The sequence below is a fragment of the Bradyrhizobium canariense genome (assembly GCF_900105125.1).
Taxonomy (GTDB): Bacteria; Pseudomonadota; Alphaproteobacteria; order Rhizobiales; family Xanthobacteraceae; genus Bradyrhizobium; species Bradyrhizobium canariense_A.
This window is the reverse complement of the sequence record NZ_LT629750.1, coordinates 3,066,129-3,122,720: the sequence shown is the minus strand read 5'-3', so window position 1 is coordinate 3,122,720 and position 56,592 is coordinate 3,066,129. Positions and strand designations below refer to the sequence as shown.

The window sequence follows — 56,592 nt, the reverse complement described above, 5'->3', positions numbered from 1 at the left end:
CCGCGCAGCGATTCATCAAACACATGAACTTCGCGTGCGACGCGCTTGCCGTCCTGCTCGATAGAGGTAATGCCGACGAACTTGCCGGCTTGGATGGCGCTCATGTCGGCCGTGGTCACCAGGAAAAGGCCTGCGTCGTTGGCAAGCTTGATCGATTCCGTTCCGCCCTTATCGGTCTGGACGCTGATCGTTCCGTCCTTCGCCGCGGTCAGCGTGCCGCGGATATGCGCCTGCGCGAAGGCTGGCGCGGAAAGCAGCACACCAACAAGAACCGTTGTGGCTGCAACCGGTACCCAAAGAGCTCGAGACATGAGCATCTGATTTCACTCCCTTTGGCGCTCGGCAAACAAGGTAAGCCTACCCCAACGATCAGAATGCGAGCAATTGTCGCAACCTAATCTGGTCACTTTGAAGACGTCGCGGCCGGAGAGAAGGAACTTTGGAGGTCGCTGACGTCCGAGAGGGGCAATCGTGTCGTTTCCACCGTGCGCTGTCCGTTTCCGGAGGGATCAACAGACCCGGCTCCGACAACGATCTGAGGTCCGAGTCTGACCCAAAGCTGTGATCGTTGCGGCGGGACTTACTCGTACGAAATAGCTAAGGCAGAGGCGACGCAGGTGCTCGCGTTGCCCGCGAACATCAGCGCAAGCGATAAGTACTGGCCGTCAGAAGGCTGCCTTTGTACACTTTTGCGAAGTGGGGGCCGACACCGAGTTTGTCTGATTGTTGGGGTAGACCGGAAGCGATCCGCCGGCCGTCACAACGGCGCTTTTCGTGGGACTTAGCACAAGCGGCACGCTCCCCAGGATCCGCAGCAACCCGCGCAAGCCACGCAGCCCGCGCAGGCACCGAACCAGAAGCCACCAACCCCGCAGCCGCCGCAACCACGGCAGCCGCCGCAACCTCGGCAGCCAACAAACCCGCCACCGCCGCAACCACGGAAGCCGCCGCACCCGCCACCACCCCGGCAGCCGCCGCACCCGCCGCCACCTCGACAACCGCAACCACCGCATCCGCGCGCAAGCTGCACGCCGCTGCCAACGTTTTCCCTATCGAAGAGATGGAACGTGGCGAGACTGACGTCGGCCATTTCCTCTTCGCTAAGAACGAAGCGCTGATTGGGCGAGGTATTGCCAGATTGCGGGATACCGGCAGTGGGCATCGTGGATGCGGATGCACTACTCACCAGCGAAAAACTCAGTCCGGCGGCACCCAGCACCTTCACGGCGGCGGCTTTAGTTGTGCGTTTCTGCTTCGAAGCTTGCTTGACCCGTCGCATGGTCGCATCCTCCGTAAGTTCTTGTGAAATCGCTTGCCAAGCGTGCACTCGGCGAAACCGGCGCGCAAGGGTTACCTTTGCTATAAAATGCGAAACATCTCATCGAGTTCCATTCATCTTCATGAACGAGATCGACACGTAACCGCTTTTGGTTGAGCAAAATCCCGCCATCTGCGTCAGCAGCATGGACCTGTATGTCCGGTAATGTACGAAACCGAACTGCCGACCGACGCTGAAGAATGTCCATTGGTCGGCGCAGACCGGAATGGTCCGAGAGTCGTCATATCGACGCGAATGACCCGAGTCGGACACGAAGGAACGGACGGTCGCCGAGATTACCTAGACCATGCTGGCCTTCGGCGGCCGCAACTTTGGCGAGATCGGCGCCTATGAGCGCGCGATCGGCAAAGCGCATGGCGAAAATCGATCCGCAGTCGGATTCCAATTCTATGATCCAGGATATCGCCCTCGCACCGAAGAAACGCCAAGGGGATGGTTGAGTGGACCAAACTAACATCAGATGGACCACACCGGCCGAGAAACTATGGTGCGATCGGTCGGCGGGTCTGTAAAAGTCTCAGGATTGCAAGGCTGGCGGCCGCCGCGGCGAGGTGCTTGAGCGTATGCCCGCTCACAATTGAGCCGAGCGAGTAGATTTTCTCGTCAAGGAATTCCAGCAATTTGGCGAGCGCATACAACGCCGCGGCGATCACCCAATAGCGCGTGCCGGTATATTTCGGTGGAAACAGCCGCAGGATCACGACCAAGGCGAGAAAAGGAAAGAACTGCGCCCAAGCATAAAGCCGCAAATCGTCGGTCCAACGCCATAGCAAAAGGCTGAAAATGCCGATGGCCAGCAGCGGCCGCAACATCATCGCGCCCGCTTTCGCATCGACGCGCTCCTCGACGACGGCGGAAAGGATGGCGGCGAAACAAATGGTCATGGGTAGCCGATCCCAAAACAGGGTGCTGTCGTTCGGATTTAGATGATAGTAGGACGAGCCAAAGCCAGTCAAAAATATTCCGGCAAAAAGCACCGTAGTCGTCGTGTCGCGATGAAATCGCAGCAAACCGACTGCACCTACGGCGACGAATGGAAGATTTGAAACAACATTCCAGAAGTTCGGGATACCGAACAATTCGCGCTGGTCGGCGAACTGATGGTAGGCCTGATCCTGCAAAAGCGGCGGAAGCGGCAGCAATGCCACGAGCGAGGCAATCATCAATCCGTACAGAGCCGGGACGGGACGGGTTCGGACGATGCTTCCGATGGTCATTTAATAGTTTGCCCTTCCAAGGATCGCGCCTTCGAAACGAACGGACCGCACGAGATCTTCGCGGATCCGCCATATCGATCGAGGCCAGGGACTCAAAGTTATCCTAGACGGACATGACCGAACCCAGATCTACCCGAGCGCTCTTAACAAGAGAAGTCTGGTCGGTTTACCTTTCCGGCCGTTCTGTCCGTCGTAACATAGCACACGCCTTGGTGCCCTTGCGGCCGGCGACGCCAGCCTGCGTTCGCTGGTTCAAATAGCCGGAGAAACAATAAGTTCGTTCCGCAGATTTCTCTCCAGACCCTTCGGCTGGCTGATCGCGGTCGCCGGCTTTTTGTGCCTGACCGTGCCTCTCGCCTGGGCCACCCTGGTGATCTACTATTCGAATTTGCCGTGGGCCGGCGTGCGCATTGGGTTGGCGGCCGCCTTCGCGGCGCTCGCAATCCGGGCGCCCTGGTTCTCTCGCCAACGTCGCATGTCTGCGTTGGCAGTCGTGCTGTTTTTCGGAGTCGTAGCTTGGTATATCTCGATCCGTCCCTCGCACAATCGCAACTCGCGACCGGAAGTCGCCGTCATACGGGAGGAATCGCTCGGAGCTTAGATATCAGCGACCAGCTTGATGGCGGCTTTCTCGAGTTTCGTCTTAAGCGACGCGAGCCGGTCTAGAAAATCCCTAAGCGCCGGAGCATCGAGGTCTGCAAAGATGAATTTGGCTAGTAATTCCTGCTTTGCGGAAAGATCCGAAATTTGTTTGCGAGCTTTAGCGGACAGGGACAACAGGACCACCCTGGCGTCATCCCTGGAAGGAATACGTCGAACGAGACCTTCATTTTCGAGAAGCTTCGACTGAACGGTGATGAAGGATCGATCGACATGAAGTTTGGTCGATACGTCCTTCACGGGGACCCCTTGACCGCGATCGAGATCGCTCAGCGCCATCAGGATCATCCATTGAGGACTACTAAGATTCAGGCTTTTGGCCCAGAAGCTTTGGATTTCGTCGACATGGATGTTGGTAGAAATGATGTCCCAAAGAAACTGCCGGCCTACATCCTTATTCCAGGATGTTTCTCGCAAAGAGGGCGCCTTTCGATCGGCGGCGAGAACCCCATAGCCTTCGGAAACCTTCCATTGCTTCGTCATGCTCGACCCTTTTACCACCGTAGCAGTTATTTCAATTGGGTTGCCGCGCGGAAAACTTAGAGCGGCACTTTCTTGAGGGCGAACTCACCAGCTTTCGCAGATCGCGATTTTCTCCAACTTCGAATGACACGCGCCGTGTGATGTAGGCGAAAGACCTCCGGCAGGGCATTGCCGGAGGTCCGGAGGTATTAAACATGAAGAGTGTGTGTCTGCTCCTTATCGCGGATGGGCCGCCAACCATTTGGTCAGCCACACGCGAACAACATACCTTAAAATTAGCCTGAGCAAAATACATTATTTGATAATATAAGTGAGTAGGTCAATTGTGTGACCATGGCTCGCGCGCCCGATCTTTGAGTGCGTCTGACTTGTGACGGGGACCGGGCGGTTGACGAACGTCAGTGACTTGTTCGGTTGTGGCTCATCCCACGATCGCCCGAACAAGGTGGTTGTTCCCATCCTCCGCCGGGCTTGAGGTCTTTGGACAGAAAAACCCCCGGCAGTTTCCTGCCGGGGGTTTTTTAGAGCGTTGTCAGATGATCGCGATCAGAAGTTGCGCTGAACGCGAACGTTGAGGGACACGGTGTCCTGGTTGGCGAAGCTCCAGGTCTGAGCCGGCTGAGGAGCACCCGGCGTGAAGAAGGCACTTCCCGAGAAGCTGGTATTCAGATGGGTCCAGATGGCTTCCGCCGAGAACGTGAAGTTATTGACAGGGGTCCAGCGGGTAACGACACCCAGCATCGAGATGCTGTAGTTCGGATTGCAGCTATAAGTTATACCTTGGCCTGGGACCACTGCGCCGAAGTCCGCACATATATTGGCCCGTGCAGTGTCGTCGTACCGCACCCAGCCCATGCCGCCGAACAAGCTGCTCGACCAATATGGATCCCAGTTGTGGTTGAAGGCACCACGGATACCGTAGGACTCGGTCAGGTGGATCGAGCCATCGCCGCCGTTAGCCGTCGGAAGCCAGACACCATCCGTGGTCGCGCCAAAGGCGAGGCTGTTGGCGGGTCCAAACTGGCCGGGAACACCACCTAGCATCAGGAAGTTCGGCGAACTACCCGAGGTGGCGATCACGTTCTTGGTGTCACCCTTGGCCCAGCTCGCATCGAACTTGATGTCATCGCCGGCACCGGTCGGGATGTTCTTGATCTGCAACGCTGCCATCACCGAGCCGCCGTACTTCGTTTCAGGATGACCCGAAAGAACGGAGTCTGTCAGAGGAGTCAGGCCTGTCACAGGAACGCCGCCCGCACCCAGCACGTTGTACGAACCATTGACCGCATGCAATGCGCCCGACAGCTGGAACAGCCCCCAGGCCTGATCGACCCGGACGTTTCCGACAACGTCCGGCATAAACGCTCCGCCCCAAGCGCTGGTCCCCAAGCCATTGGTGCCTGCGGCCGGTGTGCCAAAGGGAATCGAGAGATTGATGAGGCTGGTGCGGTTGAACACGGTCGGATCATCGAGACCAACGCTGGCTGACACGCCGTTGCCGAACTGCGCGGTGTACTGGATATTGTTCACGCCGGTGACGGAGTCATTACCACCGATCAGGAACGACGAGTTGTTGCCCGGATAACCGTTCCAGGGCGTTGCGTAGGCCGAAGACGACTTACCGAAGGTGAACCCAGCGAACTGGATGAACACGTATTCAACGGCGACATAGCCACCGCCCACGCTCGACAGCGTGGCATTATTCAAGCCACCCAGAACAGTAGGCGCCGCACTGATGGCTGCCGGGTTGGCAGTGCCGAAGTTCTGGAACTGGAAGTCGCCCTGAGCGAAGGTGCGGACCACGCCGTATTCGGACGCAGTGCGGGTATCGACCGTCAACGCCATACGAGAACGGCTTTGAAATCGGTCGTAGAACCGGTTGCCCTGGCCGGAGTCGCCGCTGTAGGCCGGTGCATCGTAAACGGTACTGCCGTTGAACGTGGTGTCAATGCGCAGATAGCCGCCAATCTTGATGCAGGTATCAGTGCCCGGAATGTAGTAGAATCCGGCACCATACAGGGAGCAGATCCGCACGTATTCGACCGCTTTGGCCTTTACGGGAAGATCGGCCGCCTGTGCCCCGCTCATGGCGACAAGACCCGTCGCTGAGCCGAGGATAAGGCTCTTAACCACTTTCATATTAAACCTCCAAGTTGCTCTGTAGGGTCTGGATCCGCGGGATATCAGCGCCCTTTTCCCCAAAACCGCCGTAGGCGCCTTTGCCCCCTCGCTTCCGTAAGAAGTGGAAGAGATCGTTTTCGGCGGAACGCCCGATCAGCGTCGAACGGAACAATGCATTCCTAAACTATCTTTTCAAAATACTTTATCTAATGAAATAAATGAATGTAGGGACGTGTGGTCTTTTTGCCACAGCCGAGAAGCGGGACTTGCTGCACTTAATTAATTGATCTAGTTAAGTGAATCGAGAATTCGAGGCGACAATGACCGAGCGGACACGTTCCCTGCGGGCCGCAGGGGAAACTTGGGACGAAAAGCCCAATCCCACAGGCGAGGCCGGCAACAATGGCAAGAATCAGGACGTCATTCGGGAATTTCTCTGGGACCTCACCTCGATAAGCGTTCATCTCAATGATATCCGTCAGTTCTGGGCCAAAGCCTTGGGAATCAGCGGGCCTCAGTGGATGATCCTGATGGCGGTGGCCGATTTGGATCGCGGCAAAGGTGTTCCGGTGAAGGACGTTTCAACGCTGCTTCATGTCGGCCAGCCGTTCGTGACCACGCAGTCTAAGCTCTTGGAAAAAGGAGGGCTCCTCCGGCGGACTTCGTCCAAGGACGATGGCAGAGTGGTGCTGATGTCCTTGTCGGAAAAAGCGTCTCGGCAGATTCGCGACTTGTCCTCTAAACAAGCACTGCTGACCAGGTTCCTTTTCTCGGAGCTTGAGTCTGGCGAGCTGAAGGATCTCGCAGACACGATTTCTTCTCTCAAAAAAAGGCTGGAGAAGGCGGGCCGAAGGCTGGCCGCCGATATCTAACTTATCATCGTCATCGGCCGAGTTTCTCCTGACCGTTTCCTTAAAGGGGCGTTTCAGAAAAGCCTTGTGTGGGCCGCATGATCTCCTGCATTCTTAAGACGAATTCTGGTGCCCGTCGAACTTGACGCGCGGTGATCGAGTATCAGATTGCTCCCGCCATTGGCGTATCGAGTGATCAATCGAACCCTTTTGATGCGAACAGCTACGATTTGTAGCCGCAGCTTGCCGAGGCGCAACAAAACCTCACCACGGAAACCAGAGGTACGTCGAGATGGACCTAGGTCCTGCTCACCTCTGTTTGTAAGACGCAACGACAGAACCGAAATATTCGCGCGCGCGCCGGTACCGTGATTCCCAATTGTTTGAGATGGATTTCCGTTCGGCATCGGTGTGATGCACGATACCCATGAAGCGCGCGCCGTCGCCCCCCGCGGTATACTGCAACATCTGCAGGTCACCGTCCGAATTGCCGAACGCGAAGATTGGCCTTTCGTCCGATAAACCGGTTGATGCCGACCGGCTTGCCGGGACCGTCGTCGACGAACTCAACCTTCGGAAGCTTGAGCAGCGACGGCCTCCGCGATGATCGCGTGTTGTGGGCCGAACCCTCGATTTGCGTACGACGGCAGCCGCGCGGCCGACGACCTTATCAGGTACACTGATCGAACCACTTGCGACGTGGGCCTCGAATCGCTGCGTGCCTAAGGACGGGTGTGATGCGTTCATGAAGGCGAGGATTTCCGCTGGATCGGAAGAACGCGATGCAGCCGTTATGGTTGGCCGGACGCTTTTCGGCGCTTGCCTCCTCGTTGCTGTGATCGTGCGGCCGACTATTGCATCCTCACAAGAGGCGCCCTCCCGCGATCAAAGCGCAAATACGGGCAACGATTTCTTTAGGCCTCCGTCGAACCTGTTTCAGATGATGACCTATTATAAGACGGCTCCAGGAAGCGGCAGCACGAAGGGATCCATTACCAACGTCACGACCGAGACGTTTAATCTGCGTTATGATCACGCGCTGGATCTGGCGCCTATGTGGATTCTGGCGCTGCGCTCCGATCTGCCCCTGCTTGCCAAGAACCCCATCTCGTCAAGCAATCCCGATGGCGATTACCTGTACGGGGCGGGCGATGCCGATGTCCAGGCCGCCGTCATCCATAACCTGAGCCAACGTTGGGCGGTCGGCTTTGGCGCGCGCCTTATCGCGCCCACCGGCGGAGACACTTTCGGCTCAGGAAAATGGCAGATTATGCCGATTGTCGGTGCGCGTTACGCGCTGTGGGAGATCAATTCATCCAGCTATATCGAGCCGATCGTTCGATACGACGTCAGTTTCGCTGGCGATCCGACCAAGAGAAACATCAGCAACCTGCAATTTGCGCCGACCTTCAACCTGGGTCTACCGGACCGATGGTTCATTACCTTCTACCCGAGCGCCGACATCCGGATAAACTTCGGCGATCCGATCACCGGACAGACCGGGCGACTATTCCTTCCGTTCGACGCCAGAATCGGACGCAAATTGTCGGACAATGTCGCCCTCTCGTTCGAGCTCGGAGTGCCTATTATCAGGGACTACCCGGTGTATAACATAAAGACGCAGGTCAGGCTTAATGTAACGTACTAAGGCGTAGGTGACAGATCGGCGTCAGACCAAGAAGGACATGGTCTGGTTCGCTCTCAACGACGACCGACCGCTGGCCGCGTTCGCTGGCATCTGGACCGAGTACAGAGGCGATCGAGGCACCAAGACCGAGCCTATACCTGGGCCGCATCTGGTCTATGGCTTCCTGCCCATAACGGGATCGCTCAAGCAGGCGTACCCATTATGTAGGGCTTCAGCATTGCATACATCATGCTGTGCACCGGCGTCGCAACGCCAAGCTGGCGGCCGAGCTCCACGACCTTGCCGCCGAGCCAGGGCAGTTCGAGCCGGTTGCCGCGTTCGAGGTCCAGCGCCATCGATGGCTTCATGGCCGGCGGCGCATGCCCGGTGAATTCGAGAATCCGCTCGAGCGCGTCGGCCGGCAGCGCAACGCCCCTGGCGCGGCCGACATCGATCGCTTCCTGATACGCGGCGATGAAAATCGGACGCATATCGGGATCGTCGCGCAACTTGCCGATCGGCTGGCGCGCCACCGACATGATGCTGGCATTGGCCGCGAGCAGGATGAACTTCATCCATAGCTCGGTCAGGATCTGCTCACTCAAGGTCGCGTCGAAGCCGGCCTTCAGGCATAGCGCGTGAAAATCCTGGCCCCGTTTGCGGAGCTTGCCGTCGAGTTCGCCAAAGATCATGCGCATAAAGCTGCCGACCTGCCGGATCAGGCCGGGCCCAACGATCGACGCACTGATCTGCGCCACACCGCCCATTACGGCGTTGCTGCCAAGGATCGGGACCAGCCGTTCGGCGGCGTCGATACCGTTCTGCAGTGGGATCACCGCGGTATCGGGACCAATCAGCGGCTTGATGTGCTGGCCGGCGCTTTCGACGTCCCACAGCTTGACGCAAAACAGCACGATATCGACCTTGCCGATAGCAGCGGGATCGTCGGTGGCCTTCGTCGGCACCAGATGGGTCTCGCCGCGATCGCCTTGAACTTTCAGCCCCTGGTTCTTCATGGTGGCAAGATGGGCGCCGCGCGCGATGAAAGTGACATCGGCGCCTGCCTTGGCCAACGCCGCGCCGAATCCACCGCCGACACCTCCAGCACCGACAACCGCAATTCGCATAAAATTCCTCTTCGCTCTGGAGTCTGTTCAAGCTGGACCGTGAGGCGGATCGTGACGTCAAGAAGCCCTTGGTCCACGCCGTAGTGATCAATTCAACGTTTGGAAGAGTTACCACCCCGCGCGCGTCGTTCCAACCTCGCTCGTTCAACATGTTCGCTTATTACAAGCGCGCTGCCGCGTGGCGCGCTGACGCGAATGCCTCCGTTCTGCGCGTATTGCCAAGGCATCTTTGTTGCGTTCTATTGGGGCCCAGACGTCCACGGCCCGGAGAGGTCGTAGAAGACGAAGTTGGGGAGAGAAAATGTTGCGAATTGTCCGTCTGGCGACGGTGGTCTTGGCCTTGACAATGACGCCCGCTGCATTTGCCCAGGCGCCCGATTTTTCCGCGCTTGAATCATCACAGAATGCCGCCAACTCAGCTGCTGGCCCGCGCAGCTTGCCGGCCAAGGTCGTGCCCGTGCCGCAGGACATCGACGCGGCTGCCCAGGCACTGGTTGCCGCGCCATACCGTCTGCCCGCGTGGAACGCCAACCCGGCTTCGGCCGACGAATGGCGCGCGCTGGTCAAGAAGCTTGCCGATGCTTCGCTGCCTGGGTTGGCAAAAGCGCGAGCGATGCTCGGCGTGACAATGGAGCCGACGGTGATAGGCGGTGTTAAGGGGTTCGTCTTCACGCCCAAGACCATGCCGGACGCCCACCGCAACCAGCTCATCATCAACGTTCATGGCGGCGGCTATGTCTATGGTCCCGGCGAGTCGGGCACCGCTGAGGCCATGCTGATGGCCGCGTACGGTGGCTACAAAGTGATCGAGTTCGACTATCGCATGCCACCGGATGCGCCTTATCCGGCAGCGATGGACGATGCCATGGCGGTCTGGAAGGCAGCGCTGTCGATGCAGGACCCGAGCCGTATGGCGATCGTCGGGACATCGACTGGCGGCGGCATGACGCTGGCGATGATCTTGCGCGCAAAGCAGGAAGGCCTGGCTTTGCCGGCGGCCATCGCACCCGGCACGCCCTGGGCCGATCTGACCGAGACTGGGGACAGCTACAAGACAAACGAATGGCTGGACAACGTTCTCGTCAGCTATAGCGGCTATCTGAGCCACGCTGCCACGCTCTATGCCAACGGCCATGACATGAAGGATCCACAGCTCTCGCCGATTTATGGCGACTTCCATGGATTTCCGCCCACGATCCTGACCACCGGAACACGGGACCTGTTTCTGTCAAACACCGTCCGAACCCATCGAAAGTTGCGGGAGGCTGGAGTGGTCGCCGATCTGCAGGTGTTCGAGGGTTTTTCTCATGCACAATACCTCTTCGATCCCTCGGCTCCCGAGACCAAGGAGGCGTTCGAAGAGATCGCCGCATTCTTCGATCGATACCTCGCCAAATAATTTGATGATGGCCGATCCGGTCGTTCGAATAGCATAAGCTCGCAGGGAACTGGCAACAAACGATCGAAGGTAAATTCGGCATGATGGATGGTTTCAAAAAGGAAACGCTTCACGTCAATGGTGTGGACATCGTGCTGCGTCACGGCGGAAGTGGACCACCGCTGCTGCTGATGCACGGCAATCCCTTCACGCATCTATCCTGGAACCGCGTGGCGCCTGAACTGGCCAGGCATTTCACCGTCGTGACGCCGGATATCAGGGGTTACGGAGACAGTTCGAAGCCCGACGGCGGCGACGACCATTTTGCCTATTCCTTCCGGGAGATGGGCAAGGACATGGTCGAGGTGATGAAGAGGCTGGGATTCGAGGCGTTCTCCGCGGCCGGCCACGACCGGGGTGCGCGGGTTCTGCATCGCATGTGTCTGGATCATCCCGACAAAATAAAGAAGGCGTGCTTCGTGGACATGTTGCCTCAGCACCATTTGCTGAACAACGTCACGTTCAATTGGGGAAAATTCTCCTGGCACTGGTTCTTCATGATCCAGCCGACGCCATATCCGGAAACGATGATCAGCCATGACGCGGAGTTCTTTCTGCGGAAAAAACTCTCGAAGACCGGGCAGGGCATGAGCTTCTTCGTTCCGGAAGCGCTGGAGGAGTATATCCGCTGCATCAAGAACCCCCGCACCGTGTACGCCATGTGCGAAGACTATCGCGCGACCGTTTCGTGCGATCTCGATATGGATACGGTGGATTTCAACGCCGGCAGGAAGGTGACGTGCCCGACATTCCTGCTATGGGGCGCGACCGGCGGTGTCGGACGAAACCACAATGCGAAGGAAGTCTGGTCGAAATACGCGACCAACATCGTAGGCACGTCGGCCGCTCCTGCGGGACATTACGTGCAGGAAGAAGCGCCCAAGGAGACCTTAGAGGCCATGCAAAAATTTTTCGCGGGCTAGCTGCTGAGCCTGGTGAAAGTAAGCGCGTATTGGCGGGCCCGTGTGTCCATCTTTTGCACCGGATCGGGTGCGTTGTCTCAAGCTACGCTTAGAGAAATTTCGGCAGGAAGAACTATCTGGACGACCAGACCCACCGGCTCGCGCACGAGCAGGCTGATGACGCCTCCATGCCGCTTGACGATCTCTTGCGCGATCGACAATCCGAGACCGAAGCCGCCACCGTTCTGTGATCGTGCGTTGTCGGCCTTGAAAAATGGTTCGAAAACCTTGTCGTGAAGCGCGGCGGGAATTCCAGCGCCATCATCAGCGATTTCGATCTCGACTCTCTCGTGCAGAGTGCTTCTCAGAGTTATCGCAACTGTGTTGCCATGCTTGACGCCATTCTCGACGATGTTGGTGAGAGCACGCGTAAGCGCTCTTGGCTGGACGGTCCAGGCCAGCCGCGGCGGCCCCTGATACGATACGGCATGCCCCACATCCGTAAAATCCCAACAGATCGTCTGAAGAACGCTGGGGAGATCGACGCGGGACATCGGTTCGGATTTGCCGTCGTCGCGCAGATAATCGAGCGTCTCGTCGAGCATGCGGCTTACATTGACGAGGTCACCAAGTATGCTGTCCCTTAACCCTTCCTGGGTCACGCGTTCGGCGCGCAGCCTGAGCCTCGTGAGAGGCGTGCGGAGATCATGACTGATGGCGGCGAGCATCCGTGTTCGGTCGTCAAGCAACGCGCGGATGCGCGTGCGCATCTCGTTGAGGGCGTCGGCAACCTGGGCGATTTCACGCGGCCCCCTGCGACCGATGATCTGGCTATCTTGTGGAGAGCGTCCGAAGGATTGTGCAGCTCTGGCGACAGCGGCCAGCGGCGCGGTGATCCATCGCACGGCGTAGACTGACAGAAGCAAGATGAACACCAAGACAATGGTCAGCACCAGGGCAGTTGGCGTCATCAGAAAGCGCCAGAGCGTCGTGGTGGTCTTCGCATCGAAGACCAAGGCGTGGTCGTTATCCAGCCTCACCGCGAGTTGCTGCTCCGGACCGGCCGCATATCGAACGCCTTCGAGGACACGGACGCCCGGTTCCGATTCCAGCTGCCGCATGAAGGGCAGGGACCGGAATGGCAGGCCGGTATTATCGGGCAGGGCTTCCAGATCCGAGATGGCGACCCGGTCCACTCGAACGCCGGCGTTCCGAATCGCTACCAGAATGGTGTCGATTTCAGCGGGGTCCTTTGCTGCACGCACGATACGGGTCACCTGCGCTATGCGCGAAGCCACGGCAGAGGGGGTATCCCTCGGAACAGTCGTACCAAACACGAAAACGACGATTGCGATCGTGACCACGATGCCGAGCAGCACGGAGACAGCGACGATGCCAGTGATCTGCGCAGTGATGCTACGCGGCACGAAACGCTGGATCGATCCCATCAGGCCTGCTCCACGGCGGGGATGAACACATACCCGCCGAGCCGGACGGTCTTGATAACAGCTGGATCGCGTGGATCGACCTCGATCTTCTGCCGGATACGGCTGATATGAACATCAATACTGCGCTCGATCGGCCCGGATGAACCACCATGAATCAATTCAATCAACTGGTCTCGCGAAAGAACCCTTCCAGGGTTGCGGCAAAATGCCAGCAGCAGGTCAAATTCGACGCTCGTAAGGGCGATCCTGATGCCGTCCGGATCATGCAGTTCGCGGGCTGCAGCATCGATCCGCCATCCGGCAAATGTCAGCGGTCGGGCGCGAAAGCGGGAGAGCCCGGGGGCGCTTTCGGCACGACGCAGCAGCGCGCGAATGCGGGCGACAAGTTCGCGCGAGTTGAAGGGCTTCGAGACATAATCGTCCGCGCCGATCTCAAGGCCAAGGATCCGGTCGATCTCTTCGCCACGGGCTGTGACCATGATGATCGGAATCTGAGACGTCGCTCGTAGCCTGCGGCAAATACTCAGGCCATCCTCGCCCGGCAGCATGACATCGAGCACGACAAGATCGATATCGTCGCGATTTAACGCTGCGTCCATCTCCGTTGCCGAGCTGACGAAGGAAGGTTCAAAGCCACTCTCTTCCAGCACATCAGTCAGCATGCGCGCGATATCAGCATCATCCTCGACGCACAGTATCCGCGCTTTCGCGGCCGGGAGATTGGAATGCGAAGCAGACATGAAGTCCTGTAGGGCCATTAGATGAATCTAGCAGGTCCCGGTGGCCTCGGATCACCCGGAAAATATAAAGTTTTGCTAAGGATTGCGTCTCCATCTGACGATTGTTGGGCACACTCCGAGAGAAACATTTCTTAACATCACTTAATCCGCACACCCTCGTCCGGGATTTATCGTGCCGCAGCGGTTCACCGGAGGAATACCATGCGGAAGCTTCTGTTCGTGTTCATGATTTATGCTCTGCCGCCGGCCGGGCCGGCTCTGGCTCAGCAGCCACAGGGATCAAGTCCCCAAATGTCTGAGGTCGGGGACGACGTCCGACTGATGTGCCGCAACGCAGCCCTCAAGCTTTGCGACCCCGGATACCCTCCGGATCGCGCGGCGTTCCGCCATTGCGTCGAGGAAAAGAGAGAGAAGCTGCCCCTGCAATGCTTGGCCTTGTTCGCTCAATCCGGGCCACCGCCGAGATGACATATCTGATCGATGCGCCCGGACGTTGCGGATACGCGTTTTGTTAGCCCGGTCAGCAGGAAAGAGACGAGTGTTCGCCGCGCTCGTCTGGGTGACGAGCCTGTTGTCCGGCTGCGCCGACGCGCCAATGATCCGCGGAGGTTCATTGTCGTCCTATGACGACCTGACGCCGTCAGACGGCGTGCTGACGAAATCGCTCGTTCGCGTTAACAAGGATGGCGTCCTCGCAGCGAAGACGGTGCGGATCATTCCCACCGCGTTCTCGGAAGCTGCATCGCCGGTACTTTCGGAAAAGCAGCGCAGGCTGGTTGCCAATTCTGCCAACCGCTCACTGTGCATCGGTCTAAGCGAGCGCTTTCGGATTGTTGAAGCCAATGAGCCGGCGGACCTGACGGTTTACGCCGTGGTTACTCAAGCGACCGCCACGAACGAAGTTGCGGCCGGTGCCTCCAAGGTCGTATCGATCGTTCCCACAGCGCTTGGTGTACCCGCTCCAGTTCCGCGCATTCCGGTTGGACTGGGAAGTCTGACACTTGAGGCGGAGGCGCAAGACGCAACAGGAAAGCAGCAGGCTGCCATGATCTGGGCGCGCGGCGCGGATTCGTTCACGAGCACACCCCGGGTCTCGACAGCGGGAGATGCTTATGATCTTGCGACTACTTTTGGCGGAGACTTCAGCAAACTGCTTGTCACCGGCAGCAGCCCGTTTGGGAAGATGCCGAGCGCGCCGTCGTTGCAGGCGATCGGGGCGTCGCTCGGCGGCAAGCCCAAATACTCGGCTTGCGAGGCATTCGGCAAGAATCCCGGCGTCGGCGGTATAATCGCAGGACATGTCGGCTTGCCGCCGGATTGGTCCGACGACGGGGCGCCGGCTGGGAACAAGCCGTAATCGCACGAATGTTCGGAAGAGGGAGATGCGGCCCGCTCCGCGTGGTGTTGGCCGTAATTTCGCGCCTTCTCTTTTTTCAGCGTTAGCAGCACCCGAGTCGCTTGCAATAATCGAGCAGCGCGTGGTGGCGGTGGGGAATTCGCGACGGGCCCAGGTTGATATGATATAGAGGCCACTGCGTTTTGAAAAACCGCGCCCCTCAATCTGTTCATCGCAGCGAGGTCACCGCTCGTGTCGCCCTCACGCCAACGATTAGGAACTCACGCTGATGAAGTCCGTTCACTGACGGTTGGGTAAACACAGAACGTGGATTTAATTCGCTGTCTGATTCGAAGGCCCGGCCGCGGCCAGCAATCTTTGGAATGAAATTTGCAATTTCGCAGCAGATCGGTGATGAATCTGCCTCTGCAAGTTGAACGGTTTCGCAACAAGAGATCAGAACATGGACCTCGGGTTAAAAGGCAAGAATGTGCTGGTGACCGGCGGCAGCAAGGGAATTGGTCTTGCGGTAGCGGAATTGTTCGCGGCGGAAGGCGCCAATGTTGCGATCTGCGCCCGCAACGCCGAGCAGGTGAGCGGCGTCGTTAAGTCGCTCGCCGCCAAAGGCGTCGTGGCATGGGGCGCCGCGGTTGATGTCGCCGATCCTGTGGCACTGCAACAATGGGTCGAAGGCGCTGCTGCAGCGCTTGGCGGCATCGACATCCTCGTTTGCAATGTCAGCGCGTTGGCCGTCGGCAACACGCCGGAAACGTGGGAAAATTCGTTTCGCGTCGACATGATGCACACGGTAAATTCCGTTGCGGCGGCGCTGCCCTTCCTGGAGAAATCCAAATCGGCGTCGATCGTGATCGTCTCCAGCGTGTCCGGCTTCGAGATCGATTTTGCTGCCGGCTCCTATGGCGCCTTCAAGGCGGCGCTGATTCATTATGCCAAAGGGCTTAGCAACCAACTGATCGCCAAAGGGATTCGCGTCAACGCCGTGTCGCCCGGCAACACCTATTTCGAAGGCGGCATCTGGCAGAATATCGAGAATGGCTCGCCGGATCTGTACAAGCTGGCGATGTCACTCAACCCGACTGGCCGGATGGGCACGGCGCAGGAAGTCGCTGCCGGCGTGGTGTTTGTCGCAAGCCCGATTGCCAGTCGGATTTCTGGCACCAATCTGATTATCGATGGCGCTCTCACCAAAGCGGTTTGACGATGGCCGGCTAAATCCGTGAAGCGTGGTTGCGGACTTGCGAGCGTCCGCAGCCGCGCATTCGCCATCGATGCCGTTTCCTTGATCGTCTGGCGCTCACAATTTGCACATGGTGCTTACAAACGCTGCGTTTGGAAACTTTCGAATTGGTTTTTTTCGAAATGCGCCGTCCGGAAATAAATTTAGTCTTGACAGGTTAGCGCTGTCGGGCGAGCCTTCGAAATAGGCGCTGGGCAAAGATGCCCGAAGCGGCGCCACCCAATTTGCAAACATCCTTCTGACGGCACAGTTTTCGCCGGGGCCCTGGACTAGCGGGCTTGTTGCGTTGGGTAGATTCATGGCGCTGCAGGATCTTCAGGTCGGTTATCTCTTCTCCTCGACGGGCTCATACGAGCTGGTCGCGCGCTCGATGCTCAATGGCGCCCTGCTTGCCGCGGATCAGATAAACGCCTCCGGGCTCGGCGTTCGCTTTGAGCCGACCGTCCTCAATCCCGGCGGCGACCTCTCGCAATACTCCGCACTCACGGCCAGATTGCTGGAACGCAACTTCCGACACGTCGTCGGTTGCTACACGTCATTATCGCGCAAGGAAGTCATCCCCCTGTTCGAGAAGCACGACGCTCTGCTGTGGTATCCTTCGCACTACGAGGGCTTCGAGAGCTCCACCAACGTCATCTACACCGGTGCTGCGCCAAACCAGCATGTGTTGCCGCTGGTCGAATACCTGCTGACGCACCACGGCCATCGCGCATACTGCGTCGGCTCTAATTACATCTGGGCCTGGGAAAACAACCGCATCCTGCGCGAGAGTGTCACCGCGCGCCAGGGTTCTGTGCTGGCCGAACGCTATTTTGCCCTCGGTGAAACGGATTTCCACCAGGCGATCGAGGCGATCATCGAAGCACGTCCTTCGTTCGTGTTCCTGACTCTGATCGGCACCTCGGCCTATCAGTTCTTCCGTGAGTTCAGGACGGCGTGCCGCGCACGCGGGATCGACCAGGCACGGGAAATTCCCGTGGCGAGCTGCTCGCTGTCCGAACCCGAGCTGCAAGCGATCGGAGAAGACGCCGTCGATGGTCATTTGAGTTCGAGCGTGTATTTTTGCTCGATTGAAAGCGCTGCCAACCGGCGATTTCTCGATGCCTACCAAGTGCGGTTTCCGGATGGGCCGACTGCGTCCGCCGATGCGGAGGCGTCCTATAACGCCGCGTGGCTTCTGGCGCGGGCAGCCGCGGCCGCCGGGACCGGCGACCCGCGCGCGGTCAAGACGGAGCTCGTCCGGCAGCCGCATCTCGACGCGCCGCAGGGCGAAGTCTGGATCGACGAGCAGACCTTCCACGCCTATTTGACGCCGCGGATCGGTCGTTCGAACCGCAACGCGAGGTTCGACCTGGTCAGCGAAGCTCGTGCGCCGGTTCGACCGGACCCTTACCTCGTGCATAATTCTTCGCGGTTCGAAGCTGCGACCGCTCCCTCGCTGAGGCTGGTGTCATGACAGAGCCGAGGTTGCTCCAGAATTTCAGCGGCGGCCGCGCCATCGTGGTGACGGATCGGGCGTCGTCGCTCGATGTGTTGACGACCTCGCTGGATCGGCTCGGCGTCACTACCAGTCCCGACGATATTGTCGGAAGCATCGCAGCGATCGATCTCGCAAAGCTTCAGCCGGACCGCAATATCATTTTCGTTGACGGTGACATCAGCGATGGGGCGGTGCTTCCGCTCAGCGCGATCGGTGGACTGCCGCCGGCGCCGGTCATTGGGCTGCTCGGTGTCAGTGCCCCCAGCCGCCTCAAAGCCCTGATGAGGGCGGGCGCCACATCGTTTCTTCGAAAGCCCGTCCACACTGCGGCGGTCTATCCCGCGCTGTTTGTCGGGATCAACGAATATCGCCGCCATCGGCATCTGGAAACGCTGCTGGAGGATCAGGAGCGCCGCCGCCGAAGTCGGCGGGACGTGGTCAAAGCAATCATCCGGACGATGTCGGACTACGGCATCGACGATGACGCGGCCTACGAACTGCTTCGTCGACGCAGCATGAGAACGCGTCAGACGATGGAGGAGCTGTGCAAAGACTTGGCCCGGTCGTCAGACGGGCAAGAACGCGGCGAATTCGTCCTGAGGAGAAAACTCGCCGACTAAACCCAAGAGGAGAGTCAGATGCTAGAACGTATTGCGAGGGGGGCGCGTGCCGTGTCCCTCATCGGAGCCGGCTTGCTTGCTGCAGGCTCGGCCTACGCGGCGGACCCGATCAAGCTCGGTGTCCTTGAAGATCAATCGGGCGACTTCGCGCTCGCTACCATCGGAAAGGTGCATGGCATCCAGCTCGCCACCGACGAAATCAATGCTGCCGGCGGCATCGCCGGGCGCAAGCTCGAGCTGGTCATCTACGATACGCAATCAGACAACACCCGCTACCAGGAATTCATGCGCCGCGTGCTCCAACGCGACAAGGTCGACGTGGTGTTCGCTGGATTTTCCAGCGCCTCGCGCGAAGCCTATCGCCCGATCGTCGATCAGCTCGATGGCTTTGCCTTCTATAACAACCAGTACGAAGGCGGCGTCTGCGACGGCCATATGGTCGTCACCGGCGCGGTTCCGGAACAGCAGTTCTCGACGCTGATCCCGTGGATGATGGAAAAATACGGCAAGCGCGTCTACACCATCGCCGCCGATTATAATTTCGGCCAGATCTCGGCCGAATGGGTACGCATGATCGTCAAGCAGAACGGCGGCGAAATGGTCGGCGAAGAGTTCATTCCGCTTGGTGTGTCGCAGTTCTCGCAGACCATCCAGAATATCCAGAAGGTCAAACCGGATGTGCTGATCACCTTGCTCGTCGGCACCGCGCAGGCATCCTACTATGAGCAGGCCGCCGCGGCGAACCTGAAGATCCCGATGGGCAGCTCGGTCAATGTCGGCCAGGGCTACGAGCACAAGCGCTTCAAGCCGCCGAGCCTCGCCAATATGTACGCGACGGTGAACTATATCGAGGAAGTCGATACACCGGAGAGCAAGGCATTCGTGGCGAAGTGGAAGGCGAAATTCCCGAACGAGCCTTACATCAATCAGGAAGCCGAAAACTCCTACCACGCCGTCTATCTGTACAAGCAGATGGTCGAGCGGGCCAACGGTTCGACCAAGCGGGCCGATTTGCGCGCCGTGATCGCCAAGGGAGACGTCTGTGTCAACGCGCCGGAAGGCAAGGTCTGCATAGACCCGAAGAGCCAGCACGTCTCACATACGATCTACATGGCGAGGGTCGGTGAAGATCATTCGATCACGTTCCCGAAAGTCTGGAACGATATCAAGCCGTATTGGCTTGGCGATGCCGGATGTGACCTCACCAAGAAGGATCCGATGGAGCAATACACACCCAGCAATCCGCCGCCGAAGACCTGATGGCCGCGAGATCGAGGGGCGATTGCCGTCCCTCGATCTCCTTGGCAACATATCCTCATCGAGGCTTCGCCTATTGATGACCCGGAAGAGTATCCTCTTCACCCTGCGAGGCCTTGAATGGACTTCCTGAGTTCGCTGTTCGGATTCCTCTACCAATGCGGCGATGCCTTCGCATTTCTGGTGCTGGCCGCGTGCGGGCTCGCGGTTATTTTCGGCATGATGGGCGTGATCAATCTCGCCCATGGCGAATTTATCATGTGCGGCGCTTACGTGACGGTAGCGACCGCACGTGCCGGCCTGCCGCTGCCGCTTGCCATCCTCTGTGGGGCGCTTGCCGCCGGATTGGTCGGGCTCGTCGTCGAGCGCCTTGTGGTCCGGCAGCTTTATGGCCGGCCGATGGATACCATCGTCGCGACCTGGGGACTGAGCCTGATCGCCACGCAGGGCACCCTGATCGTATTAGGGTCCAGCATGCCGGGCGTCGGGGTTCCGCTCGGCAGCTTCACGGTCGGCGCCTATTCCTATTCGACCTATCGGTTGGTGCTGATCGTCGCCGCTCTGGCGGTTCTGGTCGGATTATATCTCGCCTTCAACAAGACCAAGTTCGGGATCCTCGCCCGGGCGACGATCCAGTTGCCGCACATGGCCGAGGCCTTGGGCGTCGACACCAAATTTGTCTACAGCATGACCTTCGCGCTCGGGGCGGCGCTGGCGGGATTGGTCGGCGGGCTCTATGCGCCGACCATGACCATCGTGCCGACCATGGGCAGCACGTTCATCATGGAGGCGTTTGTCACGGTCGTTGTCGGTGGCGCCGATATCTTTCTCGGCACCGCCCCGGCCGGCGCCGTGCTCGGCGTGGTCAAGGCTGCGATGACGTCATGGCAAGGACAGTTGTTTGGGCAGATCGGACTGCTGATCGCCGTCATCGTCGTTATTCGTGTGCTGCCAAAAGGCATCTCGGGCTTCATCCTGCGCGAGCGAAGTTGAGAGAGCGGTTTCGGACATGACACGCTATTTGCCGTTCATCCGTCTGCTTCAGGGTCCGCAGACACTCGGCCGCGGTCCGCTGTTCTGGGTCGCCGCGGTCGCGGTTCTGCTCGTTGCGGTAATCTATCCGCTGCTGGCGGATGGCTACACGGTCGGCAACACCGTCTACTTCTTCACCTGGACGTTCATGGCGCTGGGGCTGTGCCTGATCTGGGGCTATGGCGGCACGCTCAGCTTCGGCCAGACCGCGTTCTTCGGTTTATCGGGATATGCCTACGGCGTTCTCACCCTTAACTTCGGCGCGGCCTACGGCTTCACATTGATCGCCCTGATCGCCGCGCTGGCCTGCACCGCGGTGTTCGCGGCCGTCCTTGGCTATTTTCTTTACTTCGGTCGGATCAGCGGTGTCTTCCTCGGCATCGTCACGCTCTCGGTCACGCTGGTGTTAGAGCGCTTCATGGCTCAGACCGCGGGTCCCGAATGGCACATCGGCATCGCGCGCCTGAATGGCTTCAATGGCATGAACGGCATGCCGCCGCTGACGCTGCCCTGGTTCGGCCATCCCATTGTCCTGTTTCCCGATGTCGGGCTTTATTATCTCGTTCTCACGTTGTTGGTGCTGACCTATCTCGGGCTTCGCATGCTCGTGAACTCCAAATTCGGCAACGTGCTGGTGGCGATCCGGGAGAATCCCGAGCGCGCCGAGATGCTGGGTTACGACGTACGCAAGTATCAGCTGGTGGCGTTCGTGATCGGCGCTGTCATGGCCGGGCTCAGCGGCGTGCTCTACACGGCATGGGGCCAATACATCACGCCTTCGAGCATGAGCATTACGGCGGCGGCGTTGCCGATCGTCTGGGTCGCCGTCGGTGGCCGCGGCGATCTGACCGCGACGCTGATCGGAACGCTTGCGGTGCTGGCGGCGTTCCAAGCGCTGACGATCTATGGCAGCCAGTATGCGCTTGTCGTAATGGGGCTGCTGCTGGTCGCGACGGTGCTGATTGCGCCGGAAGGTTTGATCGTCACGTTCACCAGGTTCGTCGGCCGGATGCGGCATGGTCCGAAGGAAGCGGCCTGATGTCCATTCTCGAAACCCGCGGTCTCAACAAGCATTTCGGCGGCCTGCATGTCACCGCGGATGTCAACCTTGCGCTTGAGGAGGGCGAGATTCATTGCCTGATCGGCCCGAACGGCGCCGGCAAGAGCACGTTGTTCCGTCTGATCCTTGGCGAGCACGCGCCGTCCTCCGGCAGCATTTTTTATGCAGGACACGACATCACTCCGCTGAAGTCGTTCCAGCGGATCCGGCGCGGCATGAGCGTCAAATTTCAGGTGCCCGGCATCTTCAAGGCACTCAGTGCGCGGCAAAATCTCGAGATCGCGCTTCAGCATCATCTCGAAGGCGGTTCGCTTGATGCGGAGGCTGACCGGCTGCTTGATTTCCTTCATTTGCGTGAGGTGGCCGAGCAATTCGCGGGCAATCTCAGCCACGGCCAGAAGCAATGGCTCGAGATCGGCATGGCGATCAGCCTGAAACCGAAACTGTTGCTGCTCGACGAGCCGACCGCCGGCATGTCACCGGCTGAGACGTTCGCGACCGGTGAGATCGTCCAGACCTTGAACGCCGATGGCGTCACCATTCTCGCGGTTGAGCACGATATGAGCTTTGTCCGGCAGGTGGCGAGGCGGGTCACGGTCCTGCATCTGGGCCGGATTTTTGCGCAAGGCACCATCGAGCAAATCGTCGCCGATGAACGTGTTGCGGCGATTTATCTGGGGCACGGCCATGCGTAGCGAAGTGGTCCTCACGGCGCTCAAGCTGCGCTCTGGGTACGGCGGCAAGCCGGTTCTGCAGGGAATCGACATGGATGTCCGTGCCGGCGAGATCGTCGCGGTGATCGGCCGCAACGGCGTCGGCAAGTCGACGCTGATGCGGACGCTGATCGGGCTGTTGCCGCCGACCGAAGGCTCGATCGTGTTCAAGGGGCAGGATGTCAGTGCGCTGGTGGCGCATCGCCGCGCCCGCCTCGGGATCGGCTATGTGCCGCAGGGGCGCGACGTTTTTCCACGCATGAGCGTCGAGGAGAACCTCAAGGTCGGCGAGATGATCGGCGGCAAGGTCGGTCCCGACGATTACAAACGCGTCTACGCCACGTTTCCGATTCTTGCCGAGCGGCGCAGCCAGCAAGCCGGAACCATGTCCGGCGGCCAGCAACAGCAACTCGCGATCGGCCGCGTCATGATCAGCAAGCCGTCGCTGATTCTGCTCGATGAGCCGTCGGAAGGCATTCAGCCGTCGATCGTGCAGGACATCGCCCGCACCATCGTCGATCTGAATCGAAGGACCAATGTCACCATCGTCTTCGTCGAGCAGAATCTCGACATGATCCGCGCGATGGCGCAGCGCTGCTACGTCATGGACAAGGGTCGGATCGTCGCGGCGCTGACGCCGGCGGACCTCGATGATCGTGAAGTGGTGCGACGGCATCTTGCCGTCTGAGCGGAATTTTCAACCAGCAGGAAGGACCATCAACATGTCATGGCTCGAAACCTCCATCATGGCGCGCAAGGGTCTCGCGAAAGGCAAGCCGGGCAAGGCCTACTCGATCACCGAAGAAAGCCAGGGCCAATATCACTACGTCTACGGTCCGTACGCGAAGCCGGTGCTGAAGGTGGATCCGGGGTCGGTGATTTCAGCCGAAACGCACGATGCGTTCGAGGGCAAGATCAAATATGAAACCGATAAACCGAGCGAGATTTTGAATTTCCCGTTTCTCAATCCGCAGAACGGGCCGATCTATGTCAACGGCGCGGAGAAGGGCGATACGCTGGCGGTGTACATCAAATCGATCGTACCGCGCGGGCCGCAGCCGGTGGGAACGACCTGTTTGATCAGGGAATTCGGCGGTCTGGTCGCGACCGGCGACACTGCGCTGCTCAATCCTCCATTACCCGAACGGGTCAAGAAGGTCGAAGTCACGCTGGAGGGCGGCGTCAAATGGAGCGACAAGCTCACGCTGCCCTATCAGCCTTTCATCGGGACCATCGGGACGTCGCCGGAAATCGAGGCGATTACCTCGCTGCAGCCGGACTATTATGGCGGCAACATGGATTTGCCCGACGTAGGCGTTGACGCGGTCATCTACCTGCCGGTCAACGCGCCCGGAGCGTTACTTTATCTGGGCGACTGCCACGCCATCCAGGGCGACGGCGAGTTGTGCGGCGTCGCGCTGGAGCATCCGACCGTCACCACGGTGCAGGTCGATCTCATCAAGAAATGGACGTTCAAATGGCCGCGGCTGGAGAACGAAAAGTTTTTCATGACGATCGGCTCCAGCCGTCCGATGGAGGACGCCGCCCGGATTGCCTATCGCGAGCTGATCCGCTGGATGGCCGCCGATTTCGGTTTCGAGGAACTCGACGCGTATATGCTGCTGACCCAATGCGGCCGCATGCGGCTCGGCAACATGGTCGATCCGAAATACACGCTCGGTGCGTCGATCCTGAAATCCTACCTCGCCTGATCGCGAAAGGATGGCGGATGGAAAGCCTAGTTCGCCTTCTCGATCAGGCTTTCGAGAAGCCGCTTCAATTCCGCCGTCGCCTTGTTGCCGTAACTTTCGGCGATGTGGGATTCCTGACTCAGCGCAAGCGAATTCAAGCGCTGAGTCAGAGCCTTTCCGCGGTCGGAGCTGAACATCAGCACCTTGCGCCGGTCCTCGGCGTCCTGGACGCGGTAGACCAGAGAATCGGACACCATGCGATCGACCATCTTGGTCAGGGTCGGGTGATTGAGCAGCACCGTTTCCGCAAGCTCACCCATCGAATGACCCTTGCCGTCCGAAAGCACTTTCAGGATGCGCCACTGCTCCACCGGCACGCCTTCCGTCCGGAAGCGCGCATCCAGCTGTCGATTGATTTCCCGGTTAGCCTGCGCAAGCAGATAAGCGAGGTGCTCGGTGATGGGTTTGCTCGGCGATCTAGCCACGGTTCTGGATTTCGTTCGTTGAGTTCTGGATGATTATTGAGCCAATTTGCTTGTTCTGTATGCACGTGAATCGTTGAATATTCAATATTTTCCACTAGGATATTTCGGTTGCCGGGATAAGCTAAATAGTGCCGACCTAAGCCGAAAGGAGAGCGAAGTGCTCTCGACCACGCACATTGGAAAGGCCGGCGGTCTGGTGATGCCGCCAGATTGGCTGCTGAAGGGCTTGCCCGGCTCGGGCGGCGAGAGCTTTCCGCAGACGCCGCAGCCGGATGCTTTTCGGCAGCGCCGCGACCGCAAGAAGCTTCGGATCGCCAACTTCGCTTCGCTGACCGGTCCCGCCGGCATCTGGGGGCCGTCCGCCACCAACAGCACATTGCTGGCAGCTTCGGAGATCAACCGTCGCGGCGGCATCCTGGGGCGCGAAATCGAGATCGTCTTCCATGATACCGGAGGCAGCATCGAGGATGTCGTGCGGACCGCATCGGACGTGGTCGCGTCCGAGGAGGCCGATATCATCATGGGATCGCACATCAGCGCGGTCAGGGTTGCGCTCCGAAAAGTCGTCGCAGGCCGCATTCCCTATGTCTACACGCCCGTTTACGAGGGTGGAGAACGGACGCCGGGCGTGATGGCGATCGGCGAAACGCCGCGGGCGCAATCGCGCCCTGCGATCGAGTGGCTGGCGAGCGCCAAGAGAGCGTCGCGATGGTACCTGATCGGCAGCGACTACGTCTGGCCCTGGCTATCCCACCGCGCGACCAAGAAATATATCGCTGATGCCGGCGGCAGTGTCGTCGGCGAAGAATTTGTCCGGATGGGCGAGCACGATCACAGCGCGCACCTCGCGCGAATCCGCGCCGCCAAGCCGGATGTCGTTCTTATTTCGTTGATCGGCACCGACAGCATTGTCTTCAATCGCGCCTTTGCCGAGCAGGGTTTGGCATCGAAAATGCTTCGGCTGGCAGGCGCGATGGATGAAACCGTCCTGCTTGGAATCGGAGCCGATAACACCGAAAATCTTTTTTGCGCATCCGGGTATTTCGTGGATATGGCCTCCCGCGAAAACGATGCGTTTCGTTGCCAATACCAGGCGTCATACGGCCGCTACGCGCCGCCGCCTGGCTCCGTCGGGCAGTCGAACTATGAGGGGCTCCGGTTTCTCGACACGGTCGCATCGCAGGCGGGAACGTTGGCCATCAAGCCGCTGCTCTCAACTGCGATGAACGTGGACTATGTCGGTGCGAGAGGCCGCATCGGCGTTCGCCGCGGGAGTGCTTCGATGCCGATCTATCTTGCCGAGGCCGATGGTCTCGATTTTCAGCTGATCAAACGATTCTGACGTCACGCCGGGCGGTTGCAGAGCGGCAAGGCCATGAAATAATACTTGAAAAGGAAAACATTTCCGTTTCTAGTGAACCAAACGGGATATGCCGCCCTTTAGTCGTAGCCAAATGACGTCGGCGCGCTGCGATGGCCGGGCCGGCAACTTCTCATGCAGTCAAGAAACAGGAGAGACATCATGTCAGTAACGCTTCCAACTCCCGATCAACTGCGTGACGTCGCCGACTATTGCGGCCTGGCATTGACCGATGAAGACGTGACTTCTTTTCGTGGACTGATGCAGGGTTCGGTGGATGCGTATAATGCCGTCGCGGCGATGCCGGACGAAGTCCCGGTCGTTAAATATCCGCGGACGCCGGGCTATCGGCCGGGGCCCGAGGAAAATCCGCGCAATGCGTGGTACCGAAGATCCACGGTCAAAGGCGCCGCAAGCGGCAAGCTGAAAGGCAAGGTCGTTGCGCTGAAGGACAACATCATGCTGGCCGGAGTGCCGATGATGAACGGTTCCTCGACGCTCGAAGGCTTCATTCCGGATTTCGATGCGACCATTGTCACGCGAATGCTGGACGCCGGCGCCGAAATTGCCGGCAAGGTTCATTGCGAGTCGTTTTGCATGTCCGGGGGCAGCCACACCAATTCGACCGGCCCGGTGCATAATCCGCACAAGATGGGCTTCTCCGCGGGCGGGTCGTCCTCCGGCAGCGCCGTCGTGGTCGCGCTCGGCGAAGTCGACATGGCAATCGGCGGCGATCAGGGCGGTTCGATACGAATGCCGTCATCCTTCAGTGGCATCTATGGCATGAAGCCGACTTGGGGCCTGGTGCCATATACCGGCATCATGCCGATCGAGATTTTCATCGATCACACCGGGCCTATGACCGCGAACGTTGCCGACAATGCGCTGCTGCTCGAGGTGCTGGCGGGCGACGACGGTTACGATCCCCGGATAAAGGCGCCGAAGGTGCAGGAATACACCAAGGCGCTGCGTGAGGGAGTCCAGGGTCTGAAGATCGGCATCGTCAAGGAAGGTTTCGAGCAGGTAGGTGCCGAAGCGTCCGTGAACGAGAGTGTCAAGGAAGCGGCGAAGCGATTGGCTAGCCTCGGCGCCACCGTCGAGGAAATTTCCATCCCGATGCATATGCTGGCGCCGGCGATCTGGACGCCGATTGGCACCGAGGGGATGACCCAGACCATGATGTATGGCGACGGCTACGGGCTCAGCCGCTCGGACCTCTATTCGACCTCGCTGATGGATTTTCACCGCGGCTGGCGCGGGCAGGCGGATTCACTGTCCGAGACCACGAAGATGATGCTGATGCTCGGCACCTACATCAACAACAATTTCGGTCCGCGCTATTACGGCAAGGCCGTCAACATGTCGCGCCGGCTGACGGCGGCTTACGACAAGGCGCTCGCAACCTACGATCTGCTGCTGATGCCGACGACGCCGATGAAGGCAACGCCTTTGCCCGCTCCGGGAGCCAGCCGCGAGGAGCAGGTCGGACGCGCGTTCGAAATGATCACGAATACCGCGCCGTTCGATATCACGCACCACCCGGCGATGTCGCTGCCATGCGGCATGGTGGACGGACTCCCGGTCGGCTTGATGCTGATCGGCCGGCATTTCGACGAGCCGATGATCTATCGTGCCGCGCACGCCTTTGAACAGTCCGGCGACTGGAAAACAATGTAGCCGGAGGCTGAGGGGTTGCTGGTGATGCCGCATGGATAATCTGATCACCGCCTTGTTCGAGATTATGAGCTTCGGCTCAATCGTCGTTCTGGTCGTGCTGGGGCTTGGAATTATCGCCAGCATGATGGGCATTTTCAATTTTGCGCAGGGCGAATTCGTTTTGCTCGGCGCATACATCACTTATGTCGTGCATAATGCGGGCGCGCCGGTCTGGGTCGGAATGGCGGTTGCTCCATTCGCGGTCGGAGCCCTCGGCTTTGTGCTGGAGCGTCTGGTGGTGCGGCGATTTTATGCGGCGCCGATCGTCGCGATGCTCGGCACCTACGCGCTCGGGCTGATCATCCGGGAGATCGTGCGCGGCCTAATCGGGGGCCTGTATATTTCGATCCCGGAACCGGTCGGCGGATCGGTCAATCTCGGCGCCATGCATTTTTCCTCCTGGCGGCTCGTGATCATCGTCATCACCGCGCTGGTCATGGCATCCAGTTATCTGCTGCTGGCGCGTACGGCGTTCGGGTTGCGAATCCGGGCGTCACTGGAAAATCCGTCACTCGCTCGCGCATCCGGAATTTCGACCAGCGCGATCTACGGTGCGACCTTTGCATTCGGGGCCGCCCTGGCGGGCCTCGCCGGGGCGCTGATTGTTCCGGTGTTCTCGCTGTTCGCCGATCTCGGCCTGCGCTTTCTGATTCAGGGTTTTGTGGCTGTTATGGTCGGCGGCGTCGGCTCATTCGCGGGGCCGGTGGTCGGCGCCGGTATCATCGGCACGCTCGCGGCTGCTCTGCCGTGGATCATCCCGCCGGTTATCGCCGACGTCCTCGTGTTCGTTCTCGCGATTGTGTTCATCAAGTTCCGGCCGCAAGGCCTCGTTTCAGGAAGAGGGGTTTAGTCCGATGTCCAGCCATCACAACCAACAGAGCCGGCGCCGCTTTCTCTCCAATTTTGCCTTTGCGAGCACCGCGCTTGCAACCGGTGTCGGCAGCTGGGTCATTCGTCCGGACTGGGCGAACGCCGCCTCCGACCCCATCAAGGTCGGCATCGCCACCGATTTGACCGGCCCGATCGGCTACGCCGGGAATGCCGACGCCAATGTCGCGAGAATGGTGGTGAAGGAAATCAATGACGCGGGCGGATTGCTCGGCCGGCCGCTGGAGCTGTTCATCGAGGACACCGCATCGAATGAGTCGGTGGCTGTCGGCAACGTCCGCAAGCTGATCCAGCGCGACAAGGTCGATCTCGTGCTGGGAGGCGTCACCAGTTCGATGCGCAACGCGATCAAGGACGTGATCGTCGCGCGCGGCAAGACGCTGTATATTTATCCGCAACTTTACGAGGGCAAGGAATGCACGCCCTATCTGTTCTGCACCGGACCGACGCCGGCGCAGCAGTGCGATGAATTCATTCCCTGGCTGATCAAGAACGGCGGCAAGAAGTTCGCGCTGCCCAGCGCCAATTACGTCTGGCCGCACACGCTGAACGTCTATGCGCGCAAGGTGATCGAAGCCAATGGCGGCGAGGTGGTGTTTGAAGAATATTATCCGCTCGACCAGATCGATTTCAGCGCGACGGTGAACCGGATCATCTCCAACAAGGTGGATGTGGTGTTCAACACCGTGATCCCGCCGGGAGTAGGCCCGTTCTTCAAGCAGCTCTATGAAGCCGGATTTCTGAAAAACGGCGGTCGGCTGTCCTGCGTCTATTACGACGAGAACACCCTGAGCATCAATCAGCCGGCCGAGATCGAGGGGCTGGCGAGCTGCCTCGATTACTTCAAGGCGCTGACCCCGGAAGATCCGGTCAGCGCCAAGATCCAGGCCGCCTATGACAAGCAATTTCCAGGTACGTTCCTGTTCGCGGCGGGAAGTGCTGCAACCGGCACCTATCGCGGCCTCAAGCTCTGGGAAGCCGCGGTCAAGGAGGCCGGCAAGGTTGACCGGGATTCGGTTGCCGCGGCGCTGGATCATGCCAAGATCGCCGAGGGCCCCGGAGGGCCCGCCGAAATGGTTCCTGGCAAGCGGCATTGCAAAATGAAGATGTACACGGCGGTTGCCAAGGGCGGCAACTACGAGATTGTCGCGCGCAGCGCCGGTCTCGTCGATCCCAAGGAATGCTGAACGTATCGCACCGGCAGCAAGCCGTGTCGTGGCCCTGGAGCTAATGTGCTGGCAACTTGATGACAGAAACGACACCGACTGAGCTGAGACTTCCTGTTCGTGTTGCTCGTACTCGCCGATGGCAACTCCTGCCGGTCATGGAAATCGCGGTGCTCGCGATCGGGGCACTGCTGCCGCTCGTCCTGCAGGATTACCTGACCATCTACGCCACCCGGGTCATGATCCTCTGCCTGTTCGCACTCTCGTTCGATCTGGTGTGGGGGTACGCCGGAATCATGAGCTTCGGGCAGGCCGTGTTCTTCGGTTCGGCCGGGTACGGCGTGGCGCTGATCGCGCGTGATCTTGGCGTGACGTCGATCTTTGTCGTGTTGCCGGCTGGCCTGTTGATCGGGTTCGCATTCGCTTTGCTGCTCGGGGGCTTTCTGCTGCTGGGCAGGCACCAATCCAGCGTCATTTTCGTCTCATTGGGCACGCTGACCGGATCGTATGCCTTGGATCGGCTGGCGCGGGGCTGGTACTATCTTGGCGGCCAGAACGGCATTCCCTCGATCCCGCCCATCAGCATCGGCAGTTATGACCTCGACGAGGGGCCGGTGTTTTATTATCTCGCACTGGGCATTCTGTTGCTGGTCTACCTGCTGTGCCGCTTTCTGGTCGGATCGCAATTCGGATTGGCTCTCGCGGGCTTGCGCGAAAATGAGCAGCGCATCACGTTTTTTGGCTATCGGGTGCAGCGCCTCAAGGCGATCATCTTTTCGTTCGCGGGCGCCATCGCAGGGTTGGCCGGCAGCCTCTATGCTTTCCACGAGGGCTTCGTCTGGCCGAATATGCTGGGCGTGGTGATGTCGACGCAAGTCGTGCTGTATGTCCTGTTCGGCGGCGCCGGGACACTGATCGGAGCGGTGATCGGCACCGTCGTCATCGAGGCAGTCAGTTTCTGGCTGTCGAACAATTACCAGGACATTTGGCCGATCATCCTTGGCATATTGCTGCTGCTGGTGATCCTGTTTCGTCCGGCCGGGCTGATCAGCCTGGTTCTCAGCGAGCGCGGGCGGGTGGGCAGTTTCGGTCGCCCGCCAAAGGAGGGACGCCATGGCTCTCCTTGAAGCCCGCGGCATCACCAAGATATTCGGCAAGCTGACGGCCTTGAACGGTGCCGAACTCACGGTTGCGGAGAACGAGTTTCACGGCCTGATCGGACCGAACGGCTCCGGCAAGAGCACGCTGATGAAATGCGTCGCCGGCGCGGAAGTCCCGACGACCGGCACGGTGACGTTCGGCGGACGCGATATTACGCAGGCTCCTCCCGCGGAGCGGGCGCGTGCCGGCATGAGTCTGAAGTTCCAGATCACCAGCGTGCTGCCGACGTTGACGCTGTATGACAATGTTCTGCTCGCGCTGCAGGCGCAGACGTCGCTGCCCAGCCTGTTGTTTTCGCGGACACGTGGCGTGTTGCACGACCGTGTCATGGCCATGCTTGAGCAATTCCGCCTTGTCGATCAGGCGGCGGATCCAGCCTCCGCGCTCTCTCACGGTCAGCAGCAATGGCTTGAAATTGCCATGGCGCTGGCGCCGGAGCCGAGATTACTCTTGCTGGATGAGCCAACCGGCGGCATGAGTCTGGAAGAACGGCGCGTCACCGGCGAATTGCTGCAGCCCATCAAGAAGCGGTGCTCGCTTGTCATCGTCGAGCACGATCTCGATTTTATCCGTGATATCTGCGATCGGCTGACCGTGCTCGATCAAGGCAGCGTGCTCGATTGCGGCTCGGTGCCGCACATCCAGTCGAGCCCCAAGGTCCAGGAGGTCTATCTCCGCCGTGCCTGACGACAAATACCTCGAAATCCAGAATCTCGATGCCGGTTATGGCCGCAGTCAGGTCTTGTTTGGCGTCACCATGACCGCGCCATGGCGAGGTGGCGTTGCGATCCTCGGCCGCAACGGCGCCGGCAAGACCACGTTGATGAAGGCCATCATCGGAGAGTTGCCGTTGCTAGGCGGCTCCGTGACGCTGGACGGCCGTGATGTCGGGCGGCTGCCGACCGAGCAGCGCATTCGCGCCGGGTTCGGATACGTTCCGCAGGAGCATTCTGTGTTTGGGCGGCTCTCGGTGCGCGACAATCTTGCCGTTGGGGCGCTGACAAACCGTGACAGCCAGGCCGTGAATCGGGTTCTGGAGATCTTTCCAAAACTCGGCCAGCGGATGGATCAGATCGCCGGCACGCTATCAGGCGGCGAACGCAAGATGCTGGCGATCGGACGGGCGCTGCTATCGGACCCGCGAATATTGTTGCTGGACGAACCGACGGAAGGTGTCTGGATCGGCGTGATCGAAGAGATTACGGACCGCCTTGTTCTATTGGCCAGAGAGATCGCGGTCGTCATCGTCGAACAGCATCTGGATCTGGCGTTACGAGTCGCCAGCGTGGCCTATGTACTGGATCGTGGAAGAGTAGCACTTACAGGGCCGGCAGCGCAGGTGCGGGCCGATCCGAAGCTGATGCAGTATCTGGCGCCCTAGCGGGCCATTTGAGTTTCCCGGACGCGCCACAGCCTTGGAGCGCGCTGCGAAATGGGCAACGTCCCCCAAGTGCGGCATCGTGGCAGCAGGCTCCAGTCCTTCTAAAACCCCGTCGAAGTCGCTGCCATAAGCCGTCCCAAGAATTTTCCGGTTAGCCATCTCCATCGAGAGTGGCGGCCAACCCCTGCCAATCCCAAGCGGATTGTATTACCACTGGTTTCGATCCGGCTTCTGCCGGAAGCCGTGTATTTTAAGACCATTGGATTCGGTCGGTCGACCACGTACCGTGGTATCTGCCAGTTCGGGAGCACAGGAGATGGAGAGACGCCTAGCCGCCATTGTCTGCGCAGACGTCGCCGGCTATTCGCGGATGATGGGGGCCGACGAGGCGGGTACACACGCCGCGTTCAAGGCCCATCGTAGCGCGATATATCCGATCATTCTCAATCATGGCGGCCGGGTTGTGAAGAACACCGGCGACGGTTTCCTGCTGGAGTTTCCAAGCATCGTGGAAGCGATTGAGTCTGCGATCGCGATGCAGGTGCTGATGGCGGAACGGAACAACCATCTCCCCGCAGACCGTGCCATGCACTTCCGGCTGGGCGTTCATATGGGAGACGTCATCGTTGACGAAAACGAAGTATTCGGGGATGGCGTGAACGTGGCCGTCCGGCTGGAAGCGGTTGCCGCCCCGGGCGGCGTGGCGGTTTCGGCAAAGGCCTATGACGAGGCTAACAAGCATCTCAGCGCCCGCCTTGCCGATGCTGGCGCTCACCGTTTGAAGAACATCGAAGAGTTGGTAAATGTCTGGGCTTGGGAGCCGGGCGGATCCGAGGCCCGCAGCCGGGAGCCCAAGACCACTTCAAACCTGCCGGCCCAATATCGAACGGCGATTGTGGGCGTGCTTCCTTTCGCAAATCTCAGCGATGCCACCGACGAATATTTTTCTGACGGGCTCACCGAGGACTTGATCCACGCTCTGTCCTTGCAATCCTTTTATCGGGTGCTGAGCCGAAATTCGACTTTTTCGTTCAAAGGAAAAAGTCTGAGCACGCGCCTCATCGCGCGGGAGATTGACGCGACCTATTTGATTCAAGGTTCAGTACGGCGGGCGGGCACTAAAATTCGTGTAACCGCCGAATTGATAGCTCCTGAGAATGGTGAGCAATTATGGACCGGTCGATATGACCGGGACATCGGCGATCTGTTCGCGATGCAGGATGAAATCACCGCGCATCTGTGCGCTGCATTGGCTCCCGAAATCTATCGTGCGGAAGCTTTCGCGCCAGCTCGATCGCCCTCCACCGATTTAACCGCGTGGGATCGGTTTTTACGGGGGCTTTCTCGCTACTATCAGCAGACAAAAGCCGATTTTGAAGCCTCGATTGCGCTGTTCAGGGAGGCCATTGCGCTCGATCCTTCGCTTTCGATTGCTCACGCCTATCTCGCCACCATCATGGTGCAGAGCGTGCAATATGGATGGATCAGGAGTACCGGCGAATTGTGGATCGAGGCGATGAGCCTGGCAGAGACCAGCGTCAGGCTCGATCCTCGTTCGTCATTCGCATTTTCGATTTTGGCCTATATGCACGCGATGCAGGGACATTACGAGGCTGCGCTGGATGCGGCAAACAAGGCGGTCGAGTTAAACCCGTATGACATGGGCGCTCGCGGCGTTCTAGGAATATGTCACCTCGTTGTCGGCGAGCACCGAGAGGCAATCGAGCTATTTTCGACCGCGGCGCAGCGCGGCAATAGCGACCCCCGGTATCAATGGACGGCGTTGAACGCGTTCAGCCACTATCTTCTGGGACAATATGACGCCTCGCTGTCCTGGGCGCGTGAAGCCCTGTATTTGAATCCCAACCATCTTCAGGTCCTCGCGGTGCGCGCCGCGGCTCTGGCGCAATTGGAGCGAACGGTGGAAGCGGAAAAGGCGGCCGGCGTTTTATTGAGTAGCTTTCCAGGCTTCACTGTTGAACGGCATCTCAGGAACTTCCATTGGAAAACGCCGGCCGACATCGCCCATTATCGTGAGGGTCTTTTGAAAGCCGGCGTGCCATTCAGCAAGTTGACTCTCGTCGAGCCCACCTCAAAGCGTATGGCTTAGGCGCAGTTTCAGGGTGCCAGCGATCGGAATGGATTGACGCATGCGCGTCGCTCTGAAAATCTTCCGGGTGCACTCGAGTGCCACGGGACGATCCAGACCGCCGCCGTAATCGAATCGAGAGGTCACGATGACAGACGAACTTTCAGCTTCCGAGATGGATGATCGGATTGCAATATTGCGGGACAATATCCGCCAGCTTATCGAGCAAGCTGCCGCGCAATCCGGAGCAGGCGATGAAGCGAGGGTTTCCGATCGCATCGCCGAACAGACCAGGGAACTTGAGCAGCTGCTTGAGGCCAGGGAAGCCCTGAAATAGAGCAAGTGAATCTCGGCCTGGCGTATCGTCGCCGGGACGCCGGCTCCCTAAGGTACGATCAATAGGGCGGGTGTTTGCGGGTTCTTTGCAGCTTGGCGGCTTCCGCCCACCATGCGAGGTCGTCGGCAAACCTGGTAAAGCTGCGGTCGAGAATCTGGCCGGTTTCCCCCGACGGGGAGCCGTCCGGAGACAAAGCCTCCGCGATTGGCCCCACGGCAAGCGTGCTGGAGATCACGACCATCCCCATCTCCGACAGGGTCCCGTGCCAGGACAGGGCCGCCCTTGCCCCCGAAATCCGGCCGGCCGAGTAGCTCGCTATCGCCGCCGGACGCCAGAACCATTCTTCCAGGAAATGATCGGTCAGATTCTTCAGCCCGGGCTGCACTCCCCAATTATATTCGCCGGTAACAAACACGAAAGCGTCGGCGGCGCGGATCATTTCTGCGAGGCGGCGCATGTTCTCGGGCGCCTTGCCGGGAGCATATTCCTTGTACATTCGGTCGAGTATCGGCAGACCGACCGATTTCGCGTCGACCAATTCGACATCGTCGCCGCGCTCGCGAAGACGTGCGACGATGTAATCGGCTAAGCGGATGCCCACCCGGTCGGCACGATAGGACCCGTAAAACACCAATACGCGGTTCGTCATTTTACGACCCGTTAGCCAGCGCCTGGAGCGCCGGCGGCTCGAAAAAATCCAACACGGAGTTTCAAAATAGCGCAAGGGCCGCGCCGGCGATAGACGAGGCCGATCGCCACAGCACGCGGCGGCCGCGATCTTGGCGCGACCGTCGCAGGGGCCGAAATATTATGGGCGAATACTATGGAGCAGGCTGCAGCAGCGGTGGTGTGCTATTTTTCTTCCTCGAATGTGACAGCGACGTCGCCGTTTGCCGATAACCGAACCTTGTTTCCCTCGACTTCCGCAATCAACGCCGCCGAGATGAAATGATGGTGTCCTCTATGGTGTCCTTCGCCGCTATCGGCCTTCGTCAGCTTGATCCGGCCGCTTTCGACCTTGTCCACCGTTCCTACATGCGCTCCGTCGGCACCGATGACCTCCATATGCTCTTTAACTTTACTTAAGGCACTCATTCGATCTCTCCTGTTTGCAGGTCACAGCGTTCAACACACTATTCCAGTTTATCGTTCCGATTATCGATATTTTGTGTCGGACTGCGGCGAATTCTTTGGCAGACCCGGATGAATGCTGACGATCGTCTCCGGGCGCCGCGGGCGGCCTGCTCTGATGTCGGCACGGATCCAGATATGATGGTTGGTCGGGGTACCACCGAGGAAGCATTGCCTCGATGTGCTTTCGTCGATTTCGACCTGAACGAAGAAGCTGGGAGCTTCGGTTGCCTTGGCGCGTCATCTCATTGATGACACGCCCACATGGGAGTCCGAAGATGGTTCACTCTTCCGGCTCGTAGCAGTTGTGTCATGGTGGCGGCGCCGTTGCGTCGCCACCACTTTCACCAGCCCATCAATCGCTGTCGCCCGAACATCAGCACTAAAGGCCGAGGACAATATGACGCTTTTATGCGGCGCGGATATTCACGAGGAAGCCGTCGACCTTCGATCTCAACATCGCGGCTTGCTCGTTGAGCTCTTCCGCCGAGGCCAGGACCCGGCCTGCAGCCGTGCCGGTTTCGCCCGCGGCCCGAGTGACGCTGCCGATGTTGCCGGAAACCATGCTGGTTCCCTGCGCGGCTTCCTGGACATTGCGGGCGATTTCCTTGGTGGCGGAACCCTGTTCTTCGACAGCCGAGGCGATTGCGGTGGTGATTTCGTTGATCGCGCCGATCGTTCCGCCGATGTTTTCGATCGCTTGCACGGCATCCGTGGTCGCGCCTTGCATGGCCGCGACCTGGGCTGAGATGTCTTCCGTCGCTTTTGCCGTCTGGCTGGCGAGCGACTTGACCTCGCTCGCCACCACGGCGAAGCCCTTGCCGGCTTCGCCGGCCCGCGCGGCTTCGATGGTCGCATTCAAAGCCAGCAGGTTGGTTTGGCTGGCGATATCGTTGATCAGCTTGACGACATCACCGATCTTCTGCGCCGCGGCCGACAGGCCCTGCACGGTGAGATTGGTGCGATTTGCCTCTTCGACCGCTTGCCCGGCAATTCGGGTCGATTGAGCGACCTGTCGTCCGATTTCGGATACTGACGACGAGAGTTCCTCGGTGGCCGCCGCAACGGTTTGCACATTCGCGGACGCCTGCTCGGCCACTGCGGCGACGGTGGTGGCCTGCTGGCTGGCCTCTCCGGCGGTGGTAGACATGCTGTTCGAGGTCGTACGCAGTTCGACTGCCGCCCCGGCGAGAGCATCGAGCGAGCCACGGACGCTGTGCTCGAAATCATCAGCCATTTTGCCGAGAAGACCGTGTTTCTCGGTTTCGGCTTTCTTTTTCAGTTCGTCTTGCTCGCCGCGCAGCCGCACGGCTTCGATCATGTTGTCCTTGAACACCTGAACGGACTGCGCCATCGCGCCGACCTCATCTCGGCGCTCTTGCGCCGGGATGACGGTCGCGGTTTCGCCTGCGGCGATCTTGCGCATTGCCGCGGTCATTCCCGTGATCGGTCCGACGATGCTGCGCCCGAGTAGGAGGGACATGCCGACGACCAGCAGCAATGCCACTCCGACCAGCGTGCCGATCGACCATACCTGCTGCCAGAAGATCGCATCGATATCATCGAGATAGATGCCGCCGCCGATCGTCCAGCCATATGGCTTGAATTCGGTGGCATAGGATATTTTCGGCAGTGGCTCGGTGCCGCCGGCACGTGGAAAGCGGTACGCCACAAAGCCGCCACCCTGGGCGGCCAGCTCGATCTGCTGCCGCGTGAAGAACACGCCATCGGAGTCAGGCGCGTTATACAGATTCTTGTTCTCGACATTCGGACTTGGGTGGGCCTGTACCAGCCCCTGCGCGTTGAAAGCGTAGAAATAATCGTCTTTGCCGAAGCGCAGCGTGCGCAGCAGCGCTTTTCCTTTTTCCAGGGCTTCCGCATCGGAAAGGCCGGCTTTCTTCGAAGCCTGGTAATCAAGATCGACCGCCTGCCTGGCGAGCAGCACGACGTCGTGCAGCTTGGCTTTGCGATCCTCCAGCAGGTTGCTTCTGAGATTGGAGAGACCGACGAAGGCGACCATGGCGATGCCGAGCACCGATAAGCCAACCATAATCAAGAGCTTGGAGGAGATTCGCAAATTGCCCAGCATCGCGCACCTTTTCTTGGAACCGCAGCCGTCGCGCGGAAGCGGAAATTCCGAAAAGATTAACGCCAATTGATAAAATAGCTCCTAACGAAACCCCTGATCCGAGGATGTCGGGGCCATCATGATGGGCTGAATTCAGCTGGATTTGGCTGGTTTCGCGGGCAAATTCGTTCGGCCGCCCAGCCCGTTGATCGAATGGGCGTCATGGGATGCCCGGTACATTCGGGATGGCCGGAGTCCAGTCGAAAAGGCCGTTGGCACTTCGGATCGTTGATCACGTCGTCACTCCACGACGCGCATGCTCGTGAGCGGGATCGTGTGTCCAGGCGAACTCAGGACAATCGTCGCACCGATTCAGCGCGGCTCGGACCGCCTGGTATACAAACTAATTTCGTCTCGCGTTTTATAATGCGTCGCACAAATTCAAAGACATTCGATCTGGCCTGCGAAATGGACATGCTGTTGTTTTTCGTGGCTGTGGTCTGATGCGTGGAGGCTTTTTGCGACGTTGGTTCTCTCTCAACTTAAATATTGGATGAGAAGCGCATGAATCAAAACGCGGGAGTCGTGGGTCGCCCTTTTTTTGGCCGAGTTTCGGCGCTCTGTTTGCGTCATGTCTAAATCCAAGCACGACATTGCAACGTCGATCTCATTTGGTGTCGCAGAACCGAAGACAGCCATGCTCTGTCCGGATCAGACGCGGCGCTCGCTGATCCTGGCGGCGCTCGCGAGTGGCGCCTGCCTGGCGACGGCCAATGTGGCCGCCGCGGACGAGGATCAGCCCGGCAGTGATGAGCGACCGCAAAAGGCTGATCTGCTCGTTTTCACCGAAGGGGACCATGCCGGCGAAGTCATCAAGCCCGGGGATTTAAAGTCCGGCGGGCCTCCGGTGCACGCCTGGCCAAAGGATCCGAAAACGTCTGTGATCCGCAAAGGCTCGCGGTTGAACGAGCTCCTGATAGTCAAACTTGATCCGGGCGAACTTGACGATGAAACGCGCGCGCATTCGGCCGACGGCATCGTCGCCTATTCAGCCATTTGTGCGCATGCGGGATGTCCTGTCACCGCCTGGGTAAAAGCGGAAAACGGCGACAAGGACGTTTTCAAATGCGTCTGCCACAATTCCGAATATGATCCCCGGCAAGGCGCCGAAGTCGTGTTCGGGCCCGCGCCCCGGCGCCTGGCGGCGTTGCCGTTGGTGATTACCGACGGTTCGCTCGTCGTGGCTGCAACATTTGTTGGAAAGGTAGGTGCTCAGCCAGGGTGACGGTGGCGCCGTCATATTGGATTTCTGCACAACCATAAAATTGGGTGAAAAACAACGAAACAGGGAGGTAGCGTCCATGACCAAGAAGCAGTGGCTATTGTCGAGCTTTGTCGCGTTCACTTGCCTTATTTCTACCGCCGCCGTCGCCGGCCCGATCGAGAATTACAGCCCGGTGACATCCAGCCGTCTCGAAAATCCAGAACCCGGCAACTGGATGCTTTATCGACGGACTTATGACGGGCAGGGCTATAGCCCGCTCGACCAGATCAACACCTCCAACGTCAAAGGCCTGACACCGGTGTGGACCTTCTCCACCGGGGTTATCGAAGGACACGAGGCGCCGCCGATCGTCAACAATGGCGTGATGTTCGTCGCCACGCCGATGGGGCAGGTGATCGCCCTTAACGCCAAGACCGGCGACGAGTACTGGCGGTACAAACGCCAGCTTCCCGATGATCTCTTTCAATTGCACCCGACCAGCCGCGGCGTCGGATTGTGGCAGGACAAATTATATCTCGCCACGACGGACGATCATGTCGTCGCGCTCGACGCCAAGACCGGCAAGGTGGTCTGGGACAAGAAGGTCCAGGACTACAAGAAGGGTCAGTACATGACCCTGATGCCGTTGATCGTTGACGGAAAAGTTGTCGTCGGTGGATCCGGTGGCGAGTTTGGCGTTCGTGGCTACGTCGTCGCGTTCGACGCCAACGATGGCAAGGAACTATGGCGGACTTTCACCATCCCCGGCGAAGGCGAACCCGGCCATGACACGTGGAGCGGAGACGATTGGAAATCGGGCGGCGGATCCGCCTGGATGACCGGTACCTACGACACGGACACCAAGACGATTTATTGGGGCGTCGGCAACGCCGCACCCTGGCCCGGTGGACTCCACCCCGGTGACAACCTCTATACGAGCTCCGTGCTCGGGCTCGATCCCGATACCGGCAAGATCAAGGCATTCCACCAGTACCATCAAAATGATTCATGGGATTGGGACGAGGTGGATGCGCCCATGCTGATCGACCTGCAGAGGGATGGCCGCTCTTTCAAGAGCCTGATCCATCCGGGACGCGATGCGATCTTCTGGGTACTGGAGCGTAAACCCGACCGGATCAATTACGTCGCGGGCTGGCCTTTCGTTCATACCGATGTCTGGAAAGGCATCGAAGCGGAGACCGGCAAGCCGATCGTCGATCCCGACCATAAACCCACGCTCGGCAAGCGGGTTGATTTCTGTCCGTCTTTGTGGGGCGGCAAGGATTGGCCGTCCGCAGCCTATAGCCAGAAAACCGGATTGGTCTACGTTCCCGCCAACGAGAATTTCTGCGGCGGCTTTACCGGCGAGAAAGTGCCACTGGTTCCCGGCCAGCTTTGGCTCGGGACCAAGCCCGAAGATATCGGCCTGTCGGTGCGTCCCGGCGCCGATCATTTCGGCGAGCTGCAGGCGTGGGATCCGGCCACCGGCAAGAAGGCATGGTCGCACAACTTCGCCAAGTCGCAGATGTTCGGTTCGGTGACGGCGACCGCGGGCGATCTCGTCTTTGCCGGAGGCACCAACGACCGGTATTTCCGGGCCTTCGATGCCAAGACAGGTGAAGTGCTTTGGGAGCAGAAGACCAACTCGGGAATCATGGGCATGCCGATGGCCTATGAAGTGGATGGTACCGAATATATCGCCATTCAATCCGGTTGGGGCGTCGATGCACAGCGCATCCAGGACGCGCTGGCCGGCGATAACGTCGGGATCGAAAATAACGTGCCTCAGGGCGGCGTCGTTTGGGTGTTCGCCGTCAAGAAGTGATCGCCGGGCGCAATTTCTTTCGGGCGATTAACGCGGCGCAAGAAAAAAGCGGCGGACCCAAAGGTCCGCCGCTTTCATTTTAGTCTAACCTCTCGGGCTATTTGCCCTTGGTATCCACCTTCTGCTTCTCGTCTTCGTTCATTTTCTTGACGGTGGCATCTTGATTAGCCTCGCCCGTGGTCTGGGTTGTCGTGGCCGGTGGGCTATTGTTTGGGATAGACGTTTGCTCCGGCGGCGCCTTCGCGGGCCGGGTTGCGGTGGCGCCTGGCGAGGTGGCTGACTGGGCCTTGGCTGCTTGCACGTTCAAAAGAAAGACGCTCGACAGTAGCGATACCGCCAGCGCCATAGGTTTTAGCACCATAAATTTGTGGTTCATCGATCTGGCTCCTGTCGGTCAGATCGATGGCAACGACCTGTGTGGTCTAACGTTCCACTTCACGCCTCCAGTTGCTTGCCGATCGGCAGCGCGCGGATGCGTTTGCCCGTTGCGGCAAAGATGGCGTTGATCAGTGCCGGCGCGAACGGCGGCACGCCCGGTTCGCCGACGCCGCTCGGCGGAGTATCGGGGCCGGGCGGTACGATGTGGACGTTGGTCACGAGCGGGGCCTCGTCCATTCGGATCACCGGGAAGTCGTCAAAGTTACCCTGTTGCACCTTGCCGTCCTTGAAGGTGATCTCGCCATATTTGGCAAGGCTCAGCCCCATGATCGCGGCGCCTTCGATCTGGGACTGGATGCGCTCCGGGTTGACGTAAGTTCCGCAATCGATGGCGGTATCGACCCGGGGCACCGTGAGCTTACCCTTGTCGTCAATCGACACCTCGATGATGGTCGCGATATAGCTGACGAAGCTCCTATGCACGGCAATACCAAGGCCGTGTCCTTTGGGCACAGTCCGTCCCCATCCGCCCTTGTCCGCGACGACCTCGACTACCTTGCGAAGACGTGCGGTATCGATCGGATAGCTGTCATAGGGCTCGCCATAGTTCCAGGGATCTTTCACGGAAGCGAGGCTGACGATCCGCGGAGAGCCGATGAGCTCGAGCAGCATATCCTTCTGATCGCGGTTGGTGGCATGCGCGAGCTCGCCGACCATGGACTGCACGGCGAAGGCGCGTGGGATATTCGACACCGAACGGAACCAGCCGATCCGGGTATGAGCGGCCGCTTCCGGATTCTCGCATTGGACGTTGGCGATCTCGAACGGCATGTCGATCAGTCCCATGCCGAGTTCGAAGGCCGCCTCATGCACCGTGTTGGCGGCAAATGTCGAGGCGATGCTGGGTGCAACGCTGCGGTGCCGCCATGCAATCACCTTGCCGTTCTTGTCGAGACCGGCCTCGATGCGTTCCACGGAAACTGTGTGAAGGAAGTCGTGACGAACGTCGTCTTCCCGTGTCCACTGCACTTTCACCGGCGCTCCGAGCGCCTTTGAAAGCAGAGCGGCTTCAAGCGCGAAATCGCACTTCGATTTGCGCCCGAATCCACCGCCGAGCAGCGTGACATTGACGGTCACGTTGTCTTCGGGGATGCCGAGGGTTTTGGCGACGTCTTCGCGCGTGCCGCCGGGGCTTTGCACGGGGGCCCAGATCTCGGCCTTGTCACCCCTAACGTCTGCGACCGCGACGGGTGGCTCCATGCTGACATGGGCGAGGTGGGGCAGATAGTACTCACCGACAATGACCTTGTCGGCGCTCTTTAAGGCGGCGTCGACGTCGCCTTCCTTGCGCACGACCAGCCCGGGCTTGCGTGAGGCTTCCTCAAGTTCGGCTCGATAGGCGGCCGACTCGTATTTGGCGTTGGCGCCGTCATCCCAGACGACTTTCAACGCGTCGCGGCCCTTGATCGCAGCCCCGGTGTTGCGCGCAATCACGGCCACGCCACCAAGCGGCTGGAATTTGGACGGCCACGGCCATCCCTTGACCTCGATGACCTTTTCGACACCGGAGACCTTCATCGCGTCAGTTGAATCGAACGACACCAGCTTGCCGCCGGTCACCGGCGGCCGTGCGATCACGGCGTATTTCATGCCGGGAAGACGCGTGTCGGTCCCGTAATGCGCCGTGCCCACGGTGATGTCACGAAGGTCGACAATGCTGATCTCGCCTTTGCCGAGGTAGCGGAAGTCCTTCGGGTCTTTCAATTTCAGACCTTCGACATTGGGCACCGATTCCTTTGCCGCATCGGCAGCCAGTTCGCCGAACCCGAGACGACGGCCGCTGGCGGAATGAACCACTTCATGGTTGACGGCCTTGACCTCGGTCGCCGGCACGTTCCAACGTTTGGCGGCCGCGGATTCGAGCATGACCCTTGCCGACGCGCCGATCTCGCGCATCGGGATCAAATAGTGGCGCGTGCTGCGCGATCCGTCGGTATCCTGATTGCCGTACTTGACCTCGTCGCCGTGCGCCTGCTGCACCTTTACGCGCGACCAGTCGGCCTCCATCTCTTCGGCCACAATCAACGGCAGGCTGGTCCGAACACCCGTTCCCATTTCAGAACGATGCGCCACGATGGTCACGATGCCATCCGGCGCGATGGCGACGAAGACGCGTGGGTCGACCACCGTGCCATGCGGCATCTTTCCGGCGCCGGTCTCATAGGCGAATGCCTGACGCGACATTACCGGCGCGGCAAGCACGAGCCCGCCCGCAATGCCAAGGCTCTTGAGAATAGCGCGGCGAGAAACCTTCTCCACCTTGATGTGCTTTGCAAAGCCGCGGAGCTTGTCGGGATTTGTGATGATGTTCATGATCATACTCCCGTCGAAGCGAGATGAATCGCGTTTTCGATACGCTGGTAACAGCCGCAGCGGCAGATGTTGCCAGCCATCGCTTCGCGTATCTGATCATGGTCGGGTTTGGGATTTTCTGCGAGCAGTGCTGCGGCCTGCATGATCTGGCCGGACTGGCAGAAGCCGCATTGCGGGACGTTGACCTGACGCCAGGCCTTCTGAACCGCGTGATCGCCGGTGGGATGGAGACCTTCGATCGTGGTCACTTCCCGGCCGACGACGTCGGAAACCGAGGTGATACAGGCGCGCACCGCCTGCTTGTCGACGATCACGGTGCAGGCGCCGCAGAGCGCCTGGCCGCAACCAAATTTAGTGCCCGTCAACCCGACTTCATCGCGGAGAAACCAGAGTAGCGGAAGATCCGGGTCACCGTCCCAATTTTGTTCATGGCCGTTAATTTTTACCTTGATCATGATCGTTCCTCGCTCTTCATAAGCTGCTGATGTCTAACCGGCGCGAGCGAGAACATATTTCTCTGCCGCTCACCGCCGTGGTTTAAGTTTCTCTTCGCGCTGACTCACTTCTTGAGAATCTGCACAACGAGCAACTGCAGACGTCACCTTTACGACCTCCTGATTTTCGACGTGTCCCGCGTCCCTCCTGTGTCTTTTTTCAATTGAGTTGCTGTAGCTGGCACGGCGTCGCGAGATGCTATCAGAAAATGAAAGCGGCTGACTTCACAGGCCAGTGTTTTGTATCTCCCCTTTTTCAAAAGCAGGGCCTTTCATGCGGAAACCTTCGTTTCAAATCCAACCGTCAGAGGGAGGTACGAATCGGGTTGCTGCAAGGCAGCGATCTTCATCCAGGTCAGTTATCGTGGCCGACTCGTATCCGAAACCGCGTTACAGCGCCTATCCGAACGGCAGGCTCCCAACGTTTTAAAATTCCCTCGTCGGAAACGTCCAGTCGCGTTTAGGAACGGCAGTGGTTGAAAAAATGTCTCGTCCACAAAGAGGGCAGGACGAGGCAACAGTTGGGAGAAACCCATGACGCGGCCAGCGTCATCAAGAAAACCACCATCGAACCTTGCGACCTGCAGTCGCACACATCCGCACGACAAAGTGCATCGCACAACCGGTGGTCGCTTCTGTCGGAATGTGGAATTAATACAGTCTTCTATTTGCGAACCGCACAGGCGTACATGTTGATTTCCATGCCGACCGGTACTTCGACGATTTTTGGAGTCTTCCAAGCCATCTTAGATCTCCTCCCGCATGTCATGGCGGTTTTCCGCCTCTGGCGAGGATAGAACTCCCGCCGAGGCGGCGCAAGCAGACATTGCGTCCTCGACATCTCGGAATGATCGGCTGAACGTCGGAACCAACGATAAATAGGAGCTTCGCTCAACTGACCCAGCGGGTAAACGCGGCCCAACACAGCGTGGCCGCGGCAAGAATCCAGATCGTAATGATAATGATCGCCGCGGTCCGGTTGCGGGGACGCTGTTCGGCCGCCTTGGCCTTGACGCGATACTCCGCCATGACCTCTTCCGGTATCAACCGTACGACCAGCCAGATGCCGAGCGGCACGATGATCAGGTCGTCGGCGTATCCCAGGACCGGAATGAAATCTGGAATGAGATCGATCGGTGACAGCGCATAGCCCGCGACGGCGGCCGCGAGCACCTTGGCATACCAGGGCACACGGGGATCGTGTGCGGCGAGGTAGAGTGCGTGAACGTCCCGTACCAGGCCGCGCGCCCAGATCTTTATATCGCGAAGCATGGAGCGGTTTGATGCTGGTCTTGAAGGACAGCAATCGTCACTTCAGCGTGCACTTGGTTTCCGGACGATCCAAACCAAGCGTATCGAGCGTCGATACCTGATGAAGGAAACCGTCTTGGGGCGACACGGATACCGTGTTCCTGCCGTCGAACAACAGGATTGGCTGCCGCAACTGCAGGTTCCAGTCGCGCAGTGTCAGTTTTTGCCCTTTGAAGGCGGCAACTGAGAATTCCGGGCTTTTCATATAAGCTAGCATCTTGCCGGGCTCGCCGGAGCTGGATCTGGCCGCGGCTTCGCCGATCATGCGAACCGCCGTCCAAACCTGCATGTCATGCGCCGTCATCGAGCGCTGGAACGTTTTTGTAAACCGGTTCTGCAACTGCACGGCACCCCATTGATCGAACGCCGCATCCCATGTGGTAGGAACGAGTCCGGCGGAGCCCGCGACCGGACGAGGATCCCATGTCCGATACGGCAGATAGCCCGCAAAGACCTCGCTTTCATCGGCCGCAACCAGCACATCGTGGTCGGACGCGCCTTGCGTTACGACCGGCATCTGCTGCTGAATCTCGGCGACGCCGCTGTCGGTCCGCCGCGCTCCGCCGTTGTCCTTGAACACCCGCTCATCAACGATCTTGGCGCCGAAGCGTGTCGCGGCGTGACGTAGCGCGTCAGCGAACAGCCCATCCTTTTCGTGGGATCCTACGATCAGCATCCATTTGCGCCACTTCTTCCAGACCAGGTACTGCGCAAGCCCGTCGGCGAGCATGGAACGCGTCGGCGCGACATGAATCACATTGGCGCGGCAATCCTGCTCACGCAGGCGTTCATCCAGCGCAAATGCATTGATGAACGTCTCGCCGCGCGCCTTGCCGGCATCCGCGGTCTTCAGCAGCCGGTCCGCGTCAAGGCTCGTTACGATGAATGACGCTCCCTGGTCGGCGAGCGAATTCATGGCCGCGACCGGATCGTCGTTCTCGCCGACCAATTTCTCGAGCAGGGTGTACCGCTGGTTGAGGAAGCGTCCGGTGGCGTTATCGTCGTCGATCGCCAATTGCGCGCCGGCAAGGCCATCATTGGCGGCCGGTACGTCGATCAGGGATATCCTGATCCGGGATGGGGCTTGATGAATGTAGCCGATCTTGATTTCCAGCGGTTGATCGGACAGGCCGGTTCCGCTCAATGCGATCAATGCGAAGACGCCAATCAGAAGCCGGAGCAAATCAAGCCTCCAATGCATTGTTCGGACATTCTACATGGCCCGATTGCGCCGCAGCATTGCTCGTCGAGCAGGGGCGTTGAACCGCTCCCGTGCGCGCAGTCGATGCCGGCATTTCATCCCGTTTGAGCTTTCAGGCTACTCTATTTATCGTCGGACGCAAGCAAGGCCAAAGCCGGTCGGTGGACTTTGAACTACGACGATTGTCTATTCGGTGCATCAGCGTCAAATAGCCCAGAAATAGTTCGAATTCGAACGACACGAACTCGACCCTGACACGTTGGAGAACACCACATGTTCGATTTGCGCTGGATCGCGGTACTCGGCCTTTCCCTGTTCGGCGTTCTTCTCTCGTTTGATCCTGCTTTCGCCTTCCTTGCCTATGTTTCCAACGAGAAGGGCAATTCGATCTCCGTGATCGACACCGACAAGATGGAGACCGTCGCGACCATCAAGACGGGGCAGCGGCCGCGCGGTATCGAGGTCACCCGCGACGGTAAATTCGTCTTTGTCGCGCTTGGCGACGACGACACCATCCAGGTCTTCGACGCCAAGACCCGTAGCGATGCCGGCAACTTGCCGTCCGGCCCGGATCCTGAGCAGTTTGCACTCGATCCGGCCGGCAAGTTTCTCTATGTCGCCAACGAAAACGACGCGATGGTGACCGTCATCGATATGGAAAAACGCACGGCCATTGGCCAGGTGTCGGTCGGGACCGAACCCGAAGGCATGGCGGTCAGCCCGGATTCCAAGATGCTGGTATGCACGTCCGAGACGACCAGCATGGTCCACTTCATCGATACGGCGAGCCGCGAAGTCGTCGGCAACCTGCTGGTCGGTTCCCGCCCGCGCTTCTCGGAGTACAAGTCCGACGGGTCGGAATTATGGGTCACGTCCGAAATCGGTGGCGCGCTTGCGATTATCGATCCTGCAACACGTCAGCTCAAGCAAACCGTAACGTTTGAAATCCCGGGCCTGCGATCGGAGGCGATCCAGCCGGTCGGTATCAATATCACCAGGGATGGCAAGCTCGGATTCATCGATTTGGGGCCCGCCAATCGAGTGGCGGTCGTCGACGGCGTCACTCATACCGTCTTGAAATACCTGCTGGTCGGACAGCGGGTTTGGCACGGCGCCTTTACGCCCGATGAAAAATACCTGCTGGTCGCCAATGGTGTTTCGAACGACGTTTCGGTAATCGACGTAGCGGCCCAGAAAGTCATCAAATCCATTCAGGTAGGCGAATTGCCGTGGGGTGTTGCCTTTGGTCCGAATTGAAAATGGATTCCGCTGATCCGCGCCGGAATCCGGCCGCCCGTTTCCCTTCTGGCCCCGAGCGAAATCGCAGTTGCGTGGCAACTGCTGTGCGTTGCCGGCGGCCGAATTAGATCCTGCGCTTCTCGTGGCCCGGATAGTCGCAGCTCCATTTCGTAGCGACCCATTCGGGATGTTTGCCAATCCACTCGGCGATATAGGGCTGCGCCGCCATCATGCATTGATTGATCGAACCGTCCCAAGCGAACTGAAGATATTTTTCTTCGCAATTGGTCGGATTGGCGATGGCGCAGACGGTCAGGATGATTTCAATCATTCCTTGTGCCCTCTATCTAAAATGAAACGCGAAAATATTACGCCGAATTGACCCTCGCGTCTCCAATTTCGGCATGGCCCCCATGCGCGCGGTTCCCATATCGTCTGCAAAACATGGAGATGGCGCAACGCATGCTGACTTATCGGCTGATGGCCCCGAGAATTCTGCCGCATTGCAAACTGAATCAAAACGCGCTCGCCACGGGCCTCATTGATAATCGCCGTATTTCGATTGGCCGGAAAGATGGAGACCTCACGAAATCAGCGGCCTTGACATTGATTGTAAGCGTGCAATGTTTCGGGGTTACAAGTGTCTTGCCTGGGATTTTCGCGCTTCGTCGTTGATGTGAGGCGCGCGTGACGTTGTAGCTGGTCACGCTGGCGGCGCGCAGTCTTCCAGACGTCGAAGGGCTTTCAAAAACCGTAGCTAAATCCGGGCTCAAGCAAAAAAATTGAGTGGAGGAACGGTAGATGAAGACACGCGCCGCAGTCGCGTTCCAGGCCAAGCAGCCGCTTGAAATCGTCGAGCTGGATCTGGATGGCCCGAGGGCCGGTGAAGTCCTGGTCGAGATCAAGGCGACCGGCATTTGCCACACCGATGCCTATACGCTGGATGGTTTCGACAGCGAGGGCATCTTCCCCTCGATCCTCGGCCATGAGGGCGCCGGCATCGTCCGCGAAATCGGCCCCGGCGTCACCTCGGTCAAGCCGGGCGATCACGTGATCCCGCTCTACACGCCGGAATGCCGCGAGTGCAAAAGCTGCCTCAGCCAGAAGACCAATCTCTGCACCAAAATCCGCGCCACCCAGGGCAAGGGCGTGATGCCCGACGGCACCTCGCGCTTCAGCCATAAGGGCCAGACCATCTTCCATTACATGGGCTGCTCGACCTTCTCGAACTTTACCGTGCTGCCGGAGATCGCGGTCGCCAAAATCCGGCAGGACGCGCCGTTCGACAAGAGCTGCTACATCGGCTGCGGCGTCACCACGGGGGTCGGGGCGGTGGTCAATACCGCCAAGGTGACGCCGGGCGCCAATGTGGTGGTGTTCGGCCTCGGCGGCATCGGGCTCAACGTCATCCAGGGCGCGCGAATGGTGGGGGCCGACAAGATCGTCGGCGTCGACGTCAATGATTCCAAGGAAGAATGGGGCCGCCGCTTCGGCATGACCCACTTCGTCAACCCCAGGAAGATCGACGGCGATATCGTCCAGCATCTGGTCGGACTGACCGACGGCGGCGCCGATTTCACCTTCGACTGCACCGGCAACACCACTGTGATGCGCCAGGCGCTGGAAGCCTGCCACCGCGGCTGGGGCGTCTCGGTGGTGATCGGGGTGGCGGAAGCCGGCAAGGAGATTGCGACCCGGCCGTTCCAGCTGGTCACCGGGCGGGTCTGGAAGGGCTCGGCGTTCGGCGGTGCGCGCGGCCGGACCGACGTGCCGAAAATCGTCGACTGGTACATGAACGGCAAGATCGAGATCGACCCGATGATCACCCATGTCCTCAAGCTCGAGGACATCAACAAGGGCTTCGATCTGATGCACGAGGGCAAGTCGATCCGTTCGGTCGTCGTGTTCTAAATCAAAAGCGTCAAACACAAGGAGGATAGGCCTATGACTGTTCATATCCACCCATCGATTGACAGTGGCGTAAAGAAAGGCTCGGGCAGCTTTGCCGGTGGCACGCTGGTCTGCAAATGCAAGGACCGGCCGGTCAAGGTCGGCATCAAGGGAGATGTCGCCCACAACCACGCCTGCGGCTGCACCAAATGCTGGAAGCCGGAGGGTGCGGCGTTTTCGGTCGTCGCCGTTGTCCCGCGCGATAACGTGAGTGTTCTTGAAAACGGCGACAAGCTCCAGATTGTCGACACCTCGGCGGCGATCCAGCGCTACGCCTGCAAGGTTTGCGGCACGCATATGTATGGCCGCATCGAGAACAAGGGACATCCGTTCTATGGTCTCGACTTCATCCATCCCGAACTGTTCACCGAAGGCGGCTGGTCAGCTCCGGGGTTTGCGGCGTTCGTATCCTCGGTGATCGAATCCGGTGTCCCTCCGGCGGAGATGGATGGAATCAGGTCCCGCTTCAAGGAGCTGGGGCTTGAGCCTTATGACTGTCTGTCGCCGCCGCTGATGGATGCGATCGCCACGCATGTGGCGAAATCCAAGGCAGCCTAGCAAGGCAGCCTAGATCGGCCGATTTTGCGTTAGGCTTCGGCTGGCGGCGACAACCGCCGGCCGAGTTGTGATCCGCGTCTGACCGCTGATAACCTATAACCTTCGCGTCGGTGTGGCGCCGGAGTTGGAAAAGCATGGCCCTTGAAACCGTTTCACTGAACCGATCGCATGACGGCATGCAGGGAGTTTACAGGCATGCCAGTCGCGAGACCAAGACGGCCATGACCTTTTCGGTCTATGTCCCCCCGCATCAGGCTGGGGCGAAGCTGCCGCTGGTTTGGTATCTGTCGGGCCTCACCTGCACGCACGCCAACGTCACGGAGAAGGGCGAATTTCGCCGCGCCTGCGCCGAGCTGGGCCTTGTCTTTGTGGCGCCGGATACCAGTCCGCGCGGCGAAGGTGTGCCGGGTGACCCCGCTGGCGCCTATGATTTCGGGCTTGGCGCCGGTTTTTATGTCGACGCCACGCGGCCGCCATTTGCCCAGAATTACCGCATGTGGAGCTATGTGACGGAAGAGCTTCCCGAATTGATCGCCCAGGAATTTCCCGTCGATCCCAAACGGCAATCGATTCTGGGGCATTCGATGGGCGGCTATGGTGCGCTCACGATCGCGCTGCGTCATCCCGATCGCTATCGCGCCGCGAGCGCGCTTTCGCCCATCGTCGCGCCGTCACAAGTGCCATGGGGGATCAAGGCGTTGGGCGGATATCTCGGTGATGAGCGTGCCGCCTGGCGCAAGCACGACACCGTCGCGCTCATCGAGGATGGTGCGCGGTTTTCCGATTTTCTGGTCGATTACGGTGACGCCGATCAGTTCCTGACCGAACAGCTTCGCCCGGAACTTTTGGAGCAGGCCTGTTCACAGGCGGGCATTCCGCTGATCCTTCGCCGCCAGACCGGCTACGATCACAGCTATTATTTCGTATCGACATTCATGGAAGATCACATGCGCTGGCATGCCGCGCGGCTGGCGCGGTGATCGAACGCAGCGTTCAAGTCCGCTGCTCAGTCGAATTATTTCGGCAGCGCACCATCTCCCGGCGGCCCATCGGCCGGCAACCGGTTCCTGACCAGGAAGCGCACGCCGTGGTCATAGGCTTCCGGGGTGTCGCCGCGGATCTGGCCGCTAAGATGCGCAAGGCTCGCCCCGCTGGAAGCATCAAGGATCCAGATGTCCATGGATGAGATCAGCGATGATACCTTGTGGACCACTGAGACGACGGCGCAAGCCGCGCCGGCTTGGCGCGCGACAGGCAGGAAGCAGTCGCCGCATCGGTATCGCGGCGAAGTTGCCGTCACTTCCGCACTGAGCGGCCCGAGATCGACGGGCGAATAGTGGCCGGTTTTTTCCAGCAGTTCCGACAGGACCCGCGTCGCCATCGCAAGCCTCTTGGTGATGTCGGGTTGCGGAGGTTCGCCGCTGGTGTCGTAGATCTCAAAGGGGAAGACGGCCGTGGCTGGAGCGGCCACAGAGCTGCCGATCCAGCCCAACGTCCCGAGAACAATCGCCAGAATTAGCGTCAGCGCCGCCCTGGGAGGAGGCCTCATCGTTCCTCTCCGATCCCTCACGATTGCAGCTGGCAATCCCGATTGGTAGTAACACAAGCGCTAAATGTCTTGGGCTAAGTGTCTTGGTAAGTGTCTTGGGAGGATCGCAAAATGGCGAGGGTAGTTGTTCTGGCGGCCTTCGTTTTGGCGTTCATCCCCGTGGGCGCTTCCGCAAAGGATACCCGGTTCTGGAATTTGACTGCTAACACAATTACTTCGCTGCAGCTCTCGCCGCCTGGCAAGAATGAGTGGGGCCGCAATCAGACCGACAATGATAACGATCATACCGTGGATCATGACGAGCGGCTGAAGATTACCGACACGGCCGCAGGTGTTTATGACGTCAAGTTTGTCGACAAGATCGGGCGGACTTGCGTGGTTCCAAACATTCAGGTCAAGACCGGCGCGATCTTCTCGATCGACGAGAAAGACCTGAAGGACTGCGCCAAATAATCGCGGTAAGTGCTGACACGGACTTAGAAGTTTACGCCGAACAAAAGACGTGCCTGCTGACGTTCGAAATTAACCAGGTCAAGCGAACCGGCAATGGCAGTTGCGTGACCCGCGACTTGTGCGCTCCAGGCGGCTGTGATCCACGCCCGTTCGGAGAGCTTGAAGTAAATTGTCGGCCCAACGAAAAAGCCTTGTCCAGCAAGGGTATCCGGGCCAAACCCGTCATACTGGCGTAAATAACGGGCTTCGCCGCCGACAAAAATTCCGGAACGGACCTGCGCCATCAGGCCCATCGCAATCCCCGCCGTGGATTCCTGCGACCAGGTTCCAGTCAGTTGCGAGCGCGTGGTATCGGGTTGATAGAGCAGGTTGAACGCCGCAACGAGCCGATCCTGAATGATTTCCCAATCGGCGGCTGCAACGAAGTCCACGCCATATTGGCCGACGCGTTCACCGGTTATGTCGTCAGACCTGTTCCAATGCGGCTCGGCGCCGATTGCAAAACCGAACGGCGCGGAGGCGCGATCAAGTAACCGGTAGCGGACGTCGGCGGACATCCCGCCAAACGCGGTGTAGCGCTGATCGGCGAACCCGCTCACGCCGGAAATGTCGTAGGAATTGACCACCCCGGTAAATTCGGTCCGAAGGTTCGGCAGCGGCACGAATTCCGCCGATATCGTGCCGGAACCCGCATCATAGGTTCCGGTTCGCTTCGAGAAGCGACCGGTTACCGATCCCTCCAGCTCTCTTTCTCCGACATCGCCCACGTCGCTTCCGATGGTGAAGGCGAACAGATGCTCGGTTTCGATCGGTTCTGCTCGGGCGTAGGTCGGAAGGAATGCGAGGGCGAGCAACAGGCAGGATCTGGCCGTTCGGTCCGGTTTCGCCGTCCAAACCAGTACAGCTAATCTGCGCACGAACCCGCGTCGGGTTTTACCGCACTGCATCCAAAATTGGCGCGCTGGCTTCCGTGGCATTAAGGGGTCCGAACGAGCCGTGGCCGGTATGGCGATTATTACGATCCTTGGCCGAGATTGCCACCTTGCACCCTAGATGCGGTGAGTGTCAGCGACAAATTTGCTTGTCCCTTTGGCCGGGTGGACAGTGCAGCTAATTTCTCGCATGAATGGCGAAGTGAGAACGATATACCCGTTGAAAATTCTCGTGACGCTCTGTCTTGTTGCCTGGGTCGCGCCAACGCGGGCCGCCGAGACTCTGCGCATCGGCCTGCAAAGCACTGGCACATTTGCCTGGCAGCTGGATGTGATCCGCCGCCATGACCTTGCCGCCAGCGCCGGGCTTGATCTGAAGATCAGTGAATTCGCGTCGCCGGACGCCGGCAAGCTCGCCCTCAACAGCGGCTCGATCGACATCGCTGTCGTTGATTGGCTTTGGGTCGCGCGTGCGCGTGCCCTCGGCGCCAAATTGCTGTTCTATCCTTATTCCAGCGCGGTCGGCGCCATCATGGTGAAAAACGATTCCGCCATACATGGGATCGCAGACCTCAAGGGCCGCGTTCTCGCTGTCGCAGGCGGTCCGCTCGACAAAAGCTGGCTGATCGTTCAGGCCGCCGCGACCCGCCAAGGTGTCGATCTCAGGCACGAGGCGACCCTGGAGTATGGTGCGCCGCCGTTGATTTCCCAAAAATTGCAGCAGGGCGAAGCCGAAGCCAGCCTCAATTTCTGGAATTTCTGCGCCAGCCTGGATACGCAGGGCTACCGCCGGATCTTCGATGTGCGCGACGCCGAAGCAGCACTTGGACTGAACGAACCGGTCGCGCTGATCGGTTATGTGTTTTCCGAGCAGTTCGTAGCCGACCACAGGAGCGCGATCGACCGATTTATTGCGGCTGCGCAAAAGGCTGACGACATCATGCTGCGATCCGATGAGGAGTGGGATGCGCTACGTCCCCTGATGCATGCCGAGGACGACAGGACGTTCAAGGCCTATCGAGATCGGACGAGGGAGGGGATACCACAGCGGCCAATTGCCGCGGAAGAAGCCGATGCCCGTGCGCTGTTCAAGGTCCTCGCGGTGACCGGTGGCACGGAGCTCGCAGGCCCTTCGAAAGAGCTCGATCCAGGCCTCTATTATCGACCAGCCCTGCGCGGAGATTGAGCGTTGTTGCCGAGAATTCTTTCGCTGGCTGCGATGATTGCGATTTGGGCCGTCGCGGCCGCGCTGGCTCAATCGCGGTTGCTGCCCGGCCCGCTGGCAATCGGCGCCGCAACACTCGCCGAGATCCGCTCGGGCGAATTGCCGTTCCAGATGGCCTGCACACTCGGACGTGTGATCGGTTCGTTCGCGATCGCGATGCTGCTCGGCACGATCGCAGGTTACGTGATGGGGCGTTCGAAGGCCGTCGATCGGTTCGCCGATCCGTGGCTGATCGTGCTCATCAACATGCCGGCACTGGTGATCATCATTTTCGCCTACATCTGGATCGGGCTCAACGAAACCGCGGCAATCCTCGCCGTGGCAATCAATAAACTGCCGAACGTGACCGCCGTCATGCGTGAGGGGGCTCGTGCGCTCGATCCCGAGCTGGATGAAATGGCGGAGGCCTTTCAATTCACATGGTTTTCGAGGATTCGTCACATCGTGATACCGCAACTCGTCCCCTATCTGGCGGCCAGTTCGCGTTCCGGCCTCTCCATCGTCTGGAAGATCGTGCTCGTGGTCGAGTTGCTCGGACGGCCCAACGGGGTCGGTTTCGTTCTTGGCTCGGCATTCTCGCTATTCGACATGGCCAGGATACTGAGCTATGCGATCTGCTTCATTGTGCTTATGCTTGTGATCGAAAGTTTTCTGGTACAACCGCTTGAACGACGCGCAAACCGCTGGAGACGCCGCTCCGCTTGAGCTTCGCATCGATGCGAAGAGCTACCTGTCGGCCGACGGCACGCCAGTCGAGGTCGTTCGTGACCTGGCGCTCCGGCTCGAGGCCGGATCATTTGGTGCGTTGATTGGCCCTTCCGGCTGCGGCAAGACCACGATCCTGAAGATTGCAGCCGGACTCGATGCGGATTTTCGCGGCAAATTGCGTGCGCCGGGATCCGGGCGCCTCGGGATGGTATTTCAGGAGCCTCGCCTGTTGCCTTGGCGCACGGTCGAGCAAAACATCCGCTTAGCGCTTCCTTCCGACCCGGCCGACGTCGATCTCACCGATCTCGTCGAGATACTTGGCCTCGGCGCGCATCTGGCGCGATACCCCGGCGAATTGTCGCTGGGACTTGCGCGCCGCGCGGCGATTGCCCGCGCATTTGCGGTCCGGCCGGATTTTCTGCTGCTCGACGAGCCGTTCGTTTCGCTCGATGAAACTGTCGCCGCCCGGCTGCGCGGCGAACTCATGGCGCTCACGAAGCGAGCGAAGGTGACAACGCTGTTCGTGACCCATGATCTGGAAGAGGCCGTCCATCTGGCGGATCGCCTGTTTTTACTGTCCGATCGCCCGGCACGGATCATTCTCGAGAAAACACTTCCGCCGCCGCGGGGAGGGCGCAGCGCCGATGTCATTGTATCAGTCTGCGAGGAAATGCGCGCGTTGGCGGCGCAGGCTGTGAAAGACGCCAGACAAGGCTAATTCCAGGATCAAACCAGCCGGCTCTCGATTGCGAAGCGCACCAGCTCGGAGGACGAGCGCAGGCCGAGCTTTTGGCGGATGATGGACGATGTGTTGGCAATCGTCTTGTAGGACGAATGCACCAGCCATGCGATCTCGGAAAGACTTTTGCCGGCGCTGAGCAGGCGCAATATCTCGATTTCGCGCGTCGTCAGTTTCGACAGCGGGCTTTGCGCGACAGCGGGTCCAGCGA

54 protein-coding genes and 2 pseudogenes (2 of these 56 running past the window's edge) are annotated in these 56,592 nt (G+C 59.4%); 34 read left to right on the top strand and 22 right to left on the bottom strand.

The window, feature by feature from the left end; translation table 11 throughout:
• The 4 genes from BLV09_RS14865 to BLV09_RS14845 all read right to left on the bottom strand — a co-directional run.
• Positions 1-311, bottom strand: partial view of a hypothetical protein gene (locus tag BLV09_RS14865; protein WP_146687854.1) — the 5' portion only. Its footprint begins 289 nt before the window's first position; the window shows 311 of its 600 coding nt (coding positions 1-311); it begins with the start codon at positions 309-311; the stop codon falls past the left edge of the window.
• Positions 312-1,821: 1,510 nt separating this feature from the next.
• Positions 1,822-2,556, bottom strand: a complete 735-nt coding sequence (locus BLV09_RS14855; RefSeq protein WP_146687853.1) for a ceramidase domain-containing protein — start codon at positions 2,554-2,556, stop codon at positions 1,822-1,824.
• A gap of 597 nt (positions 2,557-3,153) precedes the next feature.
• Complete coding sequence (locus BLV09_RS14850; RefSeq protein WP_100386676.1) at positions 3,154-3,699, bottom strand: MarR family winged helix-turn-helix transcriptional regulator; 546 nt, start codon at positions 3,697-3,699, stop codon at positions 3,154-3,156.
• A 546-nt stretch (positions 3,700-4,245) separates the two neighbouring features.
• On the bottom strand, positions 4,246-5,838 hold the full coding sequence (locus BLV09_RS14845; RefSeq protein ID WP_146687852.1) for a porin: 1,593 nt from the start codon (positions 5,836-5,838) through the stop codon (positions 4,246-4,248).
• A 302-nt stretch (positions 5,839-6,140) separates the two neighbouring features.
• Here BLV09_RS14845 and BLV09_RS14840 point away from each other — a divergent pair, with 302 nt between their 5' ends.
• Positions 6,141-6,692 (top strand): MarR family winged helix-turn-helix transcriptional regulator, encoded by a 552-nt coding sequence (locus tag BLV09_RS14840; RefSeq protein WP_100386678.1) that lies wholly within the window; start codon positions 6,141-6,143, stop codon positions 6,690-6,692.
• 288 nt (positions 6,693-6,980) lie between these two features.
• Here the strand turns inward: BLV09_RS14840 and BLV09_RS38060 are convergent.
• Positions 6,981-7,269, bottom strand: a pseudogene (locus BLV09_RS38060) (hypothetical protein); the annotation flags it as partial.
• Positions 7,270-7,416: 147 nt separating this feature from the next.
• Between BLV09_RS38060 and BLV09_RS14830 the strand changes: the two are divergent.
• On the top strand, positions 7,417-8,319 hold the full coding sequence (locus tag BLV09_RS14830) for a transporter (protein ID WP_146687851.1): 903 nt from the start codon (positions 7,417-7,419) through the stop codon (positions 8,317-8,319).
• 28 nt (positions 8,320-8,347) lie between these two features.
• Positions 8,348-8,485, top strand: a pseudogene (locus BLV09_RS38055) (SOS response-associated peptidase); the annotation flags it as partial.
• Positions 8,486-8,501: 16 nt separating this feature from the next.
• On the opposite strand, the gene BLV09_RS14820 reads toward BLV09_RS38055, so the two are convergent.
• Positions 8,502-9,425 (bottom strand): 2-dehydropantoate 2-reductase, encoded by a 924-nt coding sequence (locus BLV09_RS14820; protein WP_146687850.1) that lies wholly within the window; start codon positions 9,423-9,425, stop codon positions 8,502-8,504.
• Between the two features lie 301 nt (positions 9,426-9,726).
• Here BLV09_RS14820 and BLV09_RS14815 point away from each other — a divergent pair, with 301 nt between their 5' ends.
• Both BLV09_RS14815 and BLV09_RS14810 read left to right on the top strand, forming a co-directional pair.
• Positions 9,727-10,824, top strand: a complete 1,098-nt coding sequence (locus tag BLV09_RS14815) for an alpha/beta hydrolase (RefSeq protein ID WP_146691129.1) — start codon at positions 9,727-9,729, stop codon at positions 10,822-10,824.
• Positions 10,825-10,904: 80 nt separating this feature from the next.
• Positions 10,905-11,786, top strand: a complete 882-nt coding sequence (locus BLV09_RS14810) for an alpha/beta fold hydrolase (RefSeq protein WP_146687849.1) — start codon at positions 10,905-10,907, stop codon at positions 11,784-11,786.
• Positions 11,787-11,863: 77 nt separating this feature from the next.
• Here the strand turns inward: BLV09_RS14810 and BLV09_RS14805 are convergent, their stop codons facing one another.
• Positions 11,864-13,213, bottom strand: a complete 1,350-nt coding sequence (locus tag BLV09_RS14805; RefSeq protein WP_146687848.1) for an ATP-binding protein — start codon at positions 13,211-13,213, stop codon at positions 11,864-11,866.
• Positions 13,213-13,971 carry a response regulator gene (locus tag BLV09_RS14800; RefSeq protein ID WP_167558730.1) on the bottom strand — a complete coding sequence of 253 codons (759 nt, stop codon included), beginning with the start codon at positions 13,969-13,971 and terminating at the stop codon, positions 13,213-13,215. The genes BLV09_RS14805 and BLV09_RS14800 overlap by 1 nt, the downstream gene beginning before the upstream one ends.
• Before the next feature lie 577 nt (positions 13,972-14,548).
• On the opposite strand from BLV09_RS14800, the gene BLV09_RS14795 reads away from it, so the two are divergent.
• The 10 genes from BLV09_RS14795 (at position 14,549) to BLV09_RS14750 (ending at position 24,421) form a co-directional block, all read left to right on the top strand.
• Positions 14,549-15,310: a DUF3313 domain-containing protein gene (locus BLV09_RS14795; protein WP_167559077.1), complete on the top strand. Its 762-nt coding sequence runs from the start codon at positions 14,549-14,551 to the stop codon at positions 15,308-15,310.
• 442 nt (positions 15,311-15,752) lie between these two features.
• Positions 15,753-16,508, top strand: a complete 756-nt coding sequence (locus BLV09_RS14790) for an SDR family NAD(P)-dependent oxidoreductase (RefSeq protein ID WP_100380362.1) — start codon at positions 15,753-15,755, stop codon at positions 16,506-16,508.
• A gap of 337 nt (positions 16,509-16,845) precedes the next feature.
• Positions 16,846-18,003 carry a transporter substrate-binding domain-containing protein gene (locus BLV09_RS14785; RefSeq protein ID WP_100380363.1) on the top strand — a complete coding sequence of 386 codons (1,158 nt, stop codon included), beginning with the start codon at positions 16,846-16,848 and terminating at the stop codon, positions 18,001-18,003.
• Positions 18,000-18,647 (top strand): ANTAR domain-containing response regulator, encoded by a 648-nt coding sequence (locus BLV09_RS14780; protein WP_146687845.1) that lies wholly within the window; start codon positions 18,000-18,002, stop codon positions 18,645-18,647. The genes BLV09_RS14785 and BLV09_RS14780 overlap by 4 nt, the downstream gene beginning before the upstream one ends.
• An 18-nt stretch (positions 18,648-18,665) precedes the next feature.
• Positions 18,666-19,907 (top strand): urea ABC transporter substrate-binding protein, encoded by a 1,242-nt coding sequence (locus tag BLV09_RS14775; protein WP_100380365.1) that lies wholly within the window; start codon positions 18,666-18,668, stop codon positions 19,905-19,907.
• 117 nt (positions 19,908-20,024) lie between these two features.
• Positions 20,025-20,897: an ABC transporter permease subunit gene (locus BLV09_RS14770; RefSeq protein WP_146687844.1), complete on the top strand. Its 873-nt coding sequence runs from the start codon at positions 20,025-20,027 to the stop codon at positions 20,895-20,897.
• Positions 20,898-20,913: 16 nt separating this feature from the next.
• Positions 20,914-21,975 (top strand): branched-chain amino acid ABC transporter permease, encoded by a 1,062-nt coding sequence (locus tag BLV09_RS14765; RefSeq protein WP_146687843.1) that lies wholly within the window; start codon positions 20,914-20,916, stop codon positions 21,973-21,975.
• The gene (locus BLV09_RS14760; protein ID WP_100380368.1) at positions 21,975-22,691 is read left to right on the top strand and encodes an ABC transporter ATP-binding protein; all 717 of its coding nucleotides are present in this window, start codon (positions 21,975-21,977) and stop codon (positions 22,689-22,691) included. Before BLV09_RS14765 ends, BLV09_RS14760 begins: the two co-directional genes overlap by 1 nt.
• Positions 22,684-23,397: an ABC transporter ATP-binding protein gene (locus BLV09_RS14755; RefSeq protein ID WP_146687842.1), complete on the top strand. Its 714-nt coding sequence runs from the start codon at positions 22,684-22,686 to the stop codon at positions 23,395-23,397. Before BLV09_RS14760 ends, BLV09_RS14755 begins: the two co-directional genes overlap by 8 nt.
• Positions 23,398-23,431: 34 nt before the next feature.
• Entirely contained in the window at positions 23,432-24,421 is a 990-nt protein-coding gene (locus BLV09_RS14750) for an acetamidase/formamidase family protein (protein ID WP_146687841.1), read from the top strand.
• 26 nt (positions 24,422-24,447) lie between these two features.
• Here BLV09_RS14750 and BLV09_RS14745 read toward each other — a convergent pair whose 3' ends face one another.
• A complete protein-coding gene (locus tag BLV09_RS14745; RefSeq protein WP_100380371.1) occupies positions 24,448-24,885 on the bottom strand; it encodes a MarR family winged helix-turn-helix transcriptional regulator in 438 nt (145 codons plus the stop codon).
• A 157-nt stretch (positions 24,886-25,042) separates the two neighbouring features.
• On the opposite strand from BLV09_RS14745, the gene BLV09_RS14740 reads away from it, so the two are divergent.
• From BLV09_RS14740 to BLV09_RS14700, 9 genes are all read left to right on the top strand, one after another.
• Positions 25,043-26,227 carry a substrate-binding domain-containing protein gene (locus tag BLV09_RS14740; RefSeq protein WP_244549093.1) on the top strand — a complete coding sequence of 395 codons (1,185 nt, stop codon included), beginning with the start codon at positions 25,043-25,045 and terminating at the stop codon, positions 26,225-26,227.
• A 180-nt stretch (positions 26,228-26,407) separates the two neighbouring features.
• Positions 26,408-27,922, top strand: a complete 1,515-nt coding sequence (locus BLV09_RS14735) for an amidase (RefSeq protein WP_146687840.1) — start codon at positions 26,408-26,410, stop codon at positions 27,920-27,922.
• 31 nt (positions 27,923-27,953) lie between these two features.
• Positions 27,954-28,811, top strand: a complete 858-nt coding sequence (locus tag BLV09_RS14730) for a branched-chain amino acid ABC transporter permease (RefSeq protein WP_100380373.1) — start codon at positions 27,954-27,956, stop codon at positions 28,809-28,811.
• Positions 28,812-28,815: 4 nt separating this feature from the next.
• A complete protein-coding gene (locus BLV09_RS14725; protein WP_100380374.1) occupies positions 28,816-30,036 on the top strand; it encodes a substrate-binding protein in 1,221 nt (406 codons plus the stop codon).
• A 59-nt stretch (positions 30,037-30,095) separates the two neighbouring features.
• Positions 30,096-31,142, top strand: coding sequence for a branched-chain amino acid ABC transporter permease (locus BLV09_RS14720; protein WP_146687839.1), 1,047 nt, complete (start codon positions 30,096-30,098; stop codon positions 31,140-31,142).
• Positions 31,129-31,863: an ABC transporter ATP-binding protein gene (locus BLV09_RS14715; RefSeq protein ID WP_100380376.1), complete on the top strand. Its 735-nt coding sequence runs from the start codon at positions 31,129-31,131 to the stop codon at positions 31,861-31,863. Before BLV09_RS14720 ends, BLV09_RS14715 begins: the two co-directional genes overlap by 14 nt.
• Before the next feature lie 70 nt (positions 31,864-31,933).
• The gene (locus BLV09_RS14710) at positions 31,934-32,557 is read left to right on the top strand and encodes an ABC transporter ATP-binding protein (protein ID WP_433994424.1); all 624 of its coding nucleotides are present in this window, start codon (positions 31,934-31,936) and stop codon (positions 32,555-32,557) included.
• A gap of 316 nt (positions 32,558-32,873) precedes the next feature.
• The gene (locus tag BLV09_RS14705; RefSeq protein ID WP_146691127.1) at positions 32,874-34,667 is read left to right on the top strand and encodes an adenylate/guanylate cyclase domain-containing protein; all 1,794 of its coding nucleotides are present in this window, start codon (positions 32,874-32,876) and stop codon (positions 34,665-34,667) included.
• A gap of 127 nt (positions 34,668-34,794) precedes the next feature.
• A complete protein-coding gene (locus BLV09_RS14700; RefSeq protein ID WP_100380379.1) occupies positions 34,795-34,983 on the top strand; it encodes a hypothetical protein in 189 nt (62 codons plus the stop codon).
• Between the two features lie 58 nt (positions 34,984-35,041).
• Here the strand turns inward: BLV09_RS14700 and BLV09_RS14695 are convergent, their stop codons facing one another.
• The 3 genes from BLV09_RS14695 to BLV09_RS14685 form a co-directional block, all read right to left on the bottom strand.
• Positions 35,042-35,632: an NADPH-dependent FMN reductase gene (locus BLV09_RS14695; RefSeq protein ID WP_146687837.1), complete on the bottom strand. Its 591-nt coding sequence runs from the start codon at positions 35,630-35,632 to the stop codon at positions 35,042-35,044.
• 203 nt (positions 35,633-35,835) lie between these two features.
• Positions 35,836-36,078, bottom strand: coding sequence for a DUF2171 domain-containing protein (locus tag BLV09_RS14690; protein WP_100380381.1), 243 nt, complete (start codon positions 36,076-36,078; stop codon positions 35,836-35,838).
• Between the two features lie 445 nt (positions 36,079-36,523).
• Positions 36,524-38,164, bottom strand: a complete 1,641-nt coding sequence (locus BLV09_RS14685; protein ID WP_167558728.1) for a methyl-accepting chemotaxis protein — start codon at positions 38,162-38,164, stop codon at positions 36,524-36,526.
• Between the two features lie 649 nt (positions 38,165-38,813).
• Between BLV09_RS14685 and BLV09_RS14680 the strand changes: the two genes are divergently transcribed.
• Together BLV09_RS14680 and BLV09_RS14675 are read left to right on the top strand one after the other, a co-directional pair.
• A complete protein-coding gene (locus BLV09_RS14680) occupies positions 38,814-39,467 on the top strand; it encodes a ubiquinol-cytochrome c reductase iron-sulfur subunit (RefSeq protein WP_100380383.1) in 654 nt (217 codons plus the stop codon).
• 76 nt (positions 39,468-39,543) lie between these two features.
• Entirely contained in the window at positions 39,544-41,271 is a 1,728-nt protein-coding gene (locus tag BLV09_RS14675; RefSeq protein ID WP_146687835.1) for a methanol/ethanol family PQQ-dependent dehydrogenase, read from the top strand.
• Positions 41,272-41,368: 97 nt separating this feature from the next.
• Here the strand turns inward: BLV09_RS14675 and BLV09_RS14670 are convergent, their stop codons facing one another.
• The 6 genes from BLV09_RS14670 to BLV09_RS14645 form a co-directional block, all read right to left on the bottom strand.
• A complete protein-coding gene (locus BLV09_RS14670; RefSeq protein WP_244549092.1) occupies positions 41,369-41,647 on the bottom strand; it encodes a hypothetical protein in 279 nt (92 codons plus the stop codon).
• Between the two features lie 59 nt (positions 41,648-41,706).
• Positions 41,707-44,022: a xanthine dehydrogenase family protein molybdopterin-binding subunit gene (locus BLV09_RS14665; protein ID WP_146687834.1), complete on the bottom strand. Its 2,316-nt coding sequence runs from the start codon at positions 44,020-44,022 to the stop codon at positions 41,707-41,709.
• A gap of 2 nt (positions 44,023-44,024) precedes the next feature.
• Positions 44,025-44,477, bottom strand: coding sequence for a (2Fe-2S)-binding protein (locus BLV09_RS14660; protein WP_100380385.1), 453 nt, complete (start codon positions 44,475-44,477; stop codon positions 44,025-44,027).
• A 703-nt stretch (positions 44,478-45,180) separates the two neighbouring features.
• Positions 45,181-45,261: a pyrroloquinoline quinone precursor peptide PqqA gene (pqqA, locus tag BLV09_RS14655; protein WP_100380386.1), complete on the bottom strand. Its 81-nt coding sequence runs from the start codon at positions 45,259-45,261 to the stop codon at positions 45,181-45,183.
• Between the two features lie 146 nt (positions 45,262-45,407).
• Complete coding sequence (locus tag BLV09_RS14650) at positions 45,408-45,788, bottom strand: YkvA family protein (RefSeq protein ID WP_146687833.1); 381 nt, start codon at positions 45,786-45,788, stop codon at positions 45,408-45,410.
• Positions 45,789-45,825: 37 nt separating this feature from the next.
• A complete protein-coding gene (locus tag BLV09_RS14645; RefSeq protein WP_174556542.1) occupies positions 45,826-47,010 on the bottom strand; it encodes an ABC transporter substrate-binding protein in 1,185 nt (394 codons plus the stop codon).
• Between the two features lie 291 nt (positions 47,011-47,301).
• On the opposite strand from BLV09_RS14645, the gene BLV09_RS14640 reads away from it, so the two are divergent.
• Complete coding sequence (locus BLV09_RS14640) at positions 47,302-48,285, top strand: PQQ-dependent catabolism-associated beta-propeller protein (protein WP_146687831.1); 984 nt, start codon at positions 47,302-47,304, stop codon at positions 48,283-48,285.
• Positions 48,286-48,391: 106 nt separating this feature from the next.
• On the opposite strand, the gene BLV09_RS14635 is transcribed toward BLV09_RS14640, so the two are convergent.
• Positions 48,392-48,598, bottom strand: coding sequence for a hypothetical protein (locus BLV09_RS14635; protein WP_146687830.1), 207 nt, complete (start codon positions 48,596-48,598; stop codon positions 48,392-48,394).
• A gap of 470 nt (positions 48,599-49,068) precedes the next feature.
• Between BLV09_RS14635 and BLV09_RS14630 the strand changes: the two genes are divergently transcribed.
• The 3 genes from BLV09_RS14630 (at position 49,069) to fghA (ending at position 51,755) form a co-directional block, all read left to right on the top strand.
• Entirely contained in the window at positions 49,069-50,178 is a 1,110-nt protein-coding gene (locus BLV09_RS14630; protein ID WP_146687829.1) for an S-(hydroxymethyl)glutathione dehydrogenase/class III alcohol dehydrogenase, read from the top strand.
• A gap of 33 nt (positions 50,179-50,211) precedes the next feature.
• Positions 50,212-50,775, top strand: coding sequence for an S-(hydroxymethyl)glutathione synthase (gene gfa, locus BLV09_RS14625; RefSeq protein ID WP_146687828.1), 564 nt, complete (start codon positions 50,212-50,214; stop codon positions 50,773-50,775).
• Between the two features lie 134 nt (positions 50,776-50,909).
• On the top strand, positions 50,910-51,755 hold the full coding sequence (gene fghA, locus BLV09_RS14620) for an S-formylglutathione hydrolase (protein WP_146687827.1): 846 nt from the start codon (positions 50,910-50,912) through the stop codon (positions 51,753-51,755).
• A gap of 35 nt (positions 51,756-51,790) precedes the next feature.
• Here fghA and BLV09_RS14615 read toward each other — a convergent pair whose 3' ends face one another.
• Positions 51,791-52,324, bottom strand: a complete 534-nt coding sequence (locus BLV09_RS14615; RefSeq protein WP_146687826.1) for a DUF3280 domain-containing protein — start codon at positions 52,322-52,324, stop codon at positions 51,791-51,793.
• A gap of 111 nt (positions 52,325-52,435) precedes the next feature.
• Here BLV09_RS14615 and BLV09_RS14610 point away from each other — a divergent pair, with 111 nt between their 5' ends.
• On the top strand, positions 52,436-52,777 hold the full coding sequence (locus BLV09_RS14610) for a hypothetical protein (RefSeq protein WP_100380395.1): 342 nt from the start codon (positions 52,436-52,438) through the stop codon (positions 52,775-52,777).
• Between the two features lie 23 nt (positions 52,778-52,800).
• Here the strand turns inward: BLV09_RS14610 and BLV09_RS14605 are convergent, their stop codons facing one another.
• Positions 52,801-53,631 carry a hypothetical protein gene (locus BLV09_RS14605; RefSeq protein WP_146687825.1) on the bottom strand — a complete coding sequence of 277 codons (831 nt, stop codon included), beginning with the start codon at positions 53,629-53,631 and terminating at the stop codon, positions 52,801-52,803.
• Between the two features lie 298 nt (positions 53,632-53,929).
• On the opposite strand from BLV09_RS14605, the gene BLV09_RS14600 reads away from it, so the two are divergent.
• From BLV09_RS14600 to BLV09_RS14590, 3 genes are read left to right on the top strand one after another with little or no spacing between them, the layout of a single operon-like run.
• Positions 53,930-54,895, top strand: coding sequence for an ABC transporter substrate-binding protein (locus BLV09_RS14600; RefSeq protein WP_244549091.1), 966 nt, complete (start codon positions 53,930-53,932; stop codon positions 54,893-54,895).
• Between the two features lie 6 nt (positions 54,896-54,901).
• Entirely contained in the window at positions 54,902-55,639 is a 738-nt protein-coding gene (locus tag BLV09_RS14595; RefSeq protein WP_146687824.1) for an ABC transporter permease, read from the top strand.
• Positions 55,599-56,360, top strand: coding sequence for an ABC transporter ATP-binding protein (locus BLV09_RS14590; RefSeq protein WP_146687823.1), 762 nt, complete (start codon positions 55,599-55,601; stop codon positions 56,358-56,360). Before BLV09_RS14595 ends, BLV09_RS14590 begins: the two co-directional genes overlap by 41 nt.
• Before the next feature lie 8 nt (positions 56,361-56,368).
• On the opposite strand, the gene BLV09_RS14585 is transcribed toward BLV09_RS14590, so the two are convergent.
• Positions 56,369-56,592 carry the 3' end of a response regulator transcription factor gene (locus BLV09_RS14585; protein WP_146687822.1) on the bottom strand. Its footprint extends 397 nt past the window's final position, so 224 of the gene's 621 nt are visible here — the last part of the coding sequence; its start codon lies beyond the right edge, outside the window; it ends in the stop codon at positions 56,369-56,371.

What these genes read in the sequence shown, in the direction of transcription:
- BLV09_RS14855 (WP_146687853.1), bottom strand. Translation starts at nt 2,556, where the DNA reads ATGACCATCGGAAGCATCGTCCGAACCCGTCCCGTCCCGGCTCTGTAC.
- BLV09_RS14850 (WP_100386676.1), bottom strand. Translation starts at nt 3,699, where the DNA reads ATGACGAAGCAATGGAAGGTTTCCGAAGGCTATGGGGTTCTCGCCGCC.
- BLV09_RS14845 (WP_146687852.1), bottom strand. Translation starts at nt 5,838, where the DNA reads ATGAAAGTGGTTAAGAGCCTTATCCTCGGCTCAGCGACGGGTCTTGTC.
- BLV09_RS14840 (WP_100386678.1), top strand. Translation starts at nt 6,141, where the DNA reads ATGACCGAGCGGACACGTTCCCTGCGGGCCGCAGGGGAAACTTGGGAC.
- BLV09_RS14830 (WP_146687851.1), top strand. Translation starts at nt 7,417, where the DNA reads ATGAAGGCGAGGATTTCCGCTGGATCGGAAGAACGCGATGCAGCCGTT.
- BLV09_RS14820 (WP_146687850.1), bottom strand. Translation starts at nt 9,425, where the DNA reads ATGCGAATTGCGGTTGTCGGTGCTGGAGGTGTCGGCGGTGGATTCGGC.
- BLV09_RS14815 (WP_146691129.1), top strand. Translation starts at nt 9,727, where the DNA reads ATGTTGCGAATTGTCCGTCTGGCGACGGTGGTCTTGGCCTTGACAATG.
- BLV09_RS14810 (WP_146687849.1), top strand. Translation starts at nt 10,905, where the DNA reads ATGATGGATGGTTTCAAAAAGGAAACGCTTCACGTCAATGGTGTGGAC.
- BLV09_RS14805 (WP_146687848.1), bottom strand. Translation starts at nt 13,213, where the DNA reads ATGGGATCGATCCAGCGTTTCGTGCCGCGTAGCATCACTGCGCAGATC.
- BLV09_RS14800 (WP_167558730.1), bottom strand. Translation starts at nt 13,971, where the DNA reads ATGGCCCTACAGGACTTCATGTCTGCTTCGCATTCCAATCTCCCGGCC.
- BLV09_RS14795 (WP_167559077.1), top strand. Translation starts at nt 14,549, where the DNA reads ATGATCCGCGGAGGTTCATTGTCGTCCTATGACGACCTGACGCCGTCA.
- BLV09_RS14790 (WP_100380362.1), top strand. Translation starts at nt 15,753, where the DNA reads ATGGACCTCGGGTTAAAAGGCAAGAATGTGCTGGTGACCGGCGGCAGC.
- BLV09_RS14785 (WP_100380363.1), top strand. Translation starts at nt 16,846, where the DNA reads ATGGCGCTGCAGGATCTTCAGGTCGGTTATCTCTTCTCCTCGACGGGC.
- BLV09_RS14780 (WP_146687845.1), top strand. Translation starts at nt 18,000, where the DNA reads ATGACAGAGCCGAGGTTGCTCCAGAATTTCAGCGGCGGCCGCGCCATC.
- BLV09_RS14775 (WP_100380365.1), top strand. Translation starts at nt 18,666, where the DNA reads ATGCTAGAACGTATTGCGAGGGGGGCGCGTGCCGTGTCCCTCATCGGA.
- BLV09_RS14770 (WP_146687844.1), top strand. Translation starts at nt 20,025, where the DNA reads ATGGACTTCCTGAGTTCGCTGTTCGGATTCCTCTACCAATGCGGCGAT.
- BLV09_RS14765 (WP_146687843.1), top strand. Translation starts at nt 20,914, where the DNA reads ATGACACGCTATTTGCCGTTCATCCGTCTGCTTCAGGGTCCGCAGACA.
- BLV09_RS14760 (WP_100380368.1), top strand. Translation starts at nt 21,975, where the DNA reads ATGTCCATTCTCGAAACCCGCGGTCTCAACAAGCATTTCGGCGGCCTG.
- BLV09_RS14755 (WP_146687842.1), top strand. Translation starts at nt 22,684, where the DNA reads ATGCGTAGCGAAGTGGTCCTCACGGCGCTCAAGCTGCGCTCTGGGTAC.
- BLV09_RS14750 (WP_146687841.1), top strand. Translation starts at nt 23,432, where the DNA reads ATGTCATGGCTCGAAACCTCCATCATGGCGCGCAAGGGTCTCGCGAAA.
- BLV09_RS14735 (WP_146687840.1), top strand. Translation starts at nt 26,408, where the DNA reads ATGTCAGTAACGCTTCCAACTCCCGATCAACTGCGTGACGTCGCCGAC.
- BLV09_RS14730 (WP_100380373.1), top strand. Translation starts at nt 27,954, where the DNA reads ATGGATAATCTGATCACCGCCTTGTTCGAGATTATGAGCTTCGGCTCA.
- BLV09_RS14725 (WP_100380374.1), top strand. Translation starts at nt 28,816, where the DNA reads ATGTCCAGCCATCACAACCAACAGAGCCGGCGCCGCTTTCTCTCCAAT.
- BLV09_RS14720 (WP_146687839.1), top strand. Translation starts at nt 30,096, where the DNA reads ATGACAGAAACGACACCGACTGAGCTGAGACTTCCTGTTCGTGTTGCT.
- BLV09_RS14715 (WP_100380376.1), top strand. Translation starts at nt 31,129, where the DNA reads ATGGCTCTCCTTGAAGCCCGCGGCATCACCAAGATATTCGGCAAGCTG.
- BLV09_RS14710 (WP_433994424.1), top strand. Translation starts at nt 31,934, where the DNA reads ATGACCGCGCCATGGCGAGGTGGCGTTGCGATCCTCGGCCGCAACGGC.
- BLV09_RS14705 (WP_146691127.1), top strand. Translation starts at nt 32,874, where the DNA reads ATGGAGAGACGCCTAGCCGCCATTGTCTGCGCAGACGTCGCCGGCTAT.
- BLV09_RS14700 (WP_100380379.1), top strand. Translation starts at nt 34,795, where the DNA reads ATGACAGACGAACTTTCAGCTTCCGAGATGGATGATCGGATTGCAATA.
- BLV09_RS14695 (WP_146687837.1), bottom strand. Translation starts at nt 35,632, where the DNA reads ATGACGAACCGCGTATTGGTGTTTTACGGGTCCTATCGTGCCGACCGG.
- BLV09_RS14690 (WP_100380381.1), bottom strand. Translation starts at nt 36,078, where the DNA reads ATGAGTGCCTTAAGTAAAGTTAAAGAGCATATGGAGGTCATCGGTGCC.
- BLV09_RS14685 (WP_167558728.1), bottom strand. Translation starts at nt 38,164, where the DNA reads ATGGTTGGCTTATCGGTGCTCGGCATCGCCATGGTCGCCTTCGTCGGT.
- BLV09_RS14680 (WP_100380383.1), top strand. Translation starts at nt 38,814, where the DNA reads ATGTCTAAATCCAAGCACGACATTGCAACGTCGATCTCATTTGGTGTC.
- BLV09_RS14675 (WP_146687835.1), top strand. Translation starts at nt 39,544, where the DNA reads ATGACCAAGAAGCAGTGGCTATTGTCGAGCTTTGTCGCGTTCACTTGC.
- BLV09_RS14670 (WP_244549092.1), bottom strand. Translation starts at nt 41,647, where the DNA reads ATGAACCACAAATTTATGGTGCTAAAACCTATGGCGCTGGCGGTATCG.
- BLV09_RS14665 (WP_146687834.1), bottom strand. Translation starts at nt 44,022, where the DNA reads ATGAACATCATCACAAATCCCGACAAGCTCCGCGGCTTTGCAAAGCAC.
- BLV09_RS14660 (WP_100380385.1), bottom strand. Translation starts at nt 44,477, where the DNA reads ATGATCAAGGTAAAAATTAACGGCCATGAACAAAATTGGGACGGTGAC.
- pqqA (WP_100380386.1), bottom strand. Translation starts at nt 45,261, where the DNA reads ATGGCTTGGAAGACTCCAAAAATCGTCGAAGTACCGGTCGGCATGGAA.
- BLV09_RS14650 (WP_146687833.1), bottom strand. Translation starts at nt 45,788, where the DNA reads ATGCTTCGCGATATAAAGATCTGGGCGCGCGGCCTGGTACGGGACGTT.
- BLV09_RS14640 (WP_146687831.1), top strand. Translation starts at nt 47,302, where the DNA reads ATGTTCGATTTGCGCTGGATCGCGGTACTCGGCCTTTCCCTGTTCGGC.
- BLV09_RS14635 (WP_146687830.1), bottom strand. Translation starts at nt 48,598, where the DNA reads ATGATTGAAATCATCCTGACCGTCTGCGCCATCGCCAATCCGACCAAT.
- BLV09_RS14630 (WP_146687829.1), top strand. Translation starts at nt 49,069, where the DNA reads ATGAAGACACGCGCCGCAGTCGCGTTCCAGGCCAAGCAGCCGCTTGAA.
- gfa (WP_146687828.1), top strand. Translation starts at nt 50,212, where the DNA reads ATGACTGTTCATATCCACCCATCGATTGACAGTGGCGTAAAGAAAGGC.
- fghA (WP_146687827.1), top strand. Translation starts at nt 50,910, where the DNA reads ATGGCCCTTGAAACCGTTTCACTGAACCGATCGCATGACGGCATGCAG.
- BLV09_RS14615 (WP_146687826.1), bottom strand. Translation starts at nt 52,324, where the DNA reads ATGAGGCCTCCTCCCAGGGCGGCGCTGACGCTAATTCTGGCGATTGTT.
- BLV09_RS14610 (WP_100380395.1), top strand. Translation starts at nt 52,436, where the DNA reads ATGGCGAGGGTAGTTGTTCTGGCGGCCTTCGTTTTGGCGTTCATCCCC.